Below are 56,392 nucleotides of genomic sequence, written 5' to 3'. Positions count from 1 at the left end.
ACTACCACCCGATAAAAAGTTAACCCTTTCGTTTAGGCATTTGTTAAGTGCCGGCGCATACAGTACCCCGAAATCGTGGAATCCACAGTTTGGGTTGGAGCGTCCGCGCATGGCACTCATCGAATTCGACATCGGCGACGATTCTGCAGCCGGTGCATCGGTCATTGGTCCTGAGGGGCGTCCCATGACCGAAAACGACCTTCCCCCGCCCGACACCAAGCGTTGGGTGATGCGCCGCAAGGCGGAAGTGGTCGCTGGTGTCCGTTCGGGCCTGATAAGCCTGGAGGAAGCCTGCCGTCGCTATACCCTGTCGGTGGAGGAATTCCTGTCCTGGCAGAGGCTGATCGACAGCCACGGCATGCGCGGTCTGCGCGCCACCCGGTTGCAGGACTACCGCCCCGGCCAGACGGTTCGCGACCGCATCGGCGCCGACTGACGCGGCGTGCCGACCTGGGAAAGCGCCGCGGGAGCGTCCCGCGGCGCTTTCTTGCGTTTTGATGTGGTGCCAAGTCTCGGGTGACTATTTCTCCGTGCAGGCCCCGTCGATCAGGACCGCAGCCGCACTCGCCACCGCCTCGTTGCCCGGCCCGAGATCCAGCGCCCGGCCGGCGGCATAGGCGCCTTCCATCAGAAGCTGCAACTGCCCGCACAGCCGGTCCGGATCGTCGGCGCCCGCCGCGACCGCCATCGCATGCAGGCGGTCGCGGACCATCCGCTTGTGCGCAAGTGCCAGCGCCCGTGCGGGGTTGGCGGGATCGCGCAGTTCGGCGGCAGCGGTGGTGAAGGGACAGCCCTGGAATTTCGGATGATCGATCCAGTGGCCGAGCGCGGTGAACAGTGCCTTCATCTGGGTGCGCGGGTTGCCGGGATGGCGGGCGGTCACCCGGTCCCACCAAGCGGCGTGCTGAACCATGTTGCGCTCCAGATAGGCGCAGACCAGATCGTCCTTCGACGCGAAATTCCGATACAGGCTCATCTTCGCGACACCGGACCGGGCGATGATCGTGTCGATGCCGACCGCGCGGATGCCCTCGCGGTAGAACAGCTCCGCCGCGGTGTCGAGAATCCGCTCGCGCGCCGGCTTCCTCTCGCCTTCGACTTCACCCATCCGCTAACCCCACCCGCTCACAACAGCCGGGTCCAAGCCCGGCATTGACAATGATACAGACCTGTCTCTACCATCGCAACGAAGAGACAGATCTGTATCATCAAGAATGGAGTTCCGGGGGATGCGCTATTTCGAGGATGTCGCGGCGGGCGACCGCTTTACCGGCGGGCCGGTCACGGTCGATGCGGCGGAAATCGTCGCCTATGCCGAAAAATTCGACCCGCAGCCGTTCCACCTTGACGTCGAAACGGCGAAGGACACGCTGTTCCGCGGACTGGCGGCCAGCGGCTGGCATACCGCCGGGATGACAATGCGGATGATCGTGGGCAGCAACGCCGAGTTGGCCGGCGGTTATATCGGCATGGGGGTCGACCAGATAAGCTGGCCGCGCCCGACCCGTCCCGGCGACGTGCTGCGCATCGAGATGGAGGTGCTGGAGGCCCGGCGTTCCGCCAAGCGGCCCGACCAGGGCGTGCTGCGGGTGAAGACCACCACCTTCAACCAGAACGACGAGGTGGTGCAGACCATGATCGCCAACCTGCTGGCGCCCGGCCGCCCGGCCTGACAGGAACAGGCCAAAAAAAACGCCCCCGCATCCGGAACGGGATGCGGGGGCAGCAAGCTTCACCCGATGCCGTCAGCGCTTCAGGCCGGCGGTGAAGGCGAAGTTGTCGAAGGAGTTCTCGGCCACCCGGAACCACAGATATTCGTCGTCGCGGAACTTCTTCCACGGCTCGTAGATCTTGGCGAACTTCGGGTTGGTCTTGGCGGTCTCGTCATACAGCTCGGTGGCGGCCTTGTAGCAGGCTTCCATCACCTCGCGCGGGAAGGGACGCAGCTGGGCGCCGCCGGCGACCAGACGGCGCAGCGCCGCCGGGTTTTCCGCGTCGTATTTGGCGTTCATGGTCAGGTTGGCCTCGAAGCAGGCGGCCTCGAGAACGGCCTTGTACTGCTTGGGCAGCTGTTCCCACTGCTGCTTGTTGACCAGCAGCGAGACGTTCAGCCCGCCTTCCCACCAGCCCGGATAATAGTAGTACTTGGCGACCTTGTTGAAGCCGAGCTTCTCATCGTCATAGGGGCCGATCCACTCGGCGGCGTCGATGGTGCCCTTCTCCAGCGACGGATAGATGTCGCCGCCGGCGATCTGCTGCGGCACCGTGCCCAGCTTGGCCAGAACCTGCCCGGCAAAGCCGCCGATGCGGAACTTCAGGCCCTTCAGGTCCTCGACGGTCTTGATCTCCTTGCGGAACCAGCCGCCCATCTGCACGCCGGTGTTGCCGGCCGGGAAATTCATGACGCCATAGCCGTCGAAGAACTCGCGCAGCAGGGCCATGCCGCCGCCATTGTAGATCCAGGCATTCTGCTGGCGGGCGTTCAGGCCGAAGGGCACCGTCGCGTCGAAAGTGAAGGTCGGATCCTTGCCGACATAATAATAGCTGGCGGTGTGGCCGCACTCGACCGTGCCGTTCTGCACCGCATCCAGCACCTGCAGGCCGGGGACGATCTCACCGGCGGCGAAGGGGCGGATGGTGAACTTGCCGTCGGTCGCGGCGGCGACACGGGCGGCAATGGTGTCGGCTGCACCGTAAATCGTGTCCAGGCTCTTGGGGAAGCTGGACGCCAGACGCCAATGGATCTCCGGCTGGCTCTGCGCGATGGCGGGGGCCGCCAGGGTGCTGGCGGCGACGCCGACACCGGCGGAGGTCAGGAAGGAACGACGCTTCATGAACGTTTCCTCATCGTTATGGCCATGGCGCCGGTTGAACGATAACGCCATTTGCCGAACACAAGACACTATGGTGTCCGAACAATCCTAGAAATCGCAACGGCTGTCCGACAATTCGTTAAATTGCATAGCTTCCATTCCGGTTCTATTTCGTCGCGTGAAAAATACAGTGCACATGCGCGACTGAAGCGATGCCAAGTAGCCATCGCTCTATCCGGGATTTATCGAAGCAATACATTGCAGGATGACACGGGGATCGTGCATTCGCTCTGACGAACAGCCATCAACCGTATCGATCAACCGCAGAACCGTCTTGCCGTCGCCTGAATGGTTACATGTACAGATGATATATGCGACGGGCGAAATAGCACCCACCCCTACTTTCGTTCATGGGCTTGGCCGTGGCGACCTCACGATGCAAGCGGTTTCGCCGAAGGCCCTCGCCCTCGCACAAGGGCGAACGAATGCATTTGCATGCAACTTGCGGCTTCCAGCCGATCGGGATGCTTGGCATGTTTGCCGCGCGGTCGGGGCGGCGGAATGGCCACCGCCCGCGCCGCACTGACGGAGGGCAAGAGGATGGGCAAAATCCTCACCCTCCTGATCCTACTGTTGCAGGTGGTCAAGCTGCTGCTTGAGCACCTGAACCGCTGATTGGTCGGGCGTGCCGGGGATCGCAGCCCCGGTACGCCCACCGCAGAAATAGTGCCTTTTCACCCCGTCGGCAACGGCTCAGCCCAGCGCGCGCTTCACGATCAGCGACAGCTTTTCCAGCATCGCCGGATCGCGGTGGCTGGGCGCCGTCATGATGGCGTTGTCGAGCGCCGTGTGGCAGCCCTGGGCGCACAGCCCCTCACGCCGCGCCACCTTCGGCGCCAGCGCCGCCACCAGAGAGCGGGCCTTGCCCGCATTGGCGACCACCACACGGATCACCGCATCGACCGAGACATGGTCGTGCCCCTCGTGCCAGCAATCGTAATCGGTGACCATGGCGACGGTCGCGTAGCACATCTCCGCCTCGCGGGCGAGCTTGGCCTCCGGCATGTTGGTCATGCCGATGACGTCGCAGCCCCAGCTGCGGTAGAGGTTCGATTCGGCGACGGTGGAAAATTGCGGTCCTTCCATCACCATGTAGGTGCCGCGCCTCTGGTGCGGAATGTCCAGTTCGGCCAGCGACTCCTCGATCAGGTCGCCCAGCCGCCCGCAGACCGGATGGCCCAATGCCACATGGGCGACCAGCCCGCTGCCGAAGAAGGTCTTGTCACGGGCGAAGGTGCGGTCGATGAACTGGTCGATCACCACGAAGGTGCCGGGCGGCAGATGCTCCTTCAAGGAGCCGACCGCCGAGACCGACAGGATCTCGGTCACGCCCAGCTGTTTCAGCGCATGGATGTTGGCGCGGAAGTTCAACTCTGACGGCGGGATGCGGTGGCCGCGGCCGTGGCGCGGCAGGAAAACCAGCTTCTGGCCCGCCAACTCGCCGGTCAGCAGTTCGTCGGACGGATCGCCGAAGGGGGTCGTCACCTTGACCCAGCGGGTGTTCTCCAACCCGTCGATGTCGTACAGGCCGCTGCCGCCGATCACGCCCAGAACAGTCTCGCCACTCTTGCCGTCGCTCATGAACCGCCGTCTCCCGCTGAAGATCGCGCGAGTATTTCGGTGACAGGCGTCGAATGCAACCGTTCAAGGCACTTCCTAAAGCCCGCCGTTCGCCCGGCTTCGCCCGGGCAGGATCAGCAAGGCGCCCAGCAGCAGCCCGGCAGCCAGCCCGCCGGCGTGGGCGCCCCAACCGACCTCGGCCAGTGGGGACTCGGCGTTCAGCGGCACGAGCGTCATCGCCGCATTCAGCAGCGCGAAGACCAGGATCGCCCCCTGCACCAGCCGCAGCGGCAGATGCCGCGACAGCAGGCCGGCACGCGGACGCAGCCACAGGAAGGCCCCCATCAGCGCGCAGATCGCCCCGCTCGCCCCGATCAGCGGCGCCATCCGGTCGGCGGCCAGCAGCCCCTCGGTCAGCGCCGCCGCCACCGTTCCGGCAAGGAACAGCAGCAGATAGCGGAGATGGCCGACCTCCCGCTCCACCACATCGCCCAGCAGCCACAGCACCGCCAAGTTAGACAGCAGATGCGTGAGGTCGCCGTGAACCAGCACATGGCCGAACAGCCCGCGCCACAACGCGCCGGTGGGCAGCGGCCCGGCCAGTTCGACCGTTCCGAAGAAATAGGCGGGGACGAAGGCGAAGGATTCCGGCGGCAACCGCAGGACGAAGGCCAGCACGCAGACCAGGATCACGGTACGGTTGGCATAAGGCGGAGCGGCCATGGCGACGATCGGTCCCCCTCTCCCGCCCCGGCCATGCCGGTCCACCGCCAGCGCCATGCCCTGCCCCCCGCACAATCAGGTGCCACAGTCCCACGCCGCCACGGCTTTGCGCGGCGATAGGTCTCACCCCAATGTAGGAAGGGATATTCCGGAAAACAGCGGTTTCCCGCGGCATCGGGGACGCTCCTATACCGGTCGGACGGATTGGAGCACTGCCCGCGGGCTGGCACAGTAATTCCACCATCCGGCGAGGATCCGTCTGCCGGACAACGACAACCGGGGAGGAAACGCCCATGAACGAACGTCAGGATACCGGCAGCATGACGGTTGAGCGCCAGGGCCGCGTCATGGTGCTGACCATGAGCGACGCCGGCACCCGCAACGCGCTTGGTTTGAAGATGATGGCCGACGGCCGCGATGCGCTGGACGAGGCGACGCACGACCCCGGCATCGGTGCCATTGTGCTGACCGGCGCCGGTGGCGCCTTCAGCTCGGGCGGGCATCTCAACAACCTCTATCACCATGGCAGCCGGTCACGGTCGGAGAACCGGGACGGCATCGAGCGCTTTCACGGCTGGGTCCGCGCCATGCGCGAATGCCCCAAGCCGATCGTCGCCGCGGTGGAGGGTCCGGCCGCCGGTGCCGGCTTTTCGCTTGCGCTGGCCTGTGACCTGATCGTCGCGGCGGAGGACGCGCAGTTCCTGACCGCCTATGTCAAGGTCGGACTGACCGCCGACGGCGGCGCCTCCGCCTCCCTCGCCCGCGCGCTGCCGCCGCAGCTCTATGCCGAGCTGATGCTGACCGGCGGCCCGGTCGATGCCGCGCGTCTGCATGCGGCCGGCGTGGTCAACCGCGTCACCGCCCCCGGACAGGCGCTGCCCGGGGCAATCGCCTGGGCCGGGACCATCGCCGAAGGGCCGAGCGGTGCCATGGGCCGGGCCAAGAAGCTGATGGAACTGGCCTATGGCAGCTTCGCCACCCAGCTTGCCCGCGAAAGCGACCTGTTCGTCGAAGCCCTGCACCATGGCGAGGCGAAGGAAGGAATCACCGCCTTCTTCGAGAAGCGGCCGCCGACGTTCCATAGGCGCTGACGGACTCGAAAAACCGGGCACCGTCGGAGGCGGCGCCCTGCCCTCGTATCCGTCGCCGCGCCTGTGCGTCACCGCACGAGAACGTGCGCCGCTTCCTTCGTCCGTTCGACCGCACCGGCCACTTGGCTGACCGCGGTGGAGATGGCGGCGACGTTGGAGGTCACTGTCTCCACGGCGGCCGACGCGCTCTGCATGTTGGACGACATGTTCTGCGTGACGGCGCTCTGCTCCTCCACCGCCGACGCCGTTCCGGTCACATGCTCGCGCACCACCGCGACGGCCTCGCGGATGGCGCTCAACGCAGTGGCGACTTCGGCCGAGGTCGATTGGATGCCTTCGATCTCGGCGGAGATCTGCTCGGTCGCCTTGCCGGCCTGATTGGCGAGGTTCTTCACCTCCGAGGCGACGACGGCGAAGCCCTTCCCCGCCTCTCCGGCGCGGGCCGCTTCGATGGTGGCGTTCAGCGCCAGCAGGTTGATCTGCCCGGCAATGCTGTTGATCATCCCGACGATGCCGTTCATCGCCTGGGCCGCCGCCGCCAGCCGGTCGGTGCTTTCTGCCACCGCCACCGTGCGGTCGAAGGCGCCGTCGGTCGCCGCGCGGGCACGGGTCATGCTCTGGGAAATCTCGGCAATGGAGGCGACCAGCTCCTCGGCACTCGCCGCCACTGCCTGCACGCTGGCCGAGGTCGAACCGGCGGCATCGTTGGCGGAATGCGCCTCGCCCATCGACAGGTGGAGCGCGTGGTCGATCTCGCCGAAATTCTTGTCGATCATGATCTTGAGGTTGTTCAGCAGTTCGATCTGCCCGGTGATGTCGACCGCGAACTTGACGACCTTGGTGACCCGCCCCTTTTCGTCGAAGATCGGGTTATAGGCACCTTCGATCCAGACCGGCTTGCCGGACTTGCTGATACGCTTGTATTGAGCCGCCTGGAATTCACCACGGCGCAGAGTTTCCCAAAAAAGGGAGTATTCAGCGCTGTCGCGATAAGCAGGTTCGACAAAAATGCTGTGGTGTTTGCCAATAACCTCGTCCCGGCGATATCCCATCACCTTGAGGAAATTGTCGTTGACTTTAGTGATTGTACCTTCGGTGGTGAACTCGATGACCGCCTGCGACCGGCTGATCGCCGACATCTGCGAGGCATAGTCGAGGTTCTCTAACCGCTCCTTGGCGTCGGCCCACTCGACGACGAAGCCGATGCGCTCGGTGCCTTCCGTCAGCGGCGTGACCAGCAGGTCGAACTGGTGGCCGCCGACCTTGATCATGGCGCTATATGGCTTGGTCAGCGCGCTCAGCAACGTACGCTGGTGGCTCGGGTTCTTATGGAAGATGTCGATGTTGCTGCCGACGAGACGGTTGACGTCCAGACGGGGCAGCTCCTTGCGCAGGTCCCCTTCGACCTCGCGCAGCAGCGCGGTCACCGCCGGGTTGACATGCACGATGTTCAGATCGGCATCGGCTACCATCACGTTGGCCCGCAACGCATCCAACGCGGCCAGCTTACGCGTCAACGCCCGATTGGCCTTCCCCCGTCCAAACATCTGCCACCCCCACTTGAGTACACCCGTATGGCCCAGATCATATCGAAAATGGAAAAAGCTTCCATAAGGGGAAGCACTAAATTTTGTGGCAATTTGCAAGCGAGCCAAAACATCCATCGTTGATGTACGGGAATGATCGAAGGTCGCTCACACGAGATTCAAACGCGATAGCAGCCGAATATGCTCAGATCTCTTACCTCCTGCCGGAAACATTATTTTCGAAAAGAACAGGAGTGATTTCGCCACCGCAGCAATCCAACCGTGCCCGGCGGACCGCCGTTCAGGCCAGCCCTGCGCCGCAAGGGCGCATAAACCGTACAGACTGCACGCCTTCACGCGAATGTGTGTTGAATACGCCCATATCAGGTTGTAGAACCTATCACCATGACACAATTCCATCGCCCGCTGACCGACGCCGAACGGCTCGACTGGATCCGCCTCATCCGCACTGAGAATGTGGGTCCGATCACCTTTCACCGTCTGCTGGAGCAGTATGGCAGCGCCAGCAAGGCGCTGGATGCCCTGCCGGACTTGGCGCGGCGCGGCGGACGGGCCAAGCCGTTGCGCATCGCCTCCAAGGCCGAGGCGGAGCGGGAGATGCAGGCTAACCGCCGCTTCGGCGCCCGTCTGCTCTGCGCCTGCGAACCGGATTATCCGGAACCGCTGGCCGCGGTGGACGATGCCCCGCCGGTGATCTCGATCATGGGGCATGCCCATCTGCTGCAACGGCGCGCGGTCGCCATCGTCGGAGCGCGGAACGCCTCGCTGAACGGCAAGAAATTCGCCGAATCGCTGGCGCGTGACCTCGGGACCGCCGGGCTGCTGGTGGTTTCCGGCCTGGCCCGCGGCATCGACACCGCCGCCCATGCCGGCTCGTTGGCCAGCGGCACCGCCGCAGTGCTGGCCGGCGGCATCGACGTCGTCTATCCACCGGAGAATGAGGGGCTCTACCGCGACATTCTGGCGCAGGGCGTGGTGGTGGCGGAAAGCGCCATCGGCACCCAGCCGCAGGCCCGCCACTTCCCGCGCCGCAACCGCCTGATCTCCGGCCTGTCGCTGGGGGTGCTGGTGGTGGAAGCGGCCTTGCGCTCCGGTTCGCTGATCACCGCGCGGATGGCGCTGGAGCAGGGACGCGAGGTGATGGCGGTGCCGGGCTCCCCGCTCGACCCCCGCTGCCATGGGACCAACAACCTGCTGCGCCAGGGCGCCACGCTGGTGGAGCGCAGCGACGACGTGCTGCGCGCCATCGAAACCCTGCGCCCGCAGACGCTGGCGGAACGGCAGCCCGACCTGTTCAGCACACCCGCCCTCACCCCCGGCAGAGCGATGGAACCCGACGAATCCGACCTTGCCAAGGCGCGTGCCGTGGTGCTGGAAAACCTCGGTCCCTCGCCCGTCACCATTGACGAACTCGTTCGCGGGTGCCAATTGTCCGCTCCGGTGGTGCTGACCGTGGTTCTGGAACTTGAGCTTGCCGGCCGAGTCCAGCGTCTTCCCGGTCATCAGGTCTCTCTCGCCTGATCGGCAGCACCGTGGTTTGAGTGGGCATACGCGAAGGGCTGGTTTCTTGCCGGGCAGCAACGTCGTCATCGTCGAATCGCCGGCCAAGGCGAAGACCATCAACAAGTATCTGGGCGACGACTACACCGTCATCGCCAGTTTCGGCCACGTCCGCGACCTACCGGCCCGGGACGGCTCGGTGCGCCCGGACGAAGACTTCGCGATGGAATGGGAGCTGGGCGACCGCTCCAAGCGCCACATCGACGAAATCGCCAAGGCGGTGAAGTCGGCCGACCGCATCTACCTCGCAACCGATCCGGATCGCGAGGGAGAGGCCATCGCCTGGCATCTGTCCGAACTCCTTCGCGAAAAGCATCTGTCCGACAACCGCGACGTCCAGCGCGTCACCTTCAACGAGATTACCAAGTCGGCCGTCCAGACCGCCATGGCCAATCCGCGCGCCGTGTCGCAGGAGCTGGTCGACGCCTATCTGGCACGCCGCGCCCTGGATTATCTGGTCGGCTTCACCCTGTCGCCGGTGCTGTGGCGCAAGCTGCCGGGTTCCAAGTCGGCCGGCCGCGTGCAGTCGGTGGCGCTGCGCCTGATCTGCGAACGCGAGTCGGAGATCGAGGTCTTCAAGCCGCAGGAATACTGGTCGATCGCGGTGGGCTTCACCACGCCGGCCGGCTCCTCCTTCACCGCGTCGCTGACCCAGCTGGACGGCAAGCGCCTCGACAAGTTCGGCCTGCCCAACCGCAAGGCCGCCGAGGCCGCGGTGGCGCGGATCCGTCCGCAGGCTTTCGCCGTCTCGACGGTGGAGCGCAAGCAGAGCCGCCGCAACCCGTCGCCGCCCTTCACCACCTCCACCCTGCAGCAGGAGGCCTCGCGCAAGCTGGGCTTCGGCGCCACCCGCACCATGCGCACGGCGCAGAAGCTGTATGAGGGCGTGGACATCGGCGGCGAGACGGTCGGCCTCATCACCTATATGCGAACCGACGGCGTCAGCCTGTCGCAGGAGGCCATCGACGGCGCCCGCGGTCTGATCGGATCGCATTATGGCGAGCGCTACGTCCCGGCCCAGCCGCGCGTCTACAAGACCGCCGCCAAGAACGCCCAGGAGGCCCACGAGGCCATCCGGCCGACCGACCTGCACCGCCGCCCCGACTCGGTGGCCGGCTATCTGGGAAGTGACGAGCTGCGGCTCTATGAACTGATCTGGAAGCGCACGCTGGCCAGCCAGATGGAAAGCGCCGTGCTGGATCAGGTGGCGGTCGACATCGCCAGCCCGTCCAAGGACGTGGTGCTGCGCGCCACCGGCTCAATCGTCGTGTTCGACGGCTTCCTGAAGGTCTATCAGGAGGACCGCGACGACGCTGCCGAGGACGACCAGCAGGAACGCCGGCTTCCGGCCATGGACCAGGGCGACGATCTCTCCCGTGGCGACATCGATCCGGAACAGCATTTCACCCAGCCGCCGCCGCGCTATTCCGAAGCCAGCCTCGTCAAGAAGCTGGAGGAGCTGGGGATCGGCCGCCCGTCCACCTACGCCTCGATCCTTCAGGTGTTGCAGGACCGCAATTACGTGCGGCTGGACAAGCGGCGCTTCATCCCCGAAGACCGCGGCCGGCTGGTCACCGCCTTCCTGGAGAACTTCTTCCACCGCTATGTGGAGTACAACTTCACGGCGGAGCTGGAGAACCAGCTGGACGAGATCTCCGACGGCAAGATCGACTGGAAGACCGTCCTGCGCGATTTCTGGACCGCCTTCGACGTGGCGGTGAACGGCACCAAGGACCTGACGATCACCCAGGTGCTGACCACGCTCGACAACGAGCTGGGCGCCCATTTCTTCCCGGCCGCCACCGAGGACGGCCATGACCCGCGCGTCTGCCCGGTCTGCCGCGAGGGCCGGCTGGGGCTGAAGCTGGGCAAGATGGGCGCCTTCATCGGCTGCTCGCGCTATCCGGAATGCCGCTACACCCGGCCGCTCGCCGTCGCCAACGACGAGAACGGCGAGGCGCAGGAAGGCCCGCGCGAGCTGGGCAACGATCCGGAGACCGGCCTGCCGGTGACGGTGCGCCGTGGTCCCTATGGCGCCTACATCCAGCTCGGCCCGGCGCCCTCTGCTGCCACCCCTCCGGTGGAGGAGCCGCCCGCGGAGGAGCCTGCGGCGGACGGCAAGAAGCCGAAGGCGAAGAAAAAGAAGAAGGACGAGGCGCCGAAGCCCAAGCGGGTTTCCCTGCCCAAGGGCATGGCCGCGGCCGACGTCGATCTCGATACCGCGCTGAAGCTGCTGGCCCTGCCCCGCGTCATCGGCAACCATCCGGAAACGGCCGAGGAGATCAGCGCCGGCATCGGCCGCTTCGGTCCCTACCTGAAGCATGGCAGCGTCTACAAGTCGCTGACCCCCGACGACGACGTGCTGACCATCGGCATCAACCACGCCGTCGACCTGCTGGCCGGTGCCGCCAAGAAGGCGTCGGCCCCGGCCAAGACTCTGGGTGACCACCCGAAGACTGGCAAGCCGATCACCATGGGGTCGGGCCGCTTCGGGCCCTATGTGAAGCACGCCAGCGTCTACGCCTCGATCCCGAAGGGGACCGAACCGGACAGCGTCACGCTGGAGCAGGCGCTGGAACTGATCGACGCCAAGGTCGCTAAGGATGCCGCCAAGAAGGGCGGCAAGGCGGCCAAGGATGCCGAACCGGCCAAGGCGGAAGGTGCGGAGGCGGAGAAGCCCGCCAAGGCGAAGGCCCCGGCGAAGACTGCGGCCAAGAAGCCGGCCGCCAAGAAGGCGACCAAGGCCAAGGCTGCGAAGGATGCTCCCGCCGAAGCCGCCGCGCCGAAGAAGAAGACTGCGAAGGCGTCGTAACCGCCCTCGCCACCCCGGCAGTTCCCCCTCCTCCCATCGGGACGAGGGGGACTTCCACGCCCCTCAGCGTGCCCGCTTCACCGCCAGCAGGCTGGCGATGGCCGCACCGGTCTTTCCGGCACGCTCCCCGATCACGGTCAGCGTCTCGCCCGGTGCGGCGTCGATGTTCGCGGCCTTCAGCACCTCCACCGCCTTGTCGGGCGCCAGCCCCAGCGCCGGAGCGGCGGCTTCCAGCCGGGCGCCGGACAGGGCACTGAACACCGCCCCCGGATTGGCCCCGCCGCCCCCGGTGGTGCCGGTCATGCCGGTGAAGACCACCGAGACGATAAGACTGCCGGCGAATGCCGCCCGGGCGGCGTGCCGCTTCAGATAGCCCATGAAGGCGCGCCAGTTCTTTGCCAGATGCCACAGCGCGATGGCGGAGAACGCCACGCTCAGCCACTCGTGCGAAAACCGCACCAACCCGGCATTCCAGTGCAGAAGCAGCATGATGCCGGTCACGGTGGACACGACGAAGGTGACGATGGTGACGGGCGTCACCACGTCGCGGGTCATGGTCCTGGAAATGCTCGTGTTGGCATTGGAGGTTTTGGAACTGGACAGGTTGGAAACGGTCATGGCAGTCGCTCTCGATCCGGTGTCGTTTCTTGTTGGCGGCCATGATCGCGCGCGACTGTAACCGGACGATATCGGTCAGGCTGACGCTGTGTAACAGTGTGTAACGCACCAGCCGCATGAGGCTCCCGCCAGCAATCCTGTCCAAGACGACCGGGGCGCCCGCCTGTTAGACTGCGGCATGGACCAGCAATCCGCCCTTGATCCTTCATTGAACCGGACAGCAACCGGCGGCGGCGACTTCGCCCGGCTGTGGCGGGAGGCGCGCTTCGACGGCATGGAATGCCTGAATGCCCGCTTCCAGCGCCACAGCTACGCCCCGCACACGCACGAGACCTATGTGGTCGGCGTGATCACCGCCGGGACCGAGCTTTACCGCTGCCGCGGCACCGAACGGGTGGCGCGGGCCGGACAGGTGGTGGTGCTGGATCCGGAGATCCTGCATGACGGCCGCCCGGCGGAGGACGGCTATGCCTACCGCATGTTCTATCCTTCGGTGGCGCTGTTCGAACAGGCGATGGCCGATGCGCTGGGCCGGCCGGCGGCACCGCATTTCTCCGCCATGGAACTGGACGACCCGGAGCTGTTCCAGATCCTGCGCGGCCTGCACCATGGGCTGGAGGGGCCGTACCGCGAACCGCTGCGCACCGACACCGACGCGCTGCGCGCCTTCACCGCCCTGGCGCTGCGCCATGGCGACCTGACGGCGCGGCCACGCGAAGCGGGACAGGAGCCGGCGGCGGTCCGCCGCGCGCGGGAGTATCTGGACGCCCATCTCGACAGTGCGGTCGAACTGGCCGATCTGGCGGAGGCGGCCGGGCTCAGCCGCTTCCATCTGCTGCGTGTCTTCCGGGCGGCGGTGGGCACGACCCCGCACGGCTATCTGACCGACCGGCGGGTCGCCCAGGCCAAGCGGCTGCTGGCGGGACACCTGCCGCTGGCCGACGTGGCGCTGGCCTGCGGTTTCTGCGATCAGGCGCATTTCAACCGGGTGTTCAAGGGACGGGTCGGCGTTTCCCCCGGCCAATACCGGCGCGGCAGCAATCCCATCCAAGACGCGCCCGCAGCAGCCGCCTAGCTTCCCCACCCATGAGCACAGAAATGAGCACGGGCAGCTTCGCCGTACCGGCATCCCCGCGGCAGGACTTCGCGTCGGGTGTCGTCCACAGCCTGCCCATCGTGGCGGGCGCCATCCCCTTCGGCTTCCTTCTGGGCAGCCTCGCCGCCAAGGCCGGCCTGTCGGCGCTGGACATGGGTCTGATGAGCGCCCTGGTCTTCGCCGGCAGTTCCCAGTTCGTGGCTGTCGAGCTTCTGGATAAGGGCAGCGCCGGGCTGGCGGTGGTCGGTGCCATCCTGCTGGTCAATCTGCGCCACCTGCTAATGGGGGCGACGCTGGAGCCGCGCTTCCGCGGCGTGTCCAGGGCACGGGCGGGGTTGGCGCTGTTCTTCATGACCGACGAGCAGTGGGCGCTGGCCCTGCGCCGCGGACCGGAGCTGTCGCTGGCCTACTGGTACGGCGTGGCGGCGACGCTCTATCTGGCGTGGCTGTCCAGCACGGTGGCCGGGACGATGGCCGGGACATTGATCGCCGACCCCGCCGCCTGGGGACTGGATTTCACCTTCATCGCCGTCTTCCTCTGCCTGCTGGCCGGGCTCTGGCGCGGAGGCGGTTCTCTGCCGCCCTGGCTGGCGAGTGCCGCCGCCGCACTGGCCGTCCATGCGCTGTCGTCCGGCGGAACCTGGCACATCCTGGCCGGCGCCGTGGTTGGTGGGGCGGTCGCGGCCCTCCAAGCGAAAGGGCAAGGGAGGATTCGCAATGCCTGAGGCGCTGAATCTGGACTGGAGCGTCTTCGCCATCGTGCTGGGCGGGGCGCTGGTCACTTGGATGACGCGGATCGGCGGACCGTGGCTGATCGCGCGGGTACGGCTGGGTACGGCAGCGAATGCGGCGCTGGAGGCGACGCCGGGCGCGGTGCTGGTGGCCCTGGTGGCGCCGGCCGCGCTCTCGCGCCCGTCCGACGCGCTGGCCGCCGCCTTCGTCTGCCTGATCGCCCGGCGCGTGCCGATGGTGGTCGCGGTGGTCGCTGGTGTGGTGGCCGTGGTGGTGCTGCGCCGCCTGATCTGACCCCCGCATTGGCCCTTGTTGCAAACTGCCGTCTGGTGAAGCGCGCGGGGGATGCCTATAAGTCGGGGATGACCGACCCGATCTCCGCCCCCGCCGCTCCCGCCCCCACTCCGGCAGCTTTCGACCCGCATGCCCTGCCGCCGCTGCGCGACGTGATCGCGCGCTTCGGGCTGGAGGCGCGCAAGTCGCTGGGGCAGAATTTCCTGCTCGACCTGAACCTGACGGGACGGATCGCGCGCTCGGCCAACCTGCCGGCCGGCACCACCGCCATCGAGATCGGTCCCGGTCCCGGCGGCCTGACCCGGGCGCTGCTGGCGACCAACGCGGTGAAGGTTATAGCCATCGAACGCGACCGCCGTTTCATCGAAGCCCTGGCTGACGTCATCGAGGCCTCGCAGGGCCGCCTGTCCATCGTCGAGGCAGACGCCCTGACGGTCGATCCGGAGGAACTGGTGCCAGCCCCGCGCGCCATCGTCGCCAACCTGCCCTACAATGTCGCCACGCCGCTGCTGCTCGGCTGGCTGGCGCGGATCGAGGCCTATGTCAGCCTGACGCTGATGTTCCAGAAGGAGGTCGCCGACCGGCTGGTGGCGAAGCCGGGCAGCAAGGCCTATGGCCGGCTGTCGGTCATCACACAATGGCGGTCCGACGCCCGCGTGCTATTCAACCTGCCGCCGCGCGCCTTCACCCCGCCCCCGAAGGTCGAATCCACTGTCGTCCACCTGACGCCGCGAGCCAATCCGGAACCGGCCGACTGGCGCGCCCTGGAACAGGTCACCGCCGCCGCCTTCGGCCAGCGCCGCAAGATGCTGCGCCAGAGCCTGAAGTCGCTGGGCAGTGCCGAGGCGCTGCTGGAGGAGACCGGCATCGTCCCCACCGCGCGGGCCGAGGAGATCGACGTCGCCGGCTTCGCCGCGCTGGCCCGCGCCTTCCGCGCCCGCAACCCACTTGAGAGTCCGGCATGATCCGGGTCAATCCCCGCATCAGCCTGGACGAAAGCGAGTTGCAGGAGGAGTTCGTCCGCGCTTCCGGTCCCGGCGGACAGCATGTCAACAAGACCGAGACCGCGGTCCAGCTGCGCTTCGACGTGCGCCGCTCCCCCAACCTGCCCGACCCGGTCCGCTACCGGCTGGAGCGGCTGGCCGGGTCGCGGCTGACCCAGGATGGGGTCCTGATCCTGGTGGCCGACCGCCACCGCTCGCAGATGCGCAACCGCGAAGATGCCCGCGAGCGCCTGATCGATCTGATTCGCGAAGCCGCCGCCCCTCCCCCGCCGCCCCGCCGCCCGACCAAGCCGACCAAGGGCTCCAAGGAGCGGCGGTTGGAGGGCAAGGCCAAGCGGTCGGAGGTGAAGAAGATGCGCGGGAACGTGCAGGACTAAACCGGACTTTCACCCGGCATGTCCGCCATGAGACGGGCGCATTGGACGGTTCAACCATCCCGTGCCAGCCTTGCCCTTCGCTTGCCTGCAAAACAATCCCCCGCGAGGACAAATCCGGGGCCGGAGACGTTCGATGAGCCACCCATCCGCCAGCGCCGCCCTGCCGTCACCGACTTCGGCCCGGCTGTCCGTCGGCTTCGCGTGGGTCGGACATTCGCTGATGCACATCGTATCGGCGCTGTTCCTGACCATCGTGCTGGCGCTGGAGACCGAATGGAAGCTCTCCTATGACGAACTGATCCGGCTGTGGACGCTGGGCGCCTTCATGATTGGGCTGGGCGCGCCGCTGGCCGGTTGGCTGGGCGACCGCTGGAGTTCGGCCGGTATGATCGCCGTCTTCTATCTGATGACCGGCGCCGGGGCGGTTCTGGCCGGGCTGTCGGACGGGCCGGAGATGCTGATGTGGTCGCTGGCCCTGCTCGGGCTGGGGGCGTCGATCTACCACCCCGTCGGCATGGCCTGGATGATGGCGAATGCCGAGAACCGCGGCAAGGCGATGGGCTGGCTCGGCCTGTTCGGAACCTTCGGCGTTGCCACCGCCGCGGTGGTCGCCGGCAGCCTGACGCAGTGGCTGAACTGGCGGATGGCCTTCATCATCCCCGGCGCGGTCTGCCTCGTGCTCGGCGTCGTGCTGGCCCTGCTGATGATGACCGGCGTGGTTCAGGACCGCCATGCCGACGTGAAGCCGCAGCCAAAGCCGTCGCGCGGCGACGTGGTGCGCGCCTTCTTCGTGCTGTCGCTGACCATGGTCTGCGCCGGGCTGATCTTCAACGCCATGCAGGTGGTGCTGCCCAAGCTGTTCGAGGCGCGGCTGGGCGGCTGGCTGGGTACAGGCACGCTGGGCGTCGGCGGGCTGGTGACGGCGGTCTACCTGATCTCCGCCCTGCCTCAGATGATCGGCGGCGTGCTGGCCGACCGGCATTCGCTGAAGCGGGTCTATGTACTTTGCCTGCTGGCCCAGATTCCGCTGATGGCCGCGGTGGCCGTCCTGGCTGAACTGCCGCTGGTGGCCGCCGCCGCCTTCGTGGTCATCGCCTCGCAGACACAGATCCCGGCGGAGAACATGCTGCTGGCCCGCTACACCCCGGACAAGCACCGCGGGCTTGCCTATGGCGCCAAATACATCCTGTCCTTCGGCGCCGGTCCGCTGGCGGTGCAACTGGTCGCCTGGGTCTATGAGCGCACCGGCGACTTCACCATGCTCTATCTGACCCTGTCGGCGCTTGCCGCCATGGCCTTCGCCGCCGCCCTGCTGCTGCCGGACGACCGCCGCAAGTCCGAACCGGTGGCGGAACCGCTGCCGGCGGCGGAGTAACCCGCCGCCGGCTTCGCAAAGCTTACGCAAGCGTCTTATTCAGCGCCCGATCGAGGTCGGCGATGATGTCCTCCGGCGTCTCCAGCCCGATGGACAGGCGGATCACGTCGGGGCCGGCGCCGGCCGAGGCCTGGGCCTCCGCCGACAGCTGGCGGTGCGTGGTCGAGGACGGGTGGATGATCAGCGAGCGGGCATCGCCGATGTTGGCGAGGTGGCTGAACAGCTCCACGCTCTCCACCACCTTCACGCCGGCCTCGAAGCCGCCCTTGACGCCGAAGGTCAGCACCGCACCGGCGCCGCGCGGCAGGTATTTCTTCGCAAGCTCATTGTACTTCGAAGAGTCCAGCCCGGCATAGCTGACCCAGCTGACCGCCGGATGGCTTTCCAGGAACGTGGCCACCTTCAGCGCGCTGTCGGCGTGGCGCTGCATGCGCAGCGGCAGGGTCTCGATGCCGTTCAGCGTCAGGAAGGCGTTCATCGGCGCCTGGCTCGGCCCCAGGTCGCGCAGGCCAACGGCATGGCCGTGGATGGTGAAGGCCAGATGGCCGAAGGTTTCGTGGAAACGCAGGCCGTGATAGCCGGGGTCGGGCTCGCTCAGCGCCGGGAACTTGCCGGACTTGCTCCAGTCGAACTTGCCGCTGTCCACCACCACGCCACCGACCGAGGTGCCGTTGCCGGACAGGAACTTGGTGGTCGAATGCACCACCAGCGTGGCACCCCACTGGATCGGGTTGATCAGGTAGGGCGTTGCCAGCGTGTTGTCGACGATCAGCGGGATGCCGGCCTCGTCGGCGATCCTGGCGATGGCCTCGATGTCGGTCACCACGCCGCCGGGGTTGGCGAGGCTCTCGACGAAGATCGCCTTGGTCTTCTCGGTCAGCGCCGCTTTGACAGTGTTCACGTCGTCGGTGTCGACGAAGCTGGGCTGCCAGCCGAAGGCGCGCGGGAAGCTGATGCCGAGCTGGTTCAGCGAGCCGCCATAGAGCTTCTTCGACGCGACGATGTGGTCGCCCGGCGCCATCAGCGGGAACAGGGCAAGCAGCTGGGCGGCATGGCCCGACGAGGTCGCGGTGGCGCCGGCGCCGCCTTCCAGATTGGCGAGACGCTCTTCCAGCACCGCCACCGTCGGGTTGGTCAGGCGGGAATAGATGAAGCCGACCTTCTGCAGGTTGAACAGCGAGGCGGCATCGTCGACATCCTCGAAGACGAAGCTGGTGGTCTGATAGATCGGCGTCTGGCGGGCGCCGGTCGCCGGATCGGGAGCGGCGCCGGCATGGATGGCGCGGGTCTCGAAGCCGAAGCTCTTCTGCTCAGTCATCTGTGTGATTCCCCCGGTTTTTCAGATCAGTTTTTTGAACGATTTCGTCGGCGCCCTGCGGCGCGTCACCAGCACGTTGGAATTGACCCCGATCCGGCCGATCTCGCCGTAAAGGCGCTGGATTTCCATCTTCGGACAGCGGTCCATCACCACGGTCAGGCCGGCAGCCTGGGCACGTGCCGCCGCCTCGTCGTTGCGGACGCCGAGCTGCATCCACACCACCCTGGCACCCGCCGCGATGGCCTCGTCCGTCACCCCGCCGGCGGCGGCCGAATTGCGGAAGATGTCGACCATGTCCGGCGGCTCCGGCAAATCCTTCAGGCTGGCGTAGACCGGCAGGCCGAGGATGGTCTGTCCCGCCATCTTCGGGTTGACCGGGATGACGGTGTAGCCCTTGTCGCGCAGATACTTCATCACGAAGAAGCTGGCCTTCACCGGATCGGCGCTGGCACCGACCACGGCAATGCTCTTCGCGCTTTCCAGGACGCCGCGCAGGAAGGCGTCGGTGTAGTCGGCCGGCTCGGTGATTGTCTGGTCGCTCGTCCTGGAGCCGCTCATTGCCCGCACCAGACCGGCGTGCGCTTGCCGAGGAAGGCGTCGATGCCTTCGGCGGCGTCCTGCGCCATCATGTTCTCGGTCATCACCTTGGCGGCGTAGGCATAGGCGCCTTCGACGTCCAGATCGATCTGGCGATAGAAGGCCTCCTTGCCGGTGGCGAGCGTCAGCGGCGACTTCGACGCGATCTTGGCGGCGACGCCGGCCACCACCTCGTCCAGCTGGTCGGCCGGCACCGCGCGGTTGACGAGGCCGATGCGCTCCGCCGCCTCCGCGTCGATCAGGTCGCCCAGCAGCAGCATCTCCATCGCCGCCTTGCGCCCGACCGCACGGGTCAGCGCCACCATCGGCGTCGAGCAGAACAGCCCGATATTCACACCCGGAGTCGCGAAGCGCGCGTCCTCCTCGCAATAGGCCAGATCGCAGGTCGCCACCAGCTGACAGCCTGCGGCGGTCGCCACGCCGCGAACCTTGGCGATCACCGGCTGGCGGATGCGGTTGATCGTCAGCATCAGGCGCGAGCACTGGGTGAACAGCGCCTCGTACAGCTCACGCGACGGGGCGGCGCGCATCTCCTTCAGGTCGTGCCCGGCACAGAAGGCCCCACCGGCCCCGGCCAGCACCACGGCGCGCACGGAGCGATCCTCGTCGATGGCATCCAGCGCGTCCTGCAACGCCGCCATCAGCCCGACCGACAGCGCATTGCGCGCCTTCGGCCGGTTCAGCGTCAGCGTGGCGACCCCGTCGCGGTCCTCGCGCAAGACCAGCGGCTGGTTGGGATCGTGGGTGGTGACTGCGGCGCTCATGGTTGTTGTCCTCCCGTGCGTCTTCGGTTTTTGCACCGCGGGCAGCTTACCGCGCCGGGCCTGCGGGCAACACGGGGAACCTGCAAGGCAGGAAGGATGAGACGACATGCAGCAGAGGATTTCAACGATTACCTTTGTGGGACTGCTATAAAAATCTTCTAATTTAGTAGGGAATTTTCGCGAAAAGATGGCGTCGCCGCTTCCATCGAACAAGCGTCCCCCTACTCCTCCTCCCCGTCTCCGAGCAGATAGTCGATGTCGCCGCCGTCCAGCGCGCTGACCAGTCCCTTTCCTTCGATGGTGGCGTCGGACAGGCTGCCCTTTCGGCGCTGGAGGTCGAGGATGCGCTCCTCCACCGTGTTGGCGGCGATCAGCTTGTAGACGAAGACCGGCTTGTCCTGGCCGATGCGATAGGCGCGGTCGGTCGCCTGATCCTCGGCGGCCGGGTTCCACCAGGGATCGTAATGGATCACCGTGTCGGCGGCGGTCAGGTTCAGGCCGCGGCCACCGGCCTTGAGGCTGATCAGGAAGACCGGGACCTCGCGGTTCTGGAAGCGGTTCACCGGTTCGGCACGGTCCAGCGTGCGGCCGGTCAGCTCGACATAGGGGATGCTCGCTTTCTCCAGCTCCAGCTTGATCAGGTCGAGCATGGTGGTGAACTGCGAGAAGATCAGGATGCGCCGGCCTTCCGGCACCATCTCCTTCACCATCTCGGTCAGGGCGTGCAGCTTGGCGCTCGGCCGCGCCTTGCCGCCCAGCGCGGCGATGGATTTCAGCAGGCGCGGATCGCAGCAGACCTGCCGCAGCTTCAGAAGCGCGTCGATCACCGCGATGGCGTTCTGGCCCAGCCCCTTGCCGCTGGCGGCCAGCGCCGCGCGCACTGTCTCGTTCACCGACAGGCGGATGGTCTCGTAGAGGTCGCGCTGGTCGCGTTCCAGGTCGATGCGCACCACCACCTCGGTCTTCGGCGGCAGCTCCTTCGCCACCGCCTCCTTGGTGCGACGGAGCAGGAAGGGGCGGATGCGGCGCATCAGCAGGTTGGCGCGGGTGTTGTCGCCGCGCTTCTCGATGGGCACGCGGTAGCGCTTGCCGAACTCCTTGCGGTCGCCCAGCAGGCCCGGCATCAGGAAGGCGAACTGGCTCCACAGCTCGCCCAGATTGTTCTCCACCGGCGTGCCGGACAGGCAGAGCCGATGCCGCGCCGGCAGCGCCGCCACGGCGCGGGTCGCCTTGCCGTCGGGATTCTTGATCGCCTGCGCCTCGTCCAGCACGATCATGTGCCAGGTCAGGCGCTTCAGCAGATCGACGTCGCGCGCCACCACGCCATAGGTGGTCACCACGATGTGGGCGCGGTCGATCTCCGACAGCTTGCCGTGACGGTCGATGCCATGCAGCACGACGACGCGCAGATGCGGGGTGAAGCGTTCCGATTCCGCCACCCAGTTCGGCACGAGGCTGGTCGGCACCACCACTAGGCAGGGCTCGGTCAGCCGGCCCTCATGCTCTTCCATGGCGATGTGGGCCAGCGTCTGGGCGGTCTTGCCGAGGCCCATGTCGTCGGCCAGGATTCCGGCGACGTTGTTGGCGCGCAGGCTCTGCATCCAGGCGAGGCCGCCGCGCTGGTAGTCACGCAGTTCGCCCTTGAAGCCCGGCGGCGGGGTCATGTCGCCCGGCATCTCGTCGGCGCGCAGGCGCTGGAGATAGCCGTCGATCTGCGCCGTCTCGTCGCCGCGCCGGGCGATCAGGTCGTCGATGTCCAGCAGCGAATCGGCCTCGGCCAGCGGCACCTTCAGCCGGTCGCCGCTGCTGCGCCCGCTGTCCAGCATCGCTTCCAGAACGCTGAGCAGCCGCTCGATCCGCTCGGCCGGCAGTGCCAGGACGTTGCCATCGTCGAGAACGATGTGGGCGCGGCCATCGATGATGCGGGTGGTCGACAGGCCGCCCTTCTCGACCAGACGGGAGAGGATGGGGAGAAGCGGCTGGCGCTCGCCGTCGATCTCGACACCGACATCCAGATCGAACCAGCCGTCGCCGGCATCGCGAACCGCCACCTCGACCTCGGCGCCCGGCTCGATCACCTTGGTGCCGAAATCGGCGCCGACCTCCATGATCCAGCCGGCCTTGGTCAGGGCGGGGACCTCGTTGGTCAGGAAATGCTGCCAGCGCTCCTCGACGTCCCGCCCGGTCAGCCAGTGGACACGCGAGCCACGGGCGTTCAAGGCACCCTTGGGCGGCTCGATCCGCGCCTGGGCGAAGCTGAGGCCGGACAGCCGGTCCAGCGCCGCCTGCTCGTCGGCCTTGTCGCGGCGGACGAAGGTGACCTCGTTGAACTCATCCTCGTAGCGGGCGAACTGGCGCTGGTCGTCGGGCTCGATCTCCACCGCGTTGCCGGGTTCGCCATAGTCGAAGGACAGGCGCAGCACGTCGACCAGCCCATCGGCCGGCGTCACCACGCGGCCAAGGCGGGCGATGATGCGGGGGGAGCGCTCGACGATGGCCGCGGCATCCGCCGCCCCGCTGCGCACGCCGGGAATGCCGCTGTCGCGGAAGCTGGGCGTGGAAATTGACGGAGGTGGAGGAGTGATGCGCGGCATCGACGCGACACCACTGCGCGACGGACCGAACAGGCGCGACGGGTTCGCCTTCGACGGCACCGGCGGCGGGGCGGGCGGCACCGGTTTGGCCTTCGGCACCTCCACCACCTGGAGATCGACCGGGAAGACGGTGCCGGTGGCGCTGTCGACGCACCAGTAGGACTGGCCCTTCACCAGCACGCTGCGTTCGGGCAGGCCGGTCGGGCGCAGCTTGCGCGTGGCCGGGTCGCGGAAGGTGCGAACAGTGCGGCCCGGCGCCTCGGCCAGCGGGGTGCCGTCGCGCCAGCGCAGGCGGCCGGTGGAGAGCAGACGGCGCAGCAGGCGGTCCACCGCCTCGCCCCGGCTCTTGGCGACGGGGGTGCGCTCGGTGCCGCCACCGCCGAGCAGACGAGCGATGGCGCGGTCGGCATCGCCGTCCAGCGAGCGCGGCGCCTTGGCCAGCACGTCGCGCGGCGTGGCGGGGCTGCTGTCGGCAGAACCCTCGGCCACGAACTCCGCCAGGATATAGCAGGCGACATCGCCCTGCCCCGGCTCCAGAATCCAGCGCAGGCTGCGCACCGGCTCCGGCTTGGGGGCGGGGGGTGGTGGCGGCGGGGGTGGCGACACGCTGCGGACCGGCGGTGCAACCGGCGGGCGGACCAGGGTGAGCGGGGGTTTGGCAGCAGCCGGCGGCACAGGAAGAGGCGCCGATGGCTGCACAGTGGCGGCAGCGACCGGCGGGGATGCGACCGGAACCGGCGGAGGAGGAGGCGGGGCGAGCGGCGCCTTCACGTCGGCCACGTCGAACAGGGAGGCCCGGCGCCATTCCGGACGGCTTTCCAGCGCCAGCATCGCCGCCGCCGCCATGTGGGCGCAGGCGTTGCGGCCACAGGAACAGGTGCGGTCGAGCACCACGCTGCGCTTGCCCTGCACCGGGGTCACCGTCACCGACAGCCGGCGGCCGAGGTCGCTGACCTCCGCCTCGATCCGGTCGCTGCCGGGCGCACCCAGCGTCACCGCACCCGTCATCATCAGCGTGCGGCCGCGCTGCAGCGTCTTGGCATCGAAGACGCGCGTCAGGTCATCCTGACCGAAGGGGACGGCGGCGCCACCCGACGAAGGGCCACGCGGCAAGGCATCGAAGAGCGACATGCGGTGCGGGGGTGACCAGGGCAGTTTGGAAGGATTGGGCGCAGAAATGGAACGGAACGGAAACGGGGCGTCGGTATAGGATCTTACGCGGCGCAGCGCAAGCCTTTGGCTTAAGCATTGACGTGAACGGCACCGTGTTGGCGGGACCGTGCGCGGCCGTCCGTCATAACACAGGACGCCGCCGGCTTCACCCCGGTTGGTGACTTATCCGCGGCTGCCGGGGAAGACGCGGCCGGCCAGCTCGCACAGGCCGGCCCCGCTGCCGATCTGATGGGCGGCCCAGCGGATGGTCCCCTCCACGAAGGACGGGTCGCCGGCATGGACCAGCAGGGCGAGCCCGAGCACCATCGCACCCGCCAGCCAGGGAGAGGGACGCAGCCGCGGGGCGCCGTCGTTGCGGCTGCTCCACAGGAACAGCAGGGCCGACAGCCCGCCGATGGTCAGGCCGGCCACCACTTCCGCCCCGGAATGGGCCGAGACAGCGATGCGCGAGGCCCCGATAGCCAGCACCAGCGCCACCGCCGCCAGCGGCAGGCCGATGCGCAGCCAGCGCGAGTCAGCATTGCGCGCGGCCAGCGCCGACACCGACCCGTAGAAGACGGCGGAAAAGGCGGCGTGGCCACTGGGGCTGATGAAGCGGTCGCCGGCGAACAGCGAGGGGAACAGTGGAAAGTCCGGCAGGCCGCAGCCATGCCCGATCAGCTTCAGCACGACCATCGCGCCAAGGCAGAGCGCCAGGGCCAGCAGCCAGCGCAGCGCCAGCGGCGCCGAGTGGTGCCGCCACAGCGCGGTCGCATAGAGGGCGGACAGTGGAACGAGAAGGCTGCTGCTGCCCAGATGGGTGATGGCGCCGCTGGCGGTGGCGAGCATCGGATCCCCAATGATGCCGGTGGAAAGGAACGGCTTTGCCACATGGTGCGGCGCAGCAGGGACAGCAAGGGGACGAAAAAGGGGTGCGGACGCCCGGTCCGCCCCTCAACCCTCCAACTGGTCGGCGCGGGCGTCGGCGATCACGCAGTTGCGGCCGGAACGCTTGGCCTCGTACAGCGCCTCGTCGGCCCGGCGGACCAGACCCTCGGCGGTATCGCCCAGCCGGCCGCCGATGGAGATACCGATCGACACCGTCACGCTGATCTCGCCGCGGTCGGCCGAGACGGCGAAGGGGAAGTCGGCGATGCGCGAACGCAGGCGCTCGGCGACGATCAGCGCCGCTTCGCCGTCGGTGTCCGGCAGGATGACGATGAATTCCTCGCCGCCCAGCCGGGCGACGAGGTCGAAGGTGCGCAGGTTGCGGCTGGCGCGGGCGGAAACCTCGCGCAGCACCTCGTCGCCGATGGCGTGGCCGTAGGTGTCGTTGACCACCTTGAAGTGGTCGATGTCGAACATCAGCACCGACACCGGCTTGTGGCTGTCGATGGCGCGCTCCAGCAGCCGGGGCAGATGGGCGTTGACGTAGCGGCGGTTAAAGACACCGGTCAGGCTGTCGGTCAGCGCCATCGACAGGCTCTGCTCGTAATTGGAACGCAGCCGTTCCTGATAGCGCTTGCGCCGGATCTGGGTGCGGGCGCGGGCCAGCAGTTCGTTCCGGTCGACCGGCTTGATGACGTAATCGTTGGCGCCGAGCTCCAGCCCCTTCGCCACTTGCCCGAGGTCGCCGTCGTCGACCATCAGTAGGATCGGCACTTGCCGGGTGCGCTCATGCGAGCGCAGCTGCGAGCAGAGCCGCAGCCCGTCCTCGTTCAGCAGGGTCAGGCTGACCACCACCAGATCGAGCGGGCTGCCCAGTGCACGTTCCAACGCCTTGGCGCAGGTGTCGGCGGAGGTCACCGTGTTGTGGTCGCGCTCCAGCGTGTCCGTGATCTTTTCGAGGTCGAGCGCGGAATCCTCCAGCACCAGCACGCTTGCGCGCTCGAAAGACTCGCTCAGCATGGTGCCGCTGCGCTCGATGACGCCGAACTGGCCCGACGTGGTTTCGCGCAGGCGCCACTCGTCCATCATCATCTTCAGCCGCACCAGCGAGCGGACGCGCGCGAACAGCGCGATGTCGTTCACCGGCTTGGTCAGGAAATCGTCGGCTCCCGCCTCCAGCCCGCGGACGCGGTCGGCGATGTCGGACAGCGCCGTGACCATCACCACCGGGATGTGCATGGTGGCGGGGTCGGAGCGGATCTTCTCGCAGACCTCGAACCCGTCCATGCCCGGCATCATGACGTCCAGCAGGACGATGTCGGGCGATTCCGTCCGCACCATCTCCAGCGCGTCGGGTCCGTTGAAGGCGGTCAGCACATTGAAGTATTCGCGCGTCAGCTTTGCCGCGAGCAGCTTCACATTGGGCAGAACGTCATCGACAACAAGGACACGCGCGGACATCGGAAGGGAAATCCTGCAGAATTGGTACAGATGAAAGCGACTTATCCGAGAAACTTCTTGACTGTCTCAAGGAATTTCACGACCGAGATGGGCTTCGCCACATAGTCCTCGCAGCCGCCCTGACGGATTTTCTCTTCGTCGCCCTTCATGGCGAAGGCGGTGACGGCGACGACCGGGATGCTCTTCAACTCCGGATCGTCCTTGATCCAGCGGGTGACCTCCAGCCCCGACACTTCGGGCAGCTGGATGTCCATCAGGATCAGGTCGGGACGATGCAGGCGGGCCAGACGCATCGCCTCCATGCCTTCGCGGGTCTGCAGCGTGCCATAGCCGTGCGCTTCGAGCAGGTCATGAAAGAGCTTCATGTTCAGCTCGTTGTCCTCGACGATGAGGACGGTCTTGGTCGGCTTACCACCGGTCTCCAATGGTCCGCACGGCTCCGCTGGCATGCATCCTCCCTGGGTGTGACCCCCGCCGTTCACGCTGTCCCGTTCACGCGGTCCGATGCCGCACCTTACGCACCGCGGACGCGCTTCCCCCGGCCGGTAGGCCAAAGGCGCGGTTGCGGGACCGCAGATCCGGTATACCCCCTTTCTGATTAGGTCGCGACGGTTAAATAGTCGTTACCGAACCGCTGGCCGGCATCCCTTATCGGACTGCGATCGCCCTGTCGGAAAACGGAAAACCGCCCGCGGCGGACGCGGGCGGTCTCGATTGTCCAAAACAGCAATTACGAGCGCCGCCGGCCTCCTCAGGCCGCCCGCTTTGCCTTGCGCTTGGCGTCGCGGCGGCGGGCGCCCTTGGCGCCATACATCATGGCGTCGGCGCGGCGCATCACCTCGTCCTCGCTGTCCTCGGCGCCATAAGGCTGGGTGCCGACGGAGAAGCGGACCGGCAGGGCTTGGCCACCCCACTCGACATGGGTGGCATCGGCGATGGCGGCCAGTTGGCGGGCGCGGGCGAGGCCGTTGGCGGTGTCGGTGTTGGTCAGCAGCACGGCGAATTCGTCGCCACCCAGCCGGGCGACGACATCCTCCTGCCGGACATTGCCGACGATCATCCGGGCCACCTGCCGCAGATAGGCGTCGCCGGCGACATGGCCGTGGGTATCGTTGATGGCCTTGAAGCCATCCAAGTCGATCATGACCAGCAGCCCGCCAGCGGTGCCATTGCGCCGGGCCGAGGCCAGTTCGCGCCGGAAGTGGCTGTAGAAGCCGCGCCGGTTCAGGAGGCCGGTCAGCTCGTCCGTCATCGTCAGGCTTTCCAGGTAGGCGACACGCTCCTGCAACTCGGCGATCGTATCTTTTGCTTCGGCGAGCAACGCGATCGTCTCGTCCAGCGTCTGGCGCTCGGTCCCCCGCAGAAGCCCGACGCGCGAGGCCAGCGCGACCGGCGACCAGCCTGCCGGCACGTCGAAACGGTCGGCGGCGTGATGCTTCAGGTCCAGGGCGGCGACGATGGCGTTCATGGGGTCGGCTCCTCTGATGAAGGTCGGAACACTTCGCCGTCCTCTATGCAGCCCCCGTGCCAACGCGCCGCACCCCGGAGATACCAAGCATTTTATGCATTTCCGGCGGATTGCGCCGGTGGATCATCCGGCAGGGGTGGAGCCTCTTTCCCACCAGACCGGCATCTTCTGCCCACTCCAATCGTTCGGGGCAGGAAATCCCTGCCGGGGATGCCGGGCAAACGATGACAGGCAGTGGTGGGCAGGCAGCGGAGGACGGCCGGCAAAAGGCTCCACCCTCCCGTCACACCACCCGGTCCGGCGCCGGCCGGCCGGCTGTCACCGCGTCGACATTGTCCAGCGCCTTGAACCCCATGGCGTTCCGCGTTTCCACCGTAGCGCTGCCCAGATGCGGCAGCAGGAAGGCGTTGGGCAGGTCGCAGTAGCCGGGATGCAGGTTCGGCTCGTTCTCGAACACGTCGAGCCCAGCCGCCGCGAGGCGCCCCCGCTTCAGCGCATCAATCACCGCGCCGTCGTCCACCACGCTGCCGCGCGCGGTGTTGATCAGGATGGCGCCGGGCGGCAGTCGTTCGATCCGTTCGGCGTTCAGCCAATGTCGGGTTTCCGCCGTAGCCGGGAAATGAAGCGACAGGACATCGCACACCGGCAGCATCGCCTCGGGATCGGCATGGTAGGTGGCACCTAGCTCCAGCTCCGGGGCCAAGCGACGGCGGTTACTGTAATGGATGGTCATGCCGAAGGCGCGCGCGCGGGCCGCCACCGCCTGCCCGATGCGGCCCATGCCGACGATGCCCAGCCGCTTGGCCCCGACATGGGTGCCCATCAGTTGGGTCGGGGTCCAGCCGGTCCAGGCGTTGGCCCGGATCATCCGCTCGCCCTCCGAGGCGCGCCGCGCCGCGCCCAGAAGCAGAAGCAGGGCGATGTCGGCCGTGGCGTCGGTCAGCACGTCCGGCGTGTTGGTGACGGTCAGGCCGCGGGCGCGCGCCGCCTCCAGGTCGATGTGGTCGGTGCCGACCGAGAAGGTCGCCAGCACCCGAACGCTCTGCGGCAGGGTGGCGATGGCGGCGGCGTCCAGCCGGTCGCCGGCACAGCAGAGTACGGCATCGGCCCCGACCTCCGCGGCGCGGGCGGCGATCTCCTGTCCGCTGAAGGCGCGGTCCTCCGGGTTGAGCACCGCCCGGTAGTCGCGCGACGCCCGCGCCTCCACCGCGTCGGGAAGGCGGCGGGTCAGCAGCAGCACGGGCCGGGCGGAGGAGTCGGCGGCGGGACTGTCCGACTGCGTCACGGGCTGCACCTCGGCAGGGCTTGTCATTCCGGCGGTTCCCTTCCATTGATAGGACATTCGGGTGGCGGGCCTTTCGGACCGCGGCAAAAACACCCATACTCCACCAAGAGCCGTCAATCACCTGTGGATCCCGTCTTGCTCGACCGTCTCTCTGCCCTTCCGGCAACCGTTGGTGCGGTCTTCGCAGCCGCCGTTTCCGCCGGTGCGCTTCTCGCGGCCTCCCCTGTCCTGGCTCAGCCGGCCGCGACCTCGCTGGCGGCGGTGGCGGCCAAGATCCAGCCCCACCGGGCGATCTACGCCATGTCGCTGGGGTCGGCACGCAACGGCTCGAAGGTCAGCGACGTTCGCGGCCGCATGATGTTCGAATGGGCCGACGCCTGCGACGGCTGGACGACGGAGCAGCGCTTCCAGCTGCGCTTCGTCTACAGCGAGGGCGAGGACATGGCGATGAACACCAACTACACGACGTGGGAGGCGAAGAACGGTCTGCGCTACCGCTTCAACGTCCGCAAGCTGGTGAACGGCGAGGTCGACGAGGAGGTGCGCGGCGAGGCGAACCTGAGCGAAGGCGGCGCCGGCAGCGCCCAGTTCACCAAGCCCGATCCGCAGGAGATGGAGTTGCCGGCCGGCACCATGTTCCCGACCGCCCACACGCTGGCGATCCTGGATCATGCCGAACGCAAGGAGCCCTTCTTCACCCGCACCATCTTCGACGGTTCCGACGCGGAGGGCCCGACCGAGGTGTCGACCGTCGTCGGCAAGTCCGGTGCGCCGAAGGACGCTGGCAAGGATCCGCTGCTGAAGGTGGGCAAGGCCTGGCCGGTCCGCATGGCTTTCTTCCCGGTGCAGAGCGATTCGGCCCAGCCGGAATATGAGATGAGCCTGCATCTGCTGGAAAACGGCATCGCCGAGTCCATGCAGATCGACTATGGCGATTTCACCGTCAACGCCGTGCTGGAGAAGATCGAGGCTCTGCCGAAATCGGGCTGCTGAGAACGCTGCTGACACACCGGCCGGCCGTGACATTTCACCGTGCGTTTACCGGCCTGTGGGATATTCGACGGTTTCCCTGTTGATCGCGACATGTTGCTGCGCTTAACTGTCGGTTGAGTTTTGCGCAACAGGCCGACTCCCCCATGGGTGACCGGCCGTCCGAGGGTTTTCCGTCATGAGCAAGAAGCATGTCCAGATCGGGCAGGTCTTCCAACCGGTCGGCAGCGCCGCCGGCCGCGGTTGGCGGGTGACGGCAACGGTCAACCTGCTGGGCATCCCCCACGCCCGCGTCGTCAGCACCGAGGACGAGGGCGTCTCGAAGACCCTGAGCTGTTCGGTCCTCGCCGACACCAGCCATTACCGCCTGATCGCCTCGGCCCCGGCCGATGGGATGGCGGCGTAAAAGCCATTTGTTTTCGGGCAAGTCATTCGCCCTGTCCCGCGCGTTGGCGTAGGACAGGGCGAAATCGCTTTGCCTATTCCTCTCCCCGCCGCTCGCGCAGCTTGGCCCAATAGTCCAGCCGCTTGCGCAGATCGCGTTCGAAACCGCGCTCCACCGGTTGATAGAACTCGCGCCGCGCCATGCCGTCGGGGAAATAATTCTGGCCGGAGAAGCCCTCCGCCGTGTCGTGGTCGTACTCGTAACCCTTGCCGTAGCCGATGGTCTTCATCAGCTTGGTCGGTGCATTCAGGATATGCTTGGGCGGCATCAGCGAGCCGGTCTCCTTCGCCGCCCGCACCGACGCCTTGTAGGCGGTATAGCCGGCGTTCGACTTCGGCGCCGTCCCCAGATAGATGACCAGCTGTGCCAGAGCCAGTTCGCCCTCCGGGCTGCCCAGCCGTTCATAGGCCTCCCACGCGGCAACCGCCTGGGTCAGCGCGTTGGGGTCGGCCAGCCCGATGTCCTCCACCGCGAAGCGGGTCAGACGCCGCGCGATGTAGCGCGGGTCCTCGCCGCCGTCCAGCATGCGGCTGTACCAGTAGAGGGCAGCATCGGTGTCGGATCCGCGCAGCGACTTGTGCAAGGCGCTGATGAGGTTGTAATGCCCTTCCTGCGACTTGTCGTAAAGCGGGGCGCGGCGCTGGATGGTGGCGGCGAGCGCATTGGTGTCGAGAATCGTCTCACCCGGAAGCGCGAACAGCTCCTCGCACAGGTTCAGGCAGAAACGGCCGTCGCCATCGGCCATCGCTTTCACCGCGGCACGCGCATCGGCGTCCAGCGGCAGCGGCCGACCCATCTCCGCCTCGGCCCGCGACAGCAGCTTTTCCAGCGCAGTGTCGTCCAGCCGGTTGAGCACGAACACCTGCGCCCGCGACAGCAAGGCGGCGTTCAGTTCGAAGGACGGATTCTCGGTGGTGGCGCCGACCAGCGTGACGGTGCCGTCCTCGACGAAGGGCAGGAAGCCATCCTGCTGGGACCGGTTGAAGCGGTGGATCTCGTCGATGAACAGCAGCGTGCCCTGCCCCGCCACCCGGCGGGCGCGCGCGGCGTCGAAGACCTTGCGCAGGTCGGCGACACCGGAGAACACCGCCGACAGCGGTTCGAAATGCAGGTCGGTGCTGTGGGCCAGCAGGCGGGCGATTGTGGTCTTCCCGCAGCCGGGCGGCCCCCACAGGATCATGGAGGCCAGCCGCCGCGCCGCGACCATGCGGCCCAGCGGACCGTCGGGCTTCAGCAGATGGTCCTGCCCGACGACCTCGTCCAGTGTGCGCGGGCGCAGCCGGTCGGCGAGCGGACGGGGAGCCGCCGCAGAGAACAGCCCGGCATCTCCGCCCGACTCGCCGCGTTTTGCCATGACCGCCGCCTCAGCGCACCGAGGTGCAGCGCTGGTAGCACTGCTTCAGCTGGTAGCTGCAATTGTCGGTCGGGCTGAAGGGAGTCGAGTCTGTGCGGTCGATGCCGCCCTGGTTGCGGGCCGCGACCGAGTCCATGCAGGAATTGTGGCTGCGCTCGCACTGGGCCTGGCAGGACGCGCCGGCACCGGTGCCCCCGTCGATCCGCAGCGACTGGTCGTCGGCGCCGGCGCGCGGGGTGGACGGTCCCGGGACCACGGTAACGGTGGGGGCCGGGCCGGCGGCGGGGCGCGAGGCCGGATCGGCGCAGGCCGACAGACCGAGCAGAGCCACGACCACGAGCGGGGCAACGAGACGGACCGGACGGAACATAGCCACGACGGCTCCTATTGTTCTTGTTGTGGGAATGGCCTTTGGCATGACGGAATGCCACACCCCTCTGGACCATCCCCCATTCGGTCCCCACTATGCCGATAACCGTAGCAAGAAGGGAATGACTGAAATGACACCGGAATCGGACGGCAGATCGACACGCAACCCGCCGCGCCACCGGTCCTTGCGGCTGCTGCTTGCGCTGCTCGTCCTCGGCCTCGTCATGCTGGCCTCGCGCGTGCTGGCGCTGCCCAACATCGGCATGGGCGAGATGATCGTACCTCTGCTGGGCGGTCTGTTCGTGGCGGTCGCCATCGTGCTGATCGTGCGCCGCGACCGCGCCGACCGCGACGCCCTGCCCCCGTCCCGGCGCGACCGCCAGGACCAGGGCATGCCGGACTGAATAGAGGGAACCGTGTGATCCACGCTTCGGGCATTTCCGCCCGAAGCGATCGCACTCCCAGGCGTTCAGACGAACTTGAAGCTGAGGAGGCCGCCGACCACCACGACCAGCAGGACGGTGGCAACCAGCATCAGGCGCTTTTCGATGATGTGCTGAACTTGCGGACCGTAGAAGTGCAGCAGGATGGCGATCATGTAGAAGCGGGAAAAGCGCGCAACGATGGAACAGAGGATGAAGACCGTCAGGTCGAGATGGGCGAAGCCGGCGGTGATCGTCAGCAGTTTGTAGGGGATCGGCGTCACCCCCTTCAGGATCAGGAACCAGGGGCCGAACTCGGAGAACATCTCCTGGAAATGCTGGAACGACTCCTGCGCGTTGTAGAAGTCGATGATCATCCGCCCGACGCTCTCGAACAGATAGAAGCCCAGCGCATAGCCCAGCATTCCGCCGAGCAGCGACGCGAAGGCGCAGATGTTGGTGTAGAACCACAGCCTCTTCGGCTTCTCCAGACACATCGGCACCAGCATCACGTCCGGCGGCAATGGAAAGAAGGAGCTCTCGGCGAAGGAGATCGCCGACATCCACCAGACGGCATCGTCGCGGGCGGACAGGCGCTGGAGGCGTGTGTAAAGAGAACGCAACATTTGACCGGCCACAAATGAGAAAACCCTTCCTCCGGTGAACCGGAGGAAGGGCCTAATATATCACCGATATCGGCGATCCCGTCCTGTGCGATACGGGGCCCTGGGACCCGATGCCGCACAGGGCGTGAGACCGGCGCGATTGCCGGTCATGTTACTCGGCGGTCTCGCCTTCGGCCTCGGCGACGTCCTGCGTCGGGCCAGAGTTCTGACCCTTGGCCGAAACATCACGCTCGACCAGCTCGAACACCGCCATGTCGGCGGCGTCGCCGTAGCGGAAGCCGGCCTTCAGGACGCGGCTGTAGCCACCCTGGCGGTCCTTGTAGCGATCGGCCAGGACGGTGAACAGCTTGGTCACCGTCTCGTTGTCGCGCAGCTGGGCGAAAGCCAGACGACGGTTGGCCAGGCCACCCTTCTTGCCAAGCGTGATCAGCTTGTCGACGATCGGACGCAGGTCCTTCGCCTTCGGCAGGGTGGTGGTGATCTGCTCGTGCTTGATCACCGCGTTCGCCATGTTCGAGAACATGGCCTTGCGGTGGCTGCTGGTCTTGCTGAACTTACGTCCCGAAACGCCGTGACGCATGGCGGTCCTCCTTCATGGCATGGCCCCCCTCGGGGAGCCGATCGTGAACCCCGCCGCCCAGTCGTAATGCTGGTACGGCAGCCGGGTCGGGCCGTGGCGGCCCTGGGGAATGCGCCCCTCCCACCCGGAGACGGACGGGACGCGGCAAACGGCGAGATGCTTAGTACGGCTCTTCCAGACGCTTGGCCAGCTCTTCGATGTTCTCCGGCGGCCAGTTCGGGATTTCCATACCGAGGTGCAGGCCCATCTGGGACAGCACTTCCTTGATCTCGTTCAGCGACTTGCGGCCGAAGTTCGGGGTGCGGAGCATTTCCGCCTCCGTCTTCTGCACCAGATCGCCAATGTAGACGATGTTGTCGTTCTTGAGGCAGTTGGCCGAACGGACCGACAGCTCCAACTCGTCCACCTTGCGGAGCAGGTTCTTGTTGAACGGAACCTCCTCGTGCTTCTCCTCGGAGACAGCGTGCGTCGGCTCCTCGAAGTTGATGAACAGCTGCAGCTGGTCCTGCAAGATGCGGGCGGCGAGAGCCACCGCGTCGTCCGGCTTGACCGAACCGTTGGTCTCAACCGTCATCGACAGGCGGTCATAGTCGGTGACCTGCCCGACGCGGGCATTGTCGACCTTGTAGGACACCTTGCGGACCGGGGAGAACAGGGCGTCGATCGGAATCAGGCCGATCGGCGCGTCTTCCGGACGGTTCTGGCTGGCCGGGACGTAGCCCTTGCCGGTCTCGACCGTCAGTTCCATGTTCAGCCGCGCGCCGTTGTCGAGCGTGCAGATGATCAGTTCCGGATCCATGACCTGGATGTCGGGACCGGTCTCGATCATGCCGGCCTTGACCTCGCCCGGGCCTTCGGCGCGCAGACGCATGCGCTTCGGGCCGTCGCCGCCCATGCGCAGACCCATCGTCTTGATGTTCAGGACGATGTCGGTCACGTCCTCGCGGACGCCGGGGATGGACGAGAACTCGTGCAGCACGCCGTCGATGTGGATCGACGTGACGGCGGCACCCTGCAGCGAGGAGAGCAGGATGCGGCGCAGCGCGTTGCCCAGCGTCAGACCGAAGCCGCGTTCCAGCGGCTCGGCGACCACGGTCGCGAAGCGGTCAACGTCGTCACCGGGCTGGATGTCCAGCTTGCTCGGCTTAATCAGTTCCTGCCAGTTCTTCTGAAGCACGGATCGACCTCAAGATGCCATCGGGTGAACACGAACCCGCGGGGCCCGAACCATTCCCATGCTGGGGGGGCCGCGATGGCTGCGGCCCCCTGTCCCGGAACGGCTGGTCCCCGCGGGTGCGGAAACGGTACTGGATCGGATCGCTGAAAATCGAAATCGGTTTGAAGCGTGAATCCGATCGCCGACTACAGATCAGACGCGGCGCTTCTTCGGCGGGCGAACGCCGTTGTGCGGGATCGGCGTGACGTCGCGGATCGACGTGATCTGGAAGCCGATCGACTGCAGGGCGCGGAGCGCGGACTCACGCCCCGAACCCGGACCCTTTACCTCGACTTCCAGGGTCTTCATGCCGTGTTCCTGAGCCTTGCGGCCAGCGTCCTCGGCAGCGACCTGGGCAGCGTAGGGCGTCGACTTGCGCGAACCCTTGAAGCCCATGGTGCCCGACGACGACCAAGCAATGGTGTTGCCCTGCGCGTCGGTGATGGTGATCATCGTGTTGTTGAACGAGGCGTTCACGTGAGCGACGCCGGCGGTGATGTTCTTGCGCTCGCGACGACGCAGGCGCTGAGAAGCGGCGGAGGGCTTGGCCATTTTGCGTTCGTCCTCTTACTTCTTCTTGCCGGCGATCGGCTTGGCCGGACCCTTGCGGGTACGGGCGTTCGTGTGGGTGCGCTGGCCGCGGACCGGCAGGCCCTTGCGGTGACGCAGGCCGCGGTAGCAGCCCAGGTCCATCAGACGCTTGATGTTCATCGCGACTTCGCGACGAAGATCGCCCTCGACGCGGTAGTCGGCGTCGATGGTCTCGCGGATCTTCAGGACTTCGTCGTCCGTCAGCTCATTCACGCGACGCTCGGCCGGGATTTCCAGCTTCGCGCAGATTTCCTTGGCCTTGAAGGGGCCGATGCCATGGATGTAGGTCAACCCGATCTCCACGCGCTTCTGCGCGGGGATGTTGACGCCAGCAATACGCGCCACGCTACTCTCCTCAGTCTCGATATCTCAACGGCAGCCCGTCGGGCCGCCTACACACCGAGCAAATCCCACCCGACACAAGACCGGGACCGGGAACGCACAATGTTACCCGCCACCCACGCGGGGCGGCGAGAGGGTGCGACTATAGGAAAACCCTGGAACTTGTCAAGGCCGATTACCGACGCCCCCCGGCCGCCGGTCATTCGGCGGGAACCGGCACCCGAACGACGATCGGGACAGGCAGCAACAATGCCAGGACAGCGAACGAAAGACCCGGCATGAACGCTACAGATCGGTTCCCGCCCGGCGATTGCGGATCGCATCGGCCTGCGCCCGAACCCGTGCCAGATGCGGATTGATCTTCAGCGCCGCGTCGAAGGCACGCAAAGCAGGCCTCTCGTCGCCCAAAGCCAGATAGACCAACCCCAACTCCACCAGCGCCCCGAAATGGCGGGGTTCCAGCGACAGCGCGTGATGCAGATCCAACATGGCGCCGCGGTAGTCGCCCAGCATGTAGTGGGTGGCGGCGCGCTTGTTCCAACCTTCCGCATAGGACGGGTCACGGGCGACCACGGCGTCGAAGGCGTGCAGGGCCGAATCGTAGTCGTCGCCGTTCAGGCTGTTCACCCCGGCGCGCATGTCGCGTACCATCACCGGGTCGGGATGATCGAGCCAGAAGTCCCAGATATGCTCCTCCACCGATTCGGCATAGGTCGCGTCGGTGGTGGTGTTCAAAGCCTGGAAAAGACTGTCCAGACGCATGTTCCCCTGCCCTGCCCCGGCCGGCACCCCGAGGGTCAGCGTCAAAAGCACAGTCAAGGAAAAGAAGCGTCGAATCGTCATGCTCCAAATTTGGGCACGGATTCGCCGAACTGCCAACTATTTTTTGGTTGCAAAACGATAATGAATTGGTCATTGACCGCCGCCCCGGTGCCTTAGGCCGCCGGCCTATGTCCCGTATGCCATCGGTGCAGACGACGGATCGGCATGGAACGGAAGGCCTTATGCCGCTGTTTCCATCCATCGTCCCTTGAAACGGCGAACGGCCGGCGGATCGCTCCGCCGGCCGTCTGCTTTACCGGATGTCTCCCGATTGCCAGCCCCGAAGAGTCGGAGCCAAGCGATCAGGCGGCCTTGTTGCGGCCGGCCACGATTTCGTCGGTGACGTTGCGCGGCACCGGCTCGTAGTGGCTGAACTCCATCGTGTAGGACGCACGGCCCGAGGTCATGCCGCGCAGCTGGCCGATGTAGCCGAACATTTCGTTCAGCGGGACATTGGCCTCGACGGCGATGTTCGAACCACGCTCCAGCTGGCCCAGGACGGTGCCGCGACGACGGTTCACGTCGCCGATGACGTCGCCCAGATAGTCGTCGGGGGTGACGATCTCGACCTTCATGACCGGCTCGAGCAGGATCGGACCGGCCTTCGGCAGAGCCTCGCGGAAGCAGGCCTTGGCGGCGATTTCGAACGTCAGAGCGTTCGAGTCGACGTCGTGGTACTTGCCGTCCACCAGGCGGGCGCTGAAGTCCACAGTCGGGTAGCCGGCGAGGACGCCGTCTTCCTTCTGCATCTCCAGGCCCTTCTTGACCGACGGAACGTATTCGCGCGGAACCGTGCCGCCGACGGTCTCGTCGAGGAACTCGAAGCCCTCGCCCCGCTCGCGCGGCGCGAAGACGATCTTCACCTCGGCGAACTGGCCCGAACCACCGGTCTGCTTCTTGTGGGTGTAGGTGTATTCGACCGGCTTGGTGATCGTCTCGCGGTAGGCGACCTGGGGCTTGCCCATGTTGCCTTCCACGCCGAACTCCGTGCGCATGCGGTCGAGCGTCACTTCCAGGTGCAGCTCGCCCATGCCGCGCAGGATGGTCTGGCCGGTTTCACGGTCGGTCTCCAGGCGGAGCGACGGATCGGCGCGGACCATCTTGCCGAGCGCGATCGAGAACTTCTCCTGCTCGCCCTTGGTCTTCGGCTCGACCGAGACGCTGATGACGGGGTCTGGGAAGCGCATGCGCTCCAGGATCACCGGCGCGGAGGCGTCGCACAGTGTGTCACCGGTCTCGGTCTCCTGCAGGGAGACGAGCGCGATGATGTCGCCGGCGCGGGCTTCCTCGATCGGGTTGGCGTCCTTCGCGTACATCTCGACCATGCGGCCGATCTTCTCGCGCTTGCCGCGGGTCGAGTTCAGGATCGACATGCCCTTGGTCAGCACGCCCGAATAGACGCGGACGAAGGTCATCGAGCCGTAGGTGTCGTTCAGGACCTTGAAGGCCAGCGCCGAGAAGGGCGCGTCGTCGGAGCTGAGACGCTCGCCGTTCGGGTTGCCGTCCTCGTCCACCGTCTTGATGGCCTCGACGTCGGTCGGGGCCGGCAGCAGATCGACGACCGCGTCCAGAACCTGGCAGACGCCCTTGTTCTTGTAGGACGAGCCGCAGAGCACCGGCGTGAAGGCGCTGGTGATGGTGCCCTTGCGCAGGCAGGCGCGCAGCACGTCGGCCGACGGATCCTCACCCGACTCCAGGTAGGCTTCCATCGCCGCGTCGTCCTGCTCGAGCGCGGTGTCGACCAGCTCGGCGCGGAGCGCCGGGATGCTGGCGATGTTGTCGAGGTCTTCCTTAACGGTCAGGTTGAGCTTCTGGGCGAGATCGTCGGTGATCTCCCAGATCTCCCACTTGGCGTCCTTGTCGTCCGAGAACCAGACATACGCCTTCATCTCGACCAGATCGACCATGCCGCGGAAGTTGTCTTCCGAGCCGAGCGGGACCTGGATGCAGACCGGGCGGGCGTTCAGGCGGCTCTTGATCATGCTGACGCAACGCTGGAAGTTCGCGCCCGAACGGTCCATCTTGTTGACGTAGCAGATACGCGGCACGTTGTAGTTGTCGGCCAGACGCCAGTTGGTCTCCGACTGCGGCTCCACGCCGGCGACGCCGTCGAACACAACCACGGCACCGTCGAGCACGCGCAGCGAACGGTTCACCTCGATGGTGAAGTCGACGTGGCCCGGGGTGTCGATGACGTTGATCTTCTTCTCGCGCCAGAAGGTCGAAACCGCGGCCGACTGGATGGTGATGCCGCGCTTCTGCTCCTGCTCCATGTAGTCGGTCGTCGTCGACGTCTTCAGATCCTTCGTCTCGTGGACGTCGATGATCGTGTGCTTGCGACCGGTGTAGTACAGAATGCGCTCGGTGGTCGTCGTCTTGCCCGCGTCGACGTGGGCGATGATGCCGATGTTCCGAATGTCAGACAGTGGCGTTTGGCGCGGCATGTTGCGGTTCCATTGCAGTAACGCGACAACCGAAGCGCGACCGTCAGGGGTCGTCCGCTTCGGCGGCAGAGGTTGGTCGGGGTTTTACGGGCGATCTGTTAAGGCGTCATTAACATTCCGTAAACCGACAAGCAATTTGTCGGAATATTGAAGCGCGCGGCCCTCACAGCGTTCGGGCCACGCCGGCACACCCCAACCGAGGCTGCCGGGTCGCCCCGTTTCCGCCGCCTTATTTAGCAGCGGTGACCTGAATTTCAACGAGATACTGGGGTGCGGCCAGCTTGGCTTCCACCGTGGCGCGGGCCGGCGGATTGGCCGGATCGACCCAGGCGTCCCAGGCCTTGTTCATCGCGCCGAAGCTGGCAATGTCGGCCAGATAGATGGTGGCCGACAGCAGCTTGCTCTTGTCGCTGCCCGCTTCCGCCAGCAGGGCGTCGATCTGGGCCAGAATCTGGATGGTCTGATGTTCGACGTCGGGCGTCGGCTCGTCGGCGACCTGACCGGCGAGAAAGACCGTGTCCTTGTGGACGACCATCTGGCTCATGCGCGGTCCGGTGTGGAAGCGCTGGATCGACATGACGGAAAGACTCCGGGTTCCGGGGGGCTGAAATAGATGCGGGTACGTCTATGCCATTCGGGGCCGCGCGCGAAGAAAAAAATGCGCATCCGCCGCTCAGGGCTGACCCGCGGCGGTATCCTTCGCTAAAAGTGCGGCGAAATGCGCGGACGGGACCGCAAAATTGCGCACGGCCGGTGCGTTTCCGGCGGCGACGCCGACTCCGGCGACCGCCCAACCCCCACCATTCGCCCCAATGCCATCCGCGCCGATGCCGTTAGCCCCGCCGCCGCCCACCGTCCGCACCAGCAGCGGCCCGCCGCTGGTCCCGCGCGTGGCGTCGCAGTCGTGCACAAGAAGCCCGCCGCTTTCCCCCAGCAGACGGCAGGCGCTGTCGGCCATCAGGATCTGCGCCCGGTCCTGGCTGTAGCCGCCGAGCATCAACGGCGTGCCGGGCCGCAGCGGCGCCACGCTGACGGGGAGCGGCGGCACCGAGTCCGGCGCCGGCTCCGCCAGGGTCAGAACCGCCCAGTCGCCGCCGAGTATGGGCGTCGCCGCCGCGGGGTCGTAAGCGGGGTCGGTCGCCACCCGCGCCACCGTGACATGGTGGGTGAACTCGCCGCGGTCATAGCCGAACAGGACATGCAGCGACGATGCCTGGAGGAAGCGCCGGGTGCGCGGATTGAACAGGCAATGGCCGGCGGTCACCACCGTGCGCCGGCCGACCAGCGCCCCGGTGCAGCGTCCGGCCAGATTGGTCTGCACCCGCACCACGCTGCGCCAGGGATCGGCGGCGGCATCGACCGGCGCCCGCCGGTCGCCCGGGCCAACGCCGGGCAGCAGCGGCCGCTCGGCATGGGCAGCGGGCACGCCGGCCAGCATTGTCAGGCCGGCCAGGGCTGCGGCAAGAGCGCCGTGGCGAAAGCCATGCCGGCCGCGCGCATGTTCTTGCTCCGTTTCCTTCAATCCCGTATCCTCCGGCGCATGGCGACGCTGATCATTACCGAGAAATCCAGCCAGGCGAAGGACCTGCGCGCGGCCCTGGGCGACCGCTACGGCCGCATCCTGCCGGCCGAGGGCCATCTGCTGCGGCTTGCCGAGCCTGACGAGGTCGATCCCGCCTGGAAGCGCTGGTCGCCGACCCTGCTGAAACCGGACGGTCTTTATCCGACCCGCCCCGACCAGGGCGGCAACAAGGCGGCGAAGCTACAGGCGATCACCGCCGCGCTGCGCGGCTGCGACGAGGTGATCCTCGCCACCGACTGCGACCGCGAGGGCCAGCTGATCGGCCAGGAAATCCTGGAGCATGTCGGCTATCGCGGCAAGGTGCGGCGCGCGCTTTTCACAGCCCAGGACCCCAAGACCCTGCGCGACGCCTTCGCCACGCTGAAGCCGAACGACAGCATGCGGCCGCTCTACGAGGCCGCGGTGGCGCGCCAGCAAGCCGACCAGATCTACAACCTGTCGCTGACCCGCACGGCGACCAAGACCCTGCTGGCACCCGGTACCCGCGGCGTCATCGGCATCGGCCGGGTGAAGACCCCGACGCTGGCCATCGTCTGCCTGCGCGAGCTGGAGATCCGCAACTTCAAGCCGGAGGATTATTTCGAGGTGGTGGCCACCGCCACCGTGGCGGAGGGCAGCTTCCAGATGCGCCATGCCCCGGCGCCGAAGGACCGCATCAAGGACCACGCCACCGCCGAGGCCATCGCGCGTGCCGCCGACAACCACCGCGGCCCGCTGACCGTGACGGTGGAGGAGAAGCGGCAGGCGCCGCCCAAGCTGTACGACCTGCCGTCGCTGCAAAAGACCTGCGGCCAGCGCTGGGGCTGGACCGCCGACCGCACGCTGGCGGTGGCGCAGGAACTGTATGACGGCGAAGGCAAGAAGCTCATCACCTATCCGCGCGCCGAGGCGCGATACCTGTCGGAGAACCAGATCGCCGATGCGCCGGCCATCGTCGGGGCGTTGACCCGGCTGCGCGGCTTCGCGCATCTGGACATTTCCCGGCCGGTGATCCGCAAGGGCAAGTCCGGCCATTTCTGCGACAAGGCGCTGGAAGGCGTGTCGCACCATGCGGTGATCCCCAACGTCAATGTGCTGGACGATCTGGAGTCGCGGCTCTTCCGGCTGACCGATGACGAGAAGCGGCTGTTCGCGCTGATCTGCCGGTCGTACCTTGCGGCGGTGATGCCGGATTACGAGTATCGCCAGACCAGCGTGACCATGCCGGTCCCGGTGCCGACGCCCGGAGGGGCCAAGCCGGTCGCCTTCCGCGCCGTCGGCCGCATCCCGTTGAAGCTTGGCTGGAAAGCCGCCTTCGGCTCGGCTGACTCCGATGGCAAGCCGGAGGAGGAGACCGAGCAGACCCTGCCGCCGCTGACCGACGGCGAACCGGCGACCCTGAGCGATCCCAAGGTGGAGGCCAAGCGCACCCAGGCGCCGCCACGCTACAATGAAGGCACGCTGGTCGATGCCATGCAGAACGCTTGGAGGTTCGTCGAGGACCCGGCCCTGCGCGACCGGCTGAAGGAGGCCAAGGGCATCGGCACCCCGGCCACCCGCGCCGAGGTGATCAAGGGTCTGCGCAAGCAGAACCTGCTGGGGGCGGACGGCAAATGGCTGGTGCCGACCCCGGCCGGCCTGCATCTGTTCGAGACCCTGCGCGCCGCCGCCCCGACCCTGGTCGATCCCGGCACCACCGCACTGTGGGAAATGAAGCTGGACGAGGTTGTGACCGGCCGTGCCGATTTCCGCCGCGTGATCGATGCCATCGCCAGCGAGGCCGACCGGCTGATCGGTGCGCTGGTCGGACAACGCGGCACCGCGCTCGACCTCGGCCTGCCTGCCCCCAAGGCGCGATTCGCCCGACGGGGCACGACCGCAAGGGGGAAAACAGCCCGCGGCGCTCCAGCGGCACCCGGTAACGCGGCGAAGCCGGTGCGCCGGCGAACGCGCAAAGCCACGGTTTCCACCGACGGAGAAGCCATGGCGCCGAAGCCGCGGCGCACCCGCAAGGCAAAGGCCGATGGCAGTGCCCCGCCGGCTGCCGCCGTTGCGGAAAGCACTCCGGTTGCCGATGTGCCCAGTTCCGATGCACGGCGTCGGCGCGAACCGACCGAGCGCATGATCGCCTTCGCCCGCAGTCTCGCCGAACGCAAGGGCATCACCCTGCCCGACCCGTGCCTGCGCGATTTCGACCAATGCCGCGGCTTCCTGGATCTGCACGTCCGCTGACCGCCCTTTCGATGGCCACGTCAACGGTTGCGCCATCGCCTGGATTGGCGCGTTTTCGGCGATAGTCGGACGGACCGCCGAGAACAGGTCGGGCTTCCGCTTCGCCAAACTGGCCCTCTATGCGCAATATCCCGGCGACTGGATGATGCCGCAAGGCTGCATCACCGTGAATCCGGAGGTGTAGCGCGACGCCACCCTCACAACAGCCTCCCACGCGCCCAAGTTCGAATTGCCCAGGCCGCGCTCCAGCACACCGCCGATGCGCAGACGCCGCACCATGAGCGAAGAGCTGTCGACGAGCCGGGCATCGGCGGTTACGACCGCCGCAGCCACCCCCATCCGCTCCAGCAACGCCGCAATCGTCGCCTGAGCCCGGTTGCTTATCGAAAGCGTCTGCGGACTTGGCACGGACGAGTCGCCGACGTCGTACAGGGAACGCCGAACCGGCACCCAGATCTGCGCGTTCCAGTCGGCGTTCAGCGCGGTGTGATACCGGCCATACGGAACGCCGTCGTCGTTGCGGCGAAATTGGAAGCTCCGTTCTCTCGCCCGCACCATCTTTGCGTAAGCGGGTGTGCTTCCGGGTCGGTAGGATGGCCGGCTCGGTGATCCGGCCGCGCTGGACGCCGACTTGAAAAATATCGTCGAACGTGATGACCGTGGACCAGTCGTGCTGCCGATGCAGTTCCCGAGCCTCTGAATTCGCGAACATGACGACGTCCCGTTCATAAATCAGGATCGCTCCCCGCACATCGGCGGCGATGTTGATCAAGTCGGAAAGCTCTTTCGGGATCTCGGTTGTGGCCGTGGGCTTCCGCAGTTCTCAGGCGGCAGATCCACATTGCCAACGCTACTCACGGGTGGCACCATCAAAATGGCAATTTTGCCACCGAACAGCAATTTCCGAGACTTGCACACCAAAACTGTTGCTGTCGCGCAACGTGTAGAAAGCGTCGTGAAATGTCGCAAAAAGAATAATCGCATAACCGGCAATGCACGCTTGGTGTGAAAAAAGGTCCTGAAGCATGCGAATCGCACCGAATGGCAGTATAGCCGCCGCTTCATGGGCTGTGGGCTCCGTTGTCGCATTCTGTGCAGGCAGCGCTGCGGCGAAACTGCTTGGAACGAAGCTGCCGACCATAGAGATGACGTTCATCCGGTCTCTGGCCGCCGCGGTCATGGTGGCAGGAGCATGGCGGCTTCTGGCCGACCTCAAACAGGCACGGGATTTGCGGGGACATGCCATCCGCTGCCTGTTGGGGGTGGTCGCGATCTTTGGCCTGCTCTATGCCGTCACCGTCCTGCCGTTGGCATTGGCAATGGTTCTCTACATCAGCCGGACATTGATGATGCCCATCGCCGGCCAGTGGATGTTGGGGGAAAGATCAGGAGCATTGGTGTGGAGCGCCGTCGTGCTGGGCTTCGCGGGCGTCCTCCTATCGTCCTGGCCGGAGATGCAGGCCCCTGAATCGCGCATCGGTATCCTGGCCGCCCTGGCCGCCGCCGTGGCGTCCGCCGGATCGCAGACAGCTGTCCGCAGGCTCACCCGCACCAACTCGGCGCCGCTGATCGTCCTGATCTACAGCGCCGTCGCCGTCATCGGCACACTGCCAGCCGCCCTGCCGGTATGGGTGACGCCGCCCATCGCGGATTGGCCGGTTCTTGTTGTGCTGGGGCTGTGCGCGGCCGGTGCGCAGCTTTTCGCAGCTCGCGCTTTCGCTCTGGCTCCCGTCGGCCTCTTGGCGCCTCTGGATCTGCTTGGCGTGCCGGTCGGAGCCATAATGGGCTGGCTTCTATTCGGCGAGGTGCCGGGCATGCTGGCTGGGGTTGGCGGGATCTTCGTCCTGCTGGCAGCCCTGACTGTGATGATTATCCCCGCGAAAGCCGCAGGTCTCCGCCATCCGATTGAGCAGTTCGCGAAAGCATGAGATCCATGCACCTCGCGGCGATCCTATTGGAGGAGCAATGCCAGACCGCAGCCCTTCTTGCATTGCTCCCCGATAAGCGCGGCCCGACTGTTGCCCAGAAACGACGAAAGCCCCTCCGAGGGGCTTTGGCATGGCAGCTAAGTCATTGAAAAGATTGGTGGGCGATGAGGGGATCGAACCCCCGACATTCTCGGTGTAAACGAGACGCTCTACCGCTGAGCTAATCGCCCGAACTGGACAAGCCTTCACACTCAAAGGCAAGCCGGCCGGGTGGGTGCCCGGCCGGCCGCACTATGCCCTGAGTGGGCCAAAAACTTCAAGCGCTGATAGGCGCTTAGTTCAAGGCGTCCTTCAGGGTCTTGCCAGCCTTGAACTTCGGCTGCTTGGACGCCGGGATGTCGATCTTCTCACCGGTGCGCGGATTGCGGCCTTCGGTCGCGGGACGCTCAGCGACCGCGAAAGTGCCGAAGCCGACCAGACGGACCTCATCACCGTTCTTCAAGGATTCGGCAATGCTGTCGAACACGGCGTCGACGGCCTTCGTGGCGTCGGTCTTGGACAAACCGGACGCTTCGGCAACATGCGCCACGAGATCGTTCTTGTTCACGCAATCCCCCTTCGAAATTCAGCAAATACTGAAAGACAAAAGCCGCCCCAGGACTTTTCGTCCACGACTTTTTGGAAGCAAAGGATAAGCACAGCGCTTGCCGCCCGTCAATTCCCGACGGGCGGCAAAGCGGCTCTTGTCCCAAAAGTCACGTCAACGGGTGGCGGTCACGATCCGATCGCGACCGCCACTCCCGGATCAGTGACGCAGAGCCTCGCCGTCGGCACCCTTCTCCTGGGCCTTCGCCGCGGCCGCATCGACCTCCGGCTCAGTCCACTCGATGGGCTCCAACGGACGGACGAGCGCGTTGCGCAGCACCTCGTCCACCGTGCCGACGGGCATGATCTCCAGCCCGCGCTTCACGTTGTCCGGGATGTCGGCAAGGTCCTTCTCGTTGTCCTTCGGGATCAGCACATGCTTGATGCCGCCGCGCAGGGCGGCCAGCAGCTTCTCCTTCAGGCCGCCGATCGGCAGCACCCGGCCGCGCAGCGTGATCTCGCCCGTCATCGCCACGTCCTTGCGCACCGGAATACCGGTCAGCACCGAGACGATGGAGGTGGCCATGGCGACACCGGCCGACGGGCCGTCCTTCGGCGTGGCGCCTTCGGGAACGTGGACGTGGATGTCCTTCTTCTCGAACAGCGTCGGCTTGATGCCGAAGGCGATGGCGCGCGACTTGACGTAGCTCTCGGCCGCCTGGACCGATTCCTTCATCACGTCGCCCAGCTTGCCGGTTGTGGTGACGCGGCCCTTGCCGGGCAGGCCGACGGCCTCGATCGACAGCAGCTCGCCGCCGACCTCGGTCCAGGCCAGACCGGTGGTGACGCCCACCAGATCCTCCAGCTCCGCCTCGCCATAATGGAAGCGGCGGACGCCGGCATACTTGTCGAGGTTGCGGCGGGTGACCGCGACCTTGGCGTTGCCGCCCGACTTCAGCAGAATCTCCTTCACCGCCTTGCGGCAGAGGTTGGCGATCTCGCGTTCCAGCGAACGGACACCAGCTTCCCGCGTGTAGTAGCGGACCAGATCGCGCAGCGCGTCGTCGGAGATGGTGAACTCGCCCTTCTTCAGGCCGTTCGCCTCGATCTGCTTCTCGATCAGGTGGCGCTTGGAGATCTCGACCTTCTCATCCTCGGTGTAACCGGCGACGCGGATGATCTCCATGCGGTCCAGCAGCGGCTGCGGCATGCGCATCGTGTTGGCGGTGCAGACGAACATCACGTCGGACAGGTCGTAATCGACCTCCAAGTAATGGTCGTTGAAGGTGCCGTTCTGCTCCGGATCCAGGACTTCCAGCAGGGCCGACGACGGGTCGCCGCGCCAGTCGGCGCCGAGCTTGTCGATCTCGTCCAGCAGGAAGAGCGGGTTGGAGGACTTGGCCTTCTTCATGCCCTGGATGACCTTGCCGGGCATCGAGCCGATGTAGGTGCGGCGGTGGCCGCGGACCTCGGCCTCGTCACGGACGCCGCCCAGCGACATGCGGACGAAGTTGCGGCCGGTGGCCTTGCCGATCGACTTGCCGAGTGAGGTCTTGCCGACGCCGGGCGGTCCGACGAGGCAGAGGATCGGACCCTTGACCTTGTTCATGCGGTTCTGGACGGCGAGATACTCAAGGATGCGCTCCTTGACCTTCTCCAGACCGTAATGATCGTCGTCTAGCACCTTCTGGGCCAGCTTGAGGTCGCGCTTCACCTTGGTGCGCTTCTTCCACGGAATGGACAACATCCAATCCAGGTAGTTGCGGACCACGGTGGCCTCGGCCGACATCGGGCTCATCGACCGCAGCTTCTTCAGCTCGGCGAGCGCCTTTTCGCGGGCTTCCTTGGAGAAGCGGGTCTTGTTGATCTTCTCTTCCAGTTCCGCCGACTCGTCGCGGCCATCCTCGGTCTCGCCGAGCTCCTTCTGGATCGCCTTCAGCTGCTCGTTCAGGTAGTACTCGCGCTGGGTCTTCTCCATCTGCCGCTTGACGCGGTTGCGGATGCGCTTTTCCACCTGCAGCACGCCGATCTCGCCTTCCATGAAGGCATAGACCCGCTCCAGACGCTCCGACACGGTGGCGCATTCCAGAAGCTGCTGCTTTTCCGGAATCTTCAGCGCCAGATGCGACGCGACGGTGTCGGCCAGCTTGCCGGCTTCCTCGATCTGGTTGATCGAGACCAGCACTTCCGGCGGAATCTTCTTGTTCAGCTTGATGTACTGCTCGAACTGGGAGACGACGGCGCGGCTCAGCGCCTCCAGCTCCTGGTTCTCGCCGGTCTTTTCCTCGACCAGCTCGGCCTGGGCCTGGAAGAACTCCTCATTGTCGGCGAACTTGGTGATGGCGGCCCGCTGGCCGCCTTCCACCAGCACCTTGACGGTCCCGTCCGGCAGCTTCAGCAGCTGCAACACGGTGCCGACGGTGCCGACGCTGTAGATGTCGGCCGGAGTCGGATCGTCCTGCGCGGCGTTCTTCTGGGTGACGAGCAGGATCTGCTTGTCATCCTTCATCACGTCTTCCAACGCGCGCACGGACTTCTCGCGCCCGACGAACAGCGGCACGATCATGTGGGGGAAGACCACGATGTCGCGCAGCGGCAGGACCGGGTAGAGGGCACCACGGGAGAGTTCGATCATGGGCAGGGCCTCAATGAATGGATCGCCGCCAGCCCGGACTGGGCCTGACACAGCCCCCGCCTCGGGTTGAGCGCGGGGATCGCCTACGGCACCCGACTAACGTGGCACACGGCCCTGCGGCCTTCAAGGGGGTGACAACCCCCAAGGGCGGTTTCCAAGCCGCAACCTGGCAGGAAACCGCCGCTTCCCTCCCCGTTTTTGCCGGATCAAGCGGTTTTGAGGCGGTTCACATAGCCATCGACGGTCGTACGCAAGGTTCCGGCCTCATGCGACAGGCCGCGCGACGCGGTCAGCAGCTCTCCGGACGCGACGCGCGTGCTTTCTGCGGTGGAAGCGACCTGCCCGATGCTGCCGGACACCTCCACGGTGCCCTGGGCGGCGGCCTGGATGTTGCGGGCGATCTCGCGAGTTGCGGCATTCTGCTGCTCCACCGCGGCGGCGACGGCCGACGCCGCCTCGCTGATCGCGGCGACGGTGCGGCTGATGGCGTCGATGGCGGTAACGGCACTGCCGCTGACGTCGCGAATCTCCCCGACGCGAAGCTGGATGTCGTCGGTGGCCTTCGCGGTCTGGCCGGCCAGATTCTTCACTTCGCTGGCGACGACGGCGAATCCCTTGCCCGCTTCGCCGGCACGGGCGGCCTCGATGGTGGCGTTCAGCGCCAGAAGATTGGTCTGGGAGGCGATGGAGCTGATCATATCGACCACCGAGCCGATGCCGGCGGCACGGTCGGCCAAGGTCGCGACGATCCCAGCCGTGCTGCCGGCCTCGCGCACCGCGTCCTGGGCGATCCGGGACGCGTCGTCGATCCGGCGGCTGATCTCGCCGATGGAGGATTGCAGTTGCTCCGCGGCGGTCGCGACCGTCTGGATGTTGCCGTTGGCCAGTTCCGATGCGGATGCCACGGAGGACGAGAGGGACGAGGCGCTTTCCGCGGCGGACGACAGGCGTTCGGAGTTGCTGCGCACGGAGTCCGCCGTGGCGGACAGATGTCCGACCACCGATTCGAGCTGCGCCACGAAATCCTGCGTCGCCCGTTCCATGGTGCGCCGGTTCTCCTCGCGCTGCTCCAGTTCCGTCCGGCGGCGGGTTTCGGCGGCGTCGGCCTCGCGGGCGCTGGTTTGCAGCACGTCGATTGCCGCGGCCATCTCGCCGATTTCATCCGAGCGGTTCCGGTGGAGGACGTCGAGGTCACGCCGCCCGCCGGCAATCGCACCAACGATCCGGGCCAGTTCGACGATCGGGCGCGAGGCCCTACGCGTGATCGCAACCGCCACCCCCAGCAATGCGCCGAGCCCGGCGGCGATGATTCCGGCCGCCAGCATCAGATGACGCAGAGCCGAAGCATGATGGCTGTCGGCCAGTTCCCGGCCGACGGTGAAGCCGGCGTCGCGGATCACCAGGAGGTCCTGCAGCAGGGGCGAGGCTGAGCGTCGCCATTCCGCTCCGTCCAGGTCATAGGATTTGCCGGTCCGCGATGCGGTCAGAACGCGGGTCTTGAAGCCGCCGAAACCCTGAATGTAGCCTTTCCGGGCGGTCTCCAGCGCCGTGCGCAGGGCCGGCTCCATCTCGCCGGTGACGATATCGTCCTCGATCGACTCCCAATTGGCCGAGATCCGCCCCTCCAGCGTCATCGCCTCCGCTTCGGCTTCCGAGGTCATCGGCTTGCCGGTTCCCAGTGCGCGCAGATAGAGGACCGACTGCTGGCCGGCCATCTCCCGCAGTTGGGCGGCGCGGACCGCGATATCGGCCCGGTCGCCGACGGTCGCATCGAGGTCGTTCAAGCGATGGCCGAGGCGGTTCATCGTCACCCCGACTTGGCTCGTGACCTTGACCATGCCGGCGAAGAACTGCGCCGACGCGTCCGCCGGGCGGCCGGACCGGTCCTTCACCAGCCAGCCGTCGACCTGGGTGCGGACGGTCGCCAGACTGTTGCCCAAGGGGGCGGTCTCGTCAGCGGATTTGGGGTCGCCCAGCGCCCTGGCGGCGGCGACGTAGCGGGTGAGCGCAGCGTCGGACTGCGCACGGGCCTTCTTGAGGGAGTCCCGGCCGGCGTCGTCGATCGCCGTCCCTGCCGTCAGCGGCAGGTTGACGACGCCGCGCTCAAGCGCCATCGACTCGTTCACAGCGGTGGCGGCGCCGAGCACGTCCACGATGTCCCTGGCAGCTGATGCCCGGCCGGCCGAGTTGATTTCCTGCACCGCAAGCCAAGTGGCTGGAACCGAGGCGACCACTCCGACGCACGCCAAGCAAACGTAAAGGAAACTGCGTATTTTCATTTCCCGCCCACCGCAATATTCGTACGCAAACAATGGATAGCGGAGAGGCCAAGCCTGGAATGAAGGCAGCTCGCCCACCCTACCCGATGTCTTGAAAGCGATATTACGGCTTTATCTTTTTATATTCGTTAAATTTGCCGAATTGATTCGATTTTTCGGCGGTTTACAACATATGAGCCAATGCAGAGAATGGTTTTATTGGGATATGCGGCAGCAATCGGGAAAAGAAAAAGGGACGCCGAAGCGTCCCTTTTTGATTTCCGAACCGGGAAAACCCAGACGGTTATGCACCAGGCGCTTCGCTGCGCCGTTCCGCATGGACGTAGAGCGGCTTGGCCCGCCCTTCGACCACTTCCTTGTTGACCAGGATGCTCTCGATGCCGGTCAGGCCCGGCAAATCGAACATCGGGTCGAGCAGGATGGCTTCCATGATCGACCGCAGGCCGCGGGCACCGGTCTTGCGGGCAATCGCCTTGTGGGCGATGGCGCGCATGGCGTCCTCGGAGAACTCGAGATGGACGTCCTCCATCTCGAACAGGCGCTGGTACTGCTTGACCAGGGCGTTCTTCGGCTTGCTGAGGATCTCGACCAGCGCCGCCTCGTCCAGATCGGACAAGGTGGCCAGAACCGGCAGGCGGCCGATGAATTCCGGGATCAGGCCGAACTTCAGCAGATCCTCGGGCTCGACCTCGTGCAGGATCTCGCCGGTTGCGCGTTCGTCGGCCGAGCGCACATCGGCGCCGAAGCCGATGCTGGTGCCCTTGCCGCGCTGGGCGATGATCTTGTCCAGGCCGGCAAAGGCGCCGCCGCAGATGAACAGGATATTGCTGGTGTCGACCTGCAGGAATTCCTGCTGCGGATGCTTGCGCCCGCCCTGCGGCGGCACGGAGGCGACGGTGCCCTCCATGATCTTCAGCAGGGCCTGCTGCACGCCCTCGCCCGACACGTCCCGGGTGATCGACGGGTTGTCGGACTTGCGGCTGATCTTGTCGACCTCGTCGATGTAGACGATGCCGCGCTGCGCCCGCTCGACATTGTAGTCGGCGGCCTGGAGCAGCTTGAGGATGATGTTCTCGACGTCTTCGCCGACGTAACCGGCTTCGGTCAACGTCGTGGCATCGGCCATGGTGAAGGGAACGTCGATGATGCGGGCCAGGGTCTGGGCCAGCAGCGTCTTGCCGCAGCCGGTCGGGCCGATCAGCAGGATGTTCGACTTCGCCAGTTCGACGTCGTTGTGCTTCGTCCCGTGGGCGAGGCGCTTATAGTGGTTGTGGACCGCCACCGACAGCACGCGCTTGGCGTAGGACTGTCCGATGACGTAATCGTCGAGCACCGCATGAATGTCGCGCGGAGTCGGAACCCCGTCGCGGGACTTCACGAGGGTCGTCTTGTTCTCCTCGCGAATGATGTCCATGCACAGTTCGACGCATTCATCGCAGATGAACACCGTCGGACCGGCAATCAGCTTGCGGACCTCGTGCTGGCTCTTGCCGCAGAAGGAGCAGTAGAGCGTATTCTTCGAATCGCCGCTGCTGGACTTGCTCATCGGTACTCCGTCATCTCGCGGGAGGCGTGGCCCCTGGGGCCATGCCCGTTCGCGGCGCCCCCCGACGCCGGTCCTACTCAGGTTATCGCGGACGGCGTCCGCGACAAGGTCATGCGCCGTTTTGGCGACGCATCACGATCCGCATAGCCGGGTCCCTTGCGAGACTCTCCCCATTCGGGACCGGCTCCTTATCGGAACCGGTCCATGACCGGATCGTGTCACCGCCATTCAACAACAGCGTCACGACCCGATCAACCCTTTGTTGGGAGGGCCGAGGACCCGCAGCTCACGAATGGTGGTCGACGCCCGGGCGCTTCTCCACCACCTCGTCGATCAGACCGAAGGCCTTCGCCTCTTCCGGCGACATGAACTTATCGCGCTCCATGGCGGTCTCGATGGTGTCGAGGTCCTGCCCGGTGTGCTTGACGTAGATGTCGTTCAGACGCGAGCGCAGCTTCAGGATTTCCTGGGCCTGGATTTCGATGTCCGAGGCCTGGCCCTGGGCGCCGCCCGACGGCTGGTGGATCATGATGCGGCTGTTGGGCAGCGAGAAGCGCTTGCCCGGCGCGCCGGCGGCCAGCAGAAGCGAGCCCATCGAGGCGGCCTGGCCCATGCACACCGTCGACACCTGCGGACGGATGTACTGCATGGTGTCGTAGATGGCGAGGCCGGCCGAGACATAGCCGCCCGGCGAATTGATGTAGATCGCGATGTCCTTGTTCGGGTTCTCCGACTCAAGGAACAGCAGCTGCGAGCAGATCAGGCTGGCGACGGCGTCGTTCACTCCGCCGATCAGGAAGATGATCCGCTCCTTCAGCAGGCGCGAATAGATGTCGTACGCGCGCTCACCCCGGTTGGTCTGTTCGATGACCATCGGGACCAGAGCATTCATCTTCGGCTCGAAGTCGTACATGTGTTCTTCCCTGCCCCCGCAGTTGGCTGAACCGGTGATCGTTGCCGGCACGGAACCACATATAGGAACCTTTGGGGGCGGATGGTAGTCCGCCCCCACTCCTTTTGGGGAGTTAGGCCGCCGCAGACTCGTTGCCTGCCTCGTCCTCGTCCTTCGTCAGCTCTTCGACGCTGACGGTCTTCTCGGTGACCTTGGCCTGATCCAGGATGTGGTCGACGACCTTGTCCTCGAAGATCGGGGCGCGGAGGTTCTCGAGCGCCTGCTGGTTCTGCTTGAAGAACTCGAACACCTGACGCTCCTGACCGGGGAAGCGGCGGGCTTCGTTGATCAGGGCGCGGTTCACCTCGTCCTGGGTGACCTGGATGTTGTTGCGGCGGCCGACTTCCGACAGCAGCAGACCCAGGCGGACGCGGCGCTCGGCGATCGAGCGGTACTCGGCCTTCAGCTCGTCCTCGGGCTTGTCGGCGTCCTCGCCGGCGGTGCCGTTCTTCAGCTCTTCCTGCAGGCGGGCCCAGATGCCCTCGAACTCGATGTCGACCATGCCGGCCGGCACCTCGAAGGAATGGGCCTCGGCCAGCTTGTCGAGCAGCTGGCGCTTCACGCGCAGGCGCGACAGGCCGTCATACTCGCCCTTGATGCGGTCGCGGATCGCTTCGCGCATCTTCTCCAGGCTCTCCATGCCGAACTCCTTGGCGAGTTCGTCATTGACCTCGGCCGGGACGTTCTTGCGCAGCTCCTTCACGTCGACCTCGAAGACCGTCGCAGCACCCTTCAGACGCTCGTGCGGGTAGTCTTCCGGGAAGGTGACGTTGACGGTGCGGTGCTCGCCGGCCTTGACGCCGACCAGCTGCTCCTCGAAGCCCGGAACGAAACGGCCGGCACCCAGCTCCAGCGGGTAGTCCTTGCCGTCCATGCCTTCCAGCGCCTCGCCGTCGACAGTACCGGCGAAGTCGATCACGGCGATGTCACCGGTCTCGGCAGCGCGATCCTCGGTGACCGGGGCCTGGGTCGAGTGGGCGGAAGCCAGACGGGTGACCGCCTCGTTCACCGCCTCTTCGCTCACCTCGGCGACCGGCTTCTCCAGCTCCAGGCCGGTGAATTCGCCCGGCTCGACGTCCGGCAGCAGCTCGACCGCCATCTTGTAGGTGAGGTCGCCGCCGTCCTCGTACTTCTCGACCTCGATCTTCGGCTGCAGGGCGACGCGCAGGCCGCGCTCGCTCAGCGCTTGGCGCGAGCTGTCGGAGATGGCGTCTTCCAGCACCTCGGACAGCACGCCGCCGAAATAGCGCTGCTTGATCACGGTGACCGGCACCTTGCCCGGACGGAAGCCCGGCAGCTGGACCGTACGGCGCAGCTCTTCCAGCTTGCCGTTCACCTTCTCTTCGATGTCCTTGGCGGAAATGACGACCTGAAATTCGCGCTTGAGGCCGTCGGTGCTGGTCTCGGTGATGTTCATCGGAACGAAAGCCTATCTCGTTGGTCCGGCCCGGCGGCGCCCGTCCGGGCGGCCCGAATCCGTGTTGTCCATGCGGTCCAAGGTGTTGCCATGGTGCGGGCGAAGGGACTTGAACCCATACGACCGAAGTCACTGGAACCTAAATCCAGCGCGTCTACCAATTCCGCCACGCCCGCGTTCATGGCAAAGGCAGCCGCGACGGGTGCGCAAACACCCGCCGGACCGCCGGCGAAGTCCGGTCTATAGCACAGCGCGGCGGAAGCAAACAGGCAAATTGGACCCGTCCGAGAGAGTGAGGCCCGGTCTTTTCGCGTCAGCCTCCGGCCTTGCCCCCCGCCTTGCTCCCTGCCCTGTCCAGCGACCGTACGGCGGACGATGTGATGATGCGCCCCTCGCCGGTGTAGGCTTCGTGGTTGGCGTCGATCTCGCCCAGCCGGTAGCGGTAGTTGATCATCATCCCCAGCGACTGTTTCAGCCCTTTGGCCGACCTGTCGGCCAGCCAGTTCAGCCGCTCCATCCGGGCACCGTTGGTCAGGTGGAAATGCGCGACCGGATCCAGCGCGCGGGCGCGGCCATGGCCCTTCGCCTCCTGCACCGTGGTCAGGTAATGGACGCCCAGCCGCATCAGCGGACCCCGCAGGCGCTTCTGCAACTCATCGTCCTCAGCCCAGGCGGAACGGGCGAGCGCGCGGGCGAGCAGCGGCGATTCGTCGGCGCCGACCTCGCCTTCGGTGGAAGCGTCCGCATCGTCCGACCGGTCAAGTTCGGCCAGCCGCTCGGCGATGCGTTCGGCCTCCGTGTTGGTCAGCAGGGCGTCGCCGTCGCGGTCCATCGCGCGGTCGAACCAGCGCCGGAACCCCGGAATGGGCGACAGGGTGGCGTAGCAGGTGATGTTGGGAAACTCGGTCGCCAGCCCGTCAACCACGCGCTTGATCAGGAAATTGCCGAAGCTGATCCCGGCCAGCCCGACCTGGGCGTTGGAGATCGAGTAGAAGATGGCGCTGTCGGCGCTCTTGGGATCGCAGACCGGCGCGGTCGGGTCGAGCAGCGCCTGCACATTGTCCGACATGCCCTGGACCAGGGCCACCTCGACGAAGATCAGCGGCTCGTGCGGCATGCGCGGGTGGAAGAAGGCAAAGCAGCGCCGGTCCGAATCGAGCCGGTCCTTCAGATCCTGCCAGCCGCTGATCTCGTGGACCGCCTCGTACTTGATCAGCTTTTCCAGCAGCGAGGCCGGGCTGTCCCAAGTGATGCGGTGCATCTCCAGGAAGCCGACGTCGAACCAGGCGCGCAGCAGATTCTTCAGATCGTCTTCTAGCGCCTGAAGCAGCGGTTCGCCGCGCGCCATCTCCATCAGCTCGGCGCGCAGATCGACCAGGAACTTCACCCCCTCCGGCAGGGCGTTGAACTGGGTCAGCAGCCGCAGGCGCGGCGGCTCCAGCGCGCGGCGCAAGGCCCGCTCCGCATGGCCGCGGGCTACCGGATCGGCCGCCGCCTGGAAGGTCGCCATCGCGTCCATCACCGCGTCGCGGTCGACGTCGAAGTCGCGCGCGAGCATAACAAGGAAATTGCGCCGCCCCTGGGGATCGAGCGCCAGATAGGTCCGGCCGAGCTGGGCGGCGCGGGCACGGGCGGAAACCTCGCCACCCCGCGATTCCAGGCAGGCCTCGATCTGCTCCTTCAGGCGCTCGGCGTCCTCCTTGGGCAGATGGGTGCGCGGCGGTGCGCCGACGGCGCCGCGGGCCGAGGCCGCGATCTCGCGCCAGCGGGTGCGCAGGTTGTCCAGCGCGCGGTCGAGGAAGTTGGGCTGCGCGGCCTGGGATGGCGGCACAGGCTCTAGGATGGTGGTGTCGGGTGCGTCGCTCAT

Annotated in this window: 51 protein-coding genes and 2 tRNA genes; 16 read left to right on the top strand and 37 right to left on the bottom strand. The window is 66.4% G+C overall.

Going from position 1 to position 56,392, the window contains the following annotated elements:
- Positions 1–109 precede the first annotated feature (109 nt).
- Positions 110–436, top strand: a complete 327-nt coding sequence (locus ABNQ38_RS15120; RefSeq protein WP_109047791.1) for a DUF1153 domain-containing protein — start codon at positions 110–112, stop codon at positions 434–436.
- Between the two features lie 84 nt (positions 437–520).
- On the opposite strand, the gene ABNQ38_RS15115 is transcribed toward ABNQ38_RS15120, so the two are convergent.
- Positions 521–1,108, bottom strand: coding sequence for a TetR/AcrR family transcriptional regulator (locus tag ABNQ38_RS15115; RefSeq protein WP_377809131.1), 588 nt, complete (start codon positions 1,106–1,108; stop codon positions 521–523).
- Between the two features lie 121 nt (positions 1,109–1,229).
- Here ABNQ38_RS15115 and ABNQ38_RS15110 point away from each other — a divergent pair, with 121 nt between their 5' ends.
- Positions 1,230–1,673 carry a MaoC family dehydratase gene (locus ABNQ38_RS15110; RefSeq protein WP_377809130.1) on the top strand — a complete coding sequence of 148 codons (444 nt, stop codon included), beginning with the start codon at positions 1,230–1,232 and terminating at the stop codon, positions 1,671–1,673.
- 72 nt (positions 1,674–1,745) lie between these two features.
- Here ABNQ38_RS15110 and ABNQ38_RS15105 read toward each other — a convergent pair whose 3' ends face one another.
- From ABNQ38_RS15105 to ABNQ38_RS15095, 3 genes are all read right to left on the bottom strand, one after another.
- Complete coding sequence (locus tag ABNQ38_RS15105; protein WP_109047788.1) at positions 1,746–2,834, bottom strand: TRAP transporter substrate-binding protein; 1,089 nt, start codon at positions 2,832–2,834, stop codon at positions 1,746–1,748.
- 732 nt (positions 2,835–3,566) lie between these two features.
- Positions 3,567–4,454: an S-methyl-5'-thioadenosine phosphorylase gene (locus ABNQ38_RS15100; RefSeq protein WP_377809129.1), complete on the bottom strand. Its 888-nt coding sequence runs from the start codon at positions 4,452–4,454 to the stop codon at positions 3,567–3,569.
- 75 nt (positions 4,455–4,529) lie between these two features.
- Positions 4,530–5,213, bottom strand: a complete 684-nt coding sequence (locus ABNQ38_RS15095; protein WP_377809128.1) for a rhomboid family intramembrane serine protease — start codon at positions 5,211–5,213, stop codon at positions 4,530–4,532.
- A 236-nt stretch (positions 5,214–5,449) separates the two neighbouring features.
- Here ABNQ38_RS15095 and ABNQ38_RS15090 point away from each other — a divergent pair, with 236 nt between their 5' ends.
- Positions 5,450–6,247 (top strand): oxepin-CoA hydrolase, alternative type, encoded by a 798-nt coding sequence (locus ABNQ38_RS15090; protein WP_377809127.1) that lies wholly within the window; start codon positions 5,450–5,452, stop codon positions 6,245–6,247.
- A gap of 68 nt (positions 6,248–6,315) precedes the next feature.
- Here ABNQ38_RS15090 and ABNQ38_RS15085 read toward each other — a convergent pair whose 3' ends face one another.
- Positions 6,316–7,764, bottom strand: coding sequence for a methyl-accepting chemotaxis protein (locus ABNQ38_RS15085; RefSeq protein WP_377809126.1), 1,449 nt, complete (start codon positions 7,762–7,764; stop codon positions 6,316–6,318).
- A gap of 414 nt (positions 7,765–8,178) precedes the next feature.
- On the opposite strand from ABNQ38_RS15085, the gene dprA reads away from it, so the two are divergent.
- Both dprA and topA read left to right on the top strand, forming a co-directional pair.
- Positions 8,179–9,315: a DNA-processing protein DprA gene (dprA, locus tag ABNQ38_RS15080; RefSeq protein WP_377809125.1), complete on the top strand. Its 1,137-nt coding sequence runs from the start codon at positions 8,179–8,181 to the stop codon at positions 9,313–9,315.
- A gap of 46 nt (positions 9,316–9,361) precedes the next feature.
- A complete protein-coding gene (gene topA, locus ABNQ38_RS15075) occupies positions 9,362–12,166 on the top strand; it encodes a type I DNA topoisomerase (RefSeq protein WP_377809124.1) in 2,805 nt (934 codons plus the stop codon).
- A 63-nt stretch (positions 12,167–12,229) separates the two neighbouring features.
- Here topA and ABNQ38_RS15070 read toward each other — a convergent pair whose 3' ends face one another.
- Entirely contained in the window at positions 12,230–12,784 is a 555-nt protein-coding gene (locus tag ABNQ38_RS15070) for a DUF4405 domain-containing protein (protein ID WP_377809123.1), read from the bottom strand.
- Between the two features lie 208 nt (positions 12,785–12,992).
- Between ABNQ38_RS15070 and ABNQ38_RS15065 the strand changes: the two genes are divergently transcribed.
- The 6 genes from ABNQ38_RS15065 (at position 12,993) to ABNQ38_RS15040 (ending at position 17,662) form a co-directional block, all read left to right on the top strand.
- Complete coding sequence (locus tag ABNQ38_RS15065; protein WP_377809122.1) at positions 12,993–13,859, top strand: AraC family ligand binding domain-containing protein; 867 nt, start codon at positions 12,993–12,995, stop codon at positions 13,857–13,859.
- Positions 13,860–13,882: 23 nt separating this feature from the next.
- Entirely contained in the window at positions 13,883–14,605 is a 723-nt protein-coding gene (locus ABNQ38_RS15060) for an AzlC family ABC transporter permease (protein WP_377809121.1), read from the top strand.
- Positions 14,598–14,906, top strand: coding sequence for an AzlD family protein (locus ABNQ38_RS15055; RefSeq protein WP_377809120.1), 309 nt, complete (start codon positions 14,598–14,600; stop codon positions 14,904–14,906). The genes ABNQ38_RS15060 and ABNQ38_RS15055 overlap by 8 nt, the downstream gene beginning before the upstream one ends.
- Positions 14,907–14,974: 68 nt before the next feature.
- On the top strand, positions 14,975–15,871 hold the full coding sequence (gene rsmA / locus ABNQ38_RS15050) for a 16S rRNA (adenine(1518)-N(6)/adenine(1519)-N(6))-dimethyltransferase RsmA (protein ID WP_377809119.1): 897 nt from the start codon (positions 14,975–14,977) through the stop codon (positions 15,869–15,871).
- On the top strand, positions 15,868–16,287 hold the full coding sequence (gene arfB, locus ABNQ38_RS15045; protein WP_377809118.1) for an alternative ribosome rescue aminoacyl-tRNA hydrolase ArfB: 420 nt from the start codon (positions 15,868–15,870) through the stop codon (positions 16,285–16,287). Before rsmA ends, arfB begins: the two co-directional genes overlap by 4 nt.
- A gap of 133 nt (positions 16,288–16,420) precedes the next feature.
- Positions 16,421–17,662 carry an MFS transporter gene (locus ABNQ38_RS15040; RefSeq protein WP_377809117.1) on the top strand — a complete coding sequence of 414 codons (1,242 nt, stop codon included), beginning with the start codon at positions 16,421–16,423 and terminating at the stop codon, positions 17,660–17,662.
- A 22-nt stretch (positions 17,663–17,684) separates the two neighbouring features.
- On the opposite strand, the gene ABNQ38_RS15035 is transcribed toward ABNQ38_RS15040, so the two are convergent.
- From ABNQ38_RS15035 to ABNQ38_RS14995, 9 genes are all read right to left on the bottom strand, one after another.
- Positions 17,685–18,980, bottom strand: a complete 1,296-nt coding sequence (locus ABNQ38_RS15035) for an O-acetylhomoserine aminocarboxypropyltransferase (RefSeq protein ID WP_377809116.1) — start codon at positions 18,978–18,980, stop codon at positions 17,685–17,687.
- A gap of 21 nt (positions 18,981–19,001) precedes the next feature.
- Positions 19,002–19,538 (bottom strand): CoA-binding protein, encoded by a 537-nt coding sequence (locus tag ABNQ38_RS15030; RefSeq protein WP_377809115.1) that lies wholly within the window; start codon positions 19,536–19,538, stop codon positions 19,002–19,004.
- Positions 19,535–20,341 (bottom strand): enoyl-CoA hydratase, encoded by an 807-nt coding sequence (locus ABNQ38_RS15025; protein ID WP_377809114.1) that lies wholly within the window; start codon positions 20,339–20,341, stop codon positions 19,535–19,537. The genes ABNQ38_RS15030 and ABNQ38_RS15025 overlap by 4 nt, the downstream gene beginning before the upstream one ends.
- 221 nt (positions 20,342–20,562) lie before the next feature.
- Positions 20,563–24,066, bottom strand: coding sequence for a DEAD/DEAH box helicase (locus ABNQ38_RS15020; protein ID WP_377809113.1), 3,504 nt, complete (start codon positions 24,064–24,066; stop codon positions 20,563–20,565).
- Between the two features lie 204 nt (positions 24,067–24,270).
- Entirely contained in the window at positions 24,271–24,936 is a 666-nt protein-coding gene (locus ABNQ38_RS15015; protein WP_377809112.1) for a phosphatase PAP2 family protein, read from the bottom strand.
- A 105-nt stretch (positions 24,937–25,041) separates the two neighbouring features.
- Positions 25,042–26,436, bottom strand: coding sequence for a PleD family two-component system response regulator (locus tag ABNQ38_RS15010; protein WP_377809111.1), 1,395 nt, complete (start codon positions 26,434–26,436; stop codon positions 25,042–25,044).
- 41 nt (positions 26,437–26,477) lie between these two features.
- Entirely contained in the window at positions 26,478–26,885 is a 408-nt protein-coding gene (locus ABNQ38_RS15005) for a response regulator (RefSeq protein ID WP_098739544.1), read from the bottom strand.
- Positions 26,886–27,187: 302 nt separating this feature from the next.
- Complete coding sequence (locus tag ABNQ38_RS15000) at positions 27,188–27,904, bottom strand: GGDEF domain-containing protein (protein WP_377809110.1); 717 nt, start codon at positions 27,902–27,904, stop codon at positions 27,188–27,190.
- Positions 27,905–28,187: 283 nt separating this feature from the next.
- Positions 28,188–29,216, bottom strand: coding sequence for a 2-hydroxyacid dehydrogenase (locus tag ABNQ38_RS14995; protein ID WP_377809109.1), 1,029 nt, complete (start codon positions 29,214–29,216; stop codon positions 28,188–28,190).
- A gap of 108 nt (positions 29,217–29,324) precedes the next feature.
- On the opposite strand from ABNQ38_RS14995, the gene ABNQ38_RS14990 reads away from it, so the two are divergent.
- Both ABNQ38_RS14990 and ABNQ38_RS14985 read left to right on the top strand, forming a co-directional pair.
- A complete protein-coding gene (locus tag ABNQ38_RS14990) occupies positions 29,325–30,182 on the top strand; it encodes a cell envelope integrity EipB family protein (RefSeq protein ID WP_377809108.1) in 858 nt (285 codons plus the stop codon).
- A gap of 175 nt (positions 30,183–30,357) precedes the next feature.
- The gene (locus tag ABNQ38_RS14985) at positions 30,358–30,585 is read left to right on the top strand and encodes a hypothetical protein (protein ID WP_109449252.1); all 228 of its coding nucleotides are present in this window, start codon (positions 30,358–30,360) and stop codon (positions 30,583–30,585) included.
- Between the two features lie 73 nt (positions 30,586–30,658).
- Here the strand turns inward: ABNQ38_RS14985 and ABNQ38_RS14980 are convergent, their stop codons facing one another.
- Positions 30,659–31,978: a replication-associated recombination protein A gene (locus ABNQ38_RS14980; protein ID WP_377809107.1), complete on the bottom strand. Its 1,320-nt coding sequence runs from the start codon at positions 31,976–31,978 to the stop codon at positions 30,659–30,661.
- Positions 31,979–31,988: 10 nt separating this feature from the next.
- Positions 31,989–32,354, bottom strand: a complete 366-nt coding sequence (locus tag ABNQ38_RS14975) for a hypothetical protein (RefSeq protein WP_377809106.1) — start codon at positions 32,352–32,354, stop codon at positions 31,989–31,991.
- Positions 32,355–32,478: 124 nt separating this feature from the next.
- Between ABNQ38_RS14975 and ABNQ38_RS14970 the strand changes: the two genes are divergently transcribed.
- Complete coding sequence (locus tag ABNQ38_RS14970) at positions 32,479–32,751, top strand: hypothetical protein (RefSeq protein WP_109049823.1); 273 nt, start codon at positions 32,479–32,481, stop codon at positions 32,749–32,751.
- Between the two features lie 65 nt (positions 32,752–32,816).
- Here ABNQ38_RS14970 and ABNQ38_RS14965 read toward each other — a convergent pair whose 3' ends face one another.
- The 9 genes from ABNQ38_RS14965 to ABNQ38_RS14925 form a co-directional block, all read right to left on the bottom strand.
- Entirely contained in the window at positions 32,817–33,395 is a 579-nt protein-coding gene (locus ABNQ38_RS14965) for a YqaA family protein (RefSeq protein WP_098739538.1), read from the bottom strand.
- A gap of 151 nt (positions 33,396–33,546) precedes the next feature.
- Positions 33,547–33,975 (bottom strand): 50S ribosomal protein L17, encoded by a 429-nt coding sequence (gene rplQ / locus ABNQ38_RS14960; protein ID WP_109049822.1) that lies wholly within the window; start codon positions 33,973–33,975, stop codon positions 33,547–33,549.
- Positions 33,976–34,135: 160 nt separating this feature from the next.
- Positions 34,136–35,152: a DNA-directed RNA polymerase subunit alpha gene (locus ABNQ38_RS14955; protein ID WP_377809105.1), complete on the bottom strand. Its 1,017-nt coding sequence runs from the start codon at positions 35,150–35,152 to the stop codon at positions 34,136–34,138.
- Between the two features lie 192 nt (positions 35,153–35,344).
- A complete protein-coding gene (rpsK, locus tag ABNQ38_RS14950) occupies positions 35,345–35,743 on the bottom strand; it encodes a 30S ribosomal protein S11 (protein WP_012974490.1) in 399 nt (132 codons plus the stop codon).
- Positions 35,744–35,758: 15 nt separating this feature from the next.
- Positions 35,759–36,127 carry a 30S ribosomal protein S13 gene (rpsM, locus tag ABNQ38_RS14945; protein ID WP_012974491.1) on the bottom strand — a complete coding sequence of 123 codons (369 nt, stop codon included), beginning with the start codon at positions 36,125–36,127 and terminating at the stop codon, positions 35,759–35,761.
- Positions 36,128–36,409: 282 nt separating this feature from the next.
- On the bottom strand, positions 36,410–36,886 hold the full coding sequence (locus ABNQ38_RS14940) for a tetratricopeptide repeat protein (RefSeq protein ID WP_377809104.1): 477 nt from the start codon (positions 36,884–36,886) through the stop codon (positions 36,410–36,412).
- A 362-nt stretch (positions 36,887–37,248) separates the two neighbouring features.
- Positions 37,249–39,390: an elongation factor G gene (gene fusA, locus ABNQ38_RS14935; RefSeq protein WP_377809103.1), complete on the bottom strand. Its 2,142-nt coding sequence runs from the start codon at positions 39,388–39,390 to the stop codon at positions 37,249–37,251.
- Positions 39,391–39,619: 229 nt separating this feature from the next.
- Positions 39,620–39,967, bottom strand: coding sequence for a RidA family protein (locus tag ABNQ38_RS14930; RefSeq protein WP_377809102.1), 348 nt, complete (start codon positions 39,965–39,967; stop codon positions 39,620–39,622).
- Positions 39,968–40,063: 96 nt separating this feature from the next.
- The gene (locus ABNQ38_RS14925) at positions 40,064–40,912 is read right to left on the bottom strand and encodes a trypsin-like serine peptidase (protein WP_377809101.1); all 849 of its coding nucleotides are present in this window, start codon (positions 40,910–40,912) and stop codon (positions 40,064–40,066) included.
- Positions 40,913–40,930: 18 nt separating this feature from the next.
- Here ABNQ38_RS14925 and ABNQ38_RS14920 point away from each other — a divergent pair, with 18 nt between their 5' ends.
- Positions 40,931–43,183, top strand: coding sequence for a DNA topoisomerase (locus ABNQ38_RS14920; protein ID WP_377809100.1), 2,253 nt, complete (start codon positions 40,931–40,933; stop codon positions 43,181–43,183).
- Positions 43,184–43,300: 117 nt separating this feature from the next.
- On the opposite strand, the gene ABNQ38_RS14915 is transcribed toward ABNQ38_RS14920, so the two are convergent.
- Both ABNQ38_RS14915 and ABNQ38_RS14910 read right to left on the bottom strand, forming a co-directional pair.
- Entirely contained in the window at positions 43,301–43,741 is a 441-nt protein-coding gene (locus ABNQ38_RS14915; RefSeq protein WP_377809099.1) for a hypothetical protein, read from the bottom strand.
- A gap of 292 nt (positions 43,742–44,033) precedes the next feature.
- A complete protein-coding gene (locus ABNQ38_RS14910; RefSeq protein WP_377809098.1) occupies positions 44,034–44,339 on the bottom strand; it encodes a hypothetical protein in 306 nt (101 codons plus the stop codon).
- Between ABNQ38_RS14910 and ABNQ38_RS14905 the strand changes: the two genes are divergently transcribed.
- Positions 44,329–45,111 carry a DMT family transporter gene (locus tag ABNQ38_RS14905; RefSeq protein WP_377809097.1) on the top strand — a complete coding sequence of 261 codons (783 nt, stop codon included), beginning with the start codon at positions 44,329–44,331 and terminating at the stop codon, positions 45,109–45,111. The genes ABNQ38_RS14910 and ABNQ38_RS14905 overlap by 11 nt on opposite strands.
- Positions 45,112–45,266: 155 nt before the next feature.
- Here the strand turns inward: ABNQ38_RS14905 and ABNQ38_RS14900 are convergent.
- The 9 genes from ABNQ38_RS14900 to ABNQ38_RS14860 all read right to left on the bottom strand — a co-directional run bounded on the left by ABNQ38_RS14900 (position 45,267) and on the right by ABNQ38_RS14860 (position 56,392).
- Positions 45,267–45,341: transfer RNA gene (locus ABNQ38_RS14900), tRNA-Val, on the bottom strand.
- Between the two features lie 104 nt (positions 45,342–45,445).
- On the bottom strand, positions 45,446–45,718 hold the full coding sequence (locus ABNQ38_RS14895) for an HU family DNA-binding protein (protein WP_012974523.1): 273 nt from the start codon (positions 45,716–45,718) through the stop codon (positions 45,446–45,448).
- 198 nt (positions 45,719–45,916) lie between these two features.
- Entirely contained in the window at positions 45,917–48,331 is a 2,415-nt protein-coding gene (lon, locus tag ABNQ38_RS14890; RefSeq protein ID WP_109050277.1) for an endopeptidase La, read from the bottom strand.
- A gap of 206 nt (positions 48,332–48,537) precedes the next feature.
- Entirely contained in the window at positions 48,538–50,484 is a 1,947-nt protein-coding gene (locus ABNQ38_RS14885; protein ID WP_377809096.1) for a methyl-accepting chemotaxis protein, read from the bottom strand.
- 409 nt (positions 50,485–50,893) lie between these two features.
- Positions 50,894–52,156, bottom strand: coding sequence for an ATP-dependent Clp protease ATP-binding subunit ClpX (gene clpX / locus ABNQ38_RS14880; RefSeq protein WP_012974526.1), 1,263 nt, complete (start codon positions 52,154–52,156; stop codon positions 50,894–50,896).
- 286 nt (positions 52,157–52,442) lie between these two features.
- Positions 52,443–53,069 (bottom strand): ATP-dependent Clp endopeptidase proteolytic subunit ClpP, encoded by a 627-nt coding sequence (clpP, locus tag ABNQ38_RS14875; RefSeq protein WP_098739527.1) that lies wholly within the window; start codon positions 53,067–53,069, stop codon positions 52,443–52,445.
- Between the two features lie 112 nt (positions 53,070–53,181).
- A complete protein-coding gene (gene tig, locus ABNQ38_RS14870) occupies positions 53,182–54,525 on the bottom strand; it encodes a trigger factor (protein WP_377809095.1) in 1,344 nt (447 codons plus the stop codon).
- 91 nt (positions 54,526–54,616) lie between these two features.
- Positions 54,617–54,701 (bottom strand) — tRNA-Leu (locus ABNQ38_RS14865).
- A 137-nt stretch (positions 54,702–54,838) separates the two neighbouring features.
- Positions 54,839–56,392 (bottom strand): malonyl-CoA decarboxylase, encoded by a 1,554-nt coding sequence (locus tag ABNQ38_RS14860; RefSeq protein ID WP_377809094.1) that lies wholly within the window; start codon positions 56,390–56,392, stop codon positions 54,839–54,841.

Source organism: Azospirillum sp. A29 (genome assembly GCF_042604625.1).
Lineage (GTDB): Bacteria > Pseudomonadota > Alphaproteobacteria > Azospirillales > Azospirillaceae > Azospirillum > Azospirillum palustre.
Note: the sequence above shows the minus strand (reverse complement) of the source record. Positions and strands in the feature narration are given on the sequence as shown.

Bases quoted from the DNA above. Each gene is read 5' to 3' on its own strand.
- rplQ (WP_109049822.1), bottom strand. From the start codon at position 33,975: ATGCGTCACGGCGTTTCGGGACGTAAGTTCAGCAAGACCAGCAGCCAC.
- rpsK (WP_012974490.1), bottom strand. From the start codon at position 35,743: ATGGCCAAGCCCTCCGCCGCTTCTCAGCGCCTGCGTCGTCGCGAGCGC.
- tig (WP_377809095.1), bottom strand. From the start codon at position 54,525: ATGAACATCACCGAGACCAGCACCGACGGCCTCAAGCGCGAATTTCAG.
- ABNQ38_RS15020 (WP_377809113.1), bottom strand. From the start codon at position 24,066: ATGTCGCTCTTCGATGCCTTGCCGCGTGGCCCTTCGTCGGGTGGCGCC.
- dprA (WP_377809125.1), top strand. From the start codon at position 8,179: ATGACACAATTCCATCGCCCGCTGACCGACGCCGAACGGCTCGACTGG.
- ABNQ38_RS15120 (WP_109047791.1), top strand. From the start codon at position 110: ATGGCACTCATCGAATTCGACATCGGCGACGATTCTGCAGCCGGTGCA.
- ABNQ38_RS15030 (WP_377809115.1), bottom strand. From the start codon at position 19,538: ATGAGCGGCTCCAGGACGAGCGACCAGACAATCACCGAGCCGGCCGAC.
- clpX (WP_012974526.1), bottom strand. From the start codon at position 52,156: ATGAGCAAGTCCAGCAGCGGCGATTCGAAGAATACGCTCTACTGCTCC.
- lon (WP_109050277.1), bottom strand. From the start codon at position 48,331: ATGATCGAACTCTCCCGTGGTGCCCTCTACCCGGTCCTGCCGCTGCGC.
- ABNQ38_RS15115 (WP_377809131.1), bottom strand. From the start codon at position 1,108: ATGGGTGAAGTCGAAGGCGAGAGGAAGCCGGCGCGCGAGCGGATTCTC.
- ABNQ38_RS15060 (WP_377809121.1), top strand. From the start codon at position 13,883: ATGAGCACGGGCAGCTTCGCCGTACCGGCATCCCCGCGGCAGGACTTC.
- ABNQ38_RS15000 (WP_377809110.1), bottom strand. From the start codon at position 27,904: ATGAACGCCATCGTCGCCGCCCTGGACCTGAAGCATCACGCCGCCGAC.
- ABNQ38_RS14985 (WP_109449252.1), top strand. From the start codon at position 30,358: ATGAGCAAGAAGCATGTCCAGATCGGGCAGGTCTTCCAACCGGTCGGC.
- ABNQ38_RS15005 (WP_098739544.1), bottom strand. From the start codon at position 26,885: ATGCCAGCGGAGCCGTGCGGACCATTGGAGACCGGTGGTAAGCCGACC.
- ABNQ38_RS14970 (WP_109049823.1), top strand. From the start codon at position 32,479: ATGACACCGGAATCGGACGGCAGATCGACACGCAACCCGCCGCGCCAC.
- ABNQ38_RS14940 (WP_377809104.1), bottom strand. From the start codon at position 36,886: ATGCGTCTGGACAGTCTTTTCCAGGCTTTGAACACCACCACCGACGCG.
- ABNQ38_RS15025 (WP_377809114.1), bottom strand. From the start codon at position 20,341: ATGAGCGCCGCAGTCACCACCCACGATCCCAACCAGCCGCTGGTCTTG.
- ABNQ38_RS15090 (WP_377809127.1), top strand. From the start codon at position 5,450: ATGAACGAACGTCAGGATACCGGCAGCATGACGGTTGAGCGCCAGGGC.
- ABNQ38_RS14910 (WP_377809098.1), bottom strand. From the start codon at position 44,339: ATGAACGTCATCTCTATGGTCGGCAGCTTCGTTCCAAGCAGTTTCGCC.
- ABNQ38_RS14965 (WP_098739538.1), bottom strand. From the start codon at position 33,395: ATGTTGCGTTCTCTTTACACACGCCTCCAGCGCCTGTCCGCCCGCGAC.
- ABNQ38_RS14915 (WP_377809099.1), bottom strand. From the start codon at position 43,741: ATGGTGCGGGCGAGAGAACGGAGCTTCCAATTTCGCCGCAACGACGAC.
- ABNQ38_RS14980 (WP_377809107.1), bottom strand. From the start codon at position 31,978: ATGGCAAAACGCGGCGAGTCGGGCGGAGATGCCGGGCTGTTCTCTGCG.
- ABNQ38_RS14995 (WP_377809109.1), bottom strand. From the start codon at position 29,216: ATGACAAGCCCTGCCGAGGTGCAGCCCGTGACGCAGTCGGACAGTCCC.
- ABNQ38_RS14930 (WP_377809102.1), bottom strand. From the start codon at position 39,967: ATGTCGATCCAGCGCTTCCACACCGGACCGCGCATGAGCCAGATGGTC.
- ABNQ38_RS15100 (WP_377809129.1), bottom strand. From the start codon at position 4,454: ATGAGCGACGGCAAGAGTGGCGAGACTGTTCTGGGCGTGATCGGCGGC.
- arfB (WP_377809118.1), top strand. From the start codon at position 15,868: ATGATCCGGGTCAATCCCCGCATCAGCCTGGACGAAAGCGAGTTGCAG.
- ABNQ38_RS15010 (WP_377809111.1), bottom strand. From the start codon at position 26,436: ATGTCCGCGCGTGTCCTTGTTGTCGATGACGTTCTGCCCAATGTGAAG.
- ABNQ38_RS15095 (WP_377809128.1), bottom strand. From the start codon at position 5,213: ATGGCGCTGGCGGTGGACCGGCATGGCCGGGGCGGGAGAGGGGGACCG.
- ABNQ38_RS15040 (WP_377809117.1), top strand. From the start codon at position 16,421: ATGAGCCACCCATCCGCCAGCGCCGCCCTGCCGTCACCGACTTCGGCC.
- ABNQ38_RS15035 (WP_377809116.1), bottom strand. From the start codon at position 18,980: ATGACTGAGCAGAAGAGCTTCGGCTTCGAGACCCGCGCCATCCATGCC.
- ABNQ38_RS15070 (WP_377809123.1), bottom strand. From the start codon at position 12,784: ATGACCGTTTCCAACCTGTCCAGTTCCAAAACCTCCAATGCCAACACG.
- clpP (WP_098739527.1), bottom strand. From the start codon at position 53,069: ATGTACGACTTCGAGCCGAAGATGAATGCTCTGGTCCCGATGGTCATC.
- ABNQ38_RS15110 (WP_377809130.1), top strand. From the start codon at position 1,230: ATGCGCTATTTCGAGGATGTCGCGGCGGGCGACCGCTTTACCGGCGGG.
- ABNQ38_RS14905 (WP_377809097.1), top strand. From the start codon at position 44,329: ATGACGTTCATCCGGTCTCTGGCCGCCGCGGTCATGGTGGCAGGAGCA.
- ABNQ38_RS15055 (WP_377809120.1), top strand. From the start codon at position 14,598: ATGCCTGAGGCGCTGAATCTGGACTGGAGCGTCTTCGCCATCGTGCTG.
- ABNQ38_RS15015 (WP_377809112.1), bottom strand. From the start codon at position 24,936: ATGCTCGCCACCGCCAGCGGCGCCATCACCCATCTGGGCAGCAGCAGC.
- ABNQ38_RS14920 (WP_377809100.1), top strand. From the start codon at position 40,931: ATGGCGACGCTGATCATTACCGAGAAATCCAGCCAGGCGAAGGACCTG.
- fusA (WP_377809103.1), bottom strand. From the start codon at position 39,390: ATGCCGCGCCAAACGCCACTGTCTGACATTCGGAACATCGGCATCATC.
- rsmA (WP_377809119.1), top strand. From the start codon at position 14,975: ATGACCGACCCGATCTCCGCCCCCGCCGCTCCCGCCCCCACTCCGGCA.
- ABNQ38_RS14860 (WP_377809094.1), bottom strand. From the start codon at position 56,392: ATGAGCGACGCACCCGACACCACCATCCTAGAGCCTGTGCCGCCATCC.
- ABNQ38_RS15105 (WP_109047788.1), bottom strand. From the start codon at position 2,834: ATGAAGCGTCGTTCCTTCCTGACCTCCGCCGGTGTCGGCGTCGCCGCC.